General features: G+C 65.7%; 54 protein-coding genes and 1 tRNA gene (1 of these 55 cut by a window edge). 30 read left to right on the plus strand and 25 right to left on the minus strand.

Annotated features, from left to right (window positions below; all coding sequences use genetic code 11):
- Positions 1-84: 84 nt before the first annotated feature.
- Positions 85-1443 carry a zinc-dependent metalloprotease gene (locus AB431_RS08380; protein ID WP_047329543.1) on the minus strand — a complete coding sequence of 453 codons (1359 nt, stop codon included), beginning with the start codon at positions 1441-1443 and terminating at the stop codon, positions 85-87.
- Between the two features lie 96 nt (positions 1444-1539).
- Here AB431_RS08380 and AB431_RS08385 point away from each other — a divergent pair, with 96 nt between their 5' ends.
- The 3 genes from AB431_RS08385 to AB431_RS08395 all read left to right on the plus strand — a co-directional run bounded on the left by AB431_RS08385 (position 1540) and on the right by AB431_RS08395 (position 6604).
- Positions 1540-2562, plus strand: coding sequence for a PDZ domain-containing protein (locus AB431_RS08385; protein ID WP_047329544.1), 1023 nt, complete (start codon positions 1540-1542; stop codon positions 2560-2562).
- Positions 2563-2665: 103 nt separating this feature from the next.
- Positions 2666-5671 carry a UPF0182 family protein gene (locus tag AB431_RS08390; RefSeq protein WP_047329545.1) on the plus strand — a complete coding sequence of 1002 codons (3006 nt, stop codon included), beginning with the start codon at positions 2666-2668 and terminating at the stop codon, positions 5669-5671.
- Between the two features lie 21 nt (positions 5672-5692).
- Positions 5693-6604, plus strand: coding sequence for a ribonuclease Z (locus tag AB431_RS08395; RefSeq protein ID WP_047329546.1), 912 nt, complete (start codon positions 5693-5695; stop codon positions 6602-6604).
- Here AB431_RS08395 and AB431_RS08400 read toward each other — a convergent pair.
- Positions 6601-7239: a hypothetical protein gene (locus AB431_RS08400; protein ID WP_052960233.1), complete on the minus strand. Its 639-nt coding sequence runs from the start codon at positions 7237-7239 to the stop codon at positions 6601-6603. The two genes, AB431_RS08395 and AB431_RS08400, sit on opposite strands and share 4 nt — an antisense overlap.
- 173 nt (positions 7240-7412) lie before the next feature.
- On the opposite strand from AB431_RS08400, the gene AB431_RS08405 reads away from it, so the two are divergent.
- A tRNA-Met gene (locus AB431_RS08405) sits at positions 7413-7486 on the plus strand.
- A 484-nt stretch (positions 7487-7970) separates the two neighbouring features.
- On the opposite strand, the gene AB431_RS08410 is transcribed toward AB431_RS08405, so the two are convergent.
- Complete coding sequence (locus AB431_RS08410; RefSeq protein WP_047329547.1) at positions 7971-8930, minus strand: hypothetical protein; 960 nt, start codon at positions 8928-8930, stop codon at positions 7971-7973.
- A 191-nt stretch (positions 8931-9121) separates the two neighbouring features.
- Here AB431_RS08410 and AB431_RS30780 point away from each other — a divergent pair, with 191 nt between their 5' ends.
- From AB431_RS30780 to AB431_RS08425, 3 genes are all read left to right on the plus strand, one after another.
- Positions 9122-9268, plus strand: a complete 147-nt coding sequence (locus AB431_RS30780; protein WP_158423527.1) for a hypothetical protein — start codon at positions 9122-9124, stop codon at positions 9266-9268.
- Between the two features lie 452 nt (positions 9269-9720).
- Positions 9721-10029 (plus strand): hypothetical protein, encoded by a 309-nt coding sequence (locus tag AB431_RS08420; RefSeq protein ID WP_047329549.1) that lies wholly within the window; start codon positions 9721-9723, stop codon positions 10027-10029.
- A 149-nt stretch (positions 10030-10178) separates the two neighbouring features.
- Positions 10179-12290, plus strand: coding sequence for a catalase (locus AB431_RS08425; protein WP_047329550.1), 2112 nt, complete (start codon positions 10179-10181; stop codon positions 12288-12290).
- A 19-nt stretch (positions 12291-12309) separates the two neighbouring features.
- On the opposite strand, the gene htpG is transcribed toward AB431_RS08425, so the two are convergent.
- Positions 12310-14241: a molecular chaperone HtpG gene (gene htpG / locus AB431_RS08430; RefSeq protein ID WP_047329551.1), complete on the minus strand. Its 1932-nt coding sequence runs from the start codon at positions 14239-14241 to the stop codon at positions 12310-12312.
- Between the two features lie 89 nt (positions 14242-14330).
- On the minus strand, positions 14331-14963 hold the full coding sequence (locus AB431_RS08435) for a TetR/AcrR family transcriptional regulator (RefSeq protein WP_047329552.1): 633 nt from the start codon (positions 14961-14963) through the stop codon (positions 14331-14333).
- Positions 14964-15081: 118 nt separating this feature from the next.
- On the opposite strand from AB431_RS08435, the gene AB431_RS08440 reads away from it, so the two are divergent.
- Together AB431_RS08440 and AB431_RS08445 are read left to right on the plus strand one after the other, a co-directional pair.
- On the plus strand, positions 15082-15993 hold the full coding sequence (locus AB431_RS08440) for a diiron oxygenase (protein ID WP_047329553.1): 912 nt from the start codon (positions 15082-15084) through the stop codon (positions 15991-15993).
- Positions 15990-16283 (plus strand): DUF4873 domain-containing protein, encoded by a 294-nt coding sequence (locus tag AB431_RS08445; protein WP_047329554.1) that lies wholly within the window; start codon positions 15990-15992, stop codon positions 16281-16283. The genes AB431_RS08440 and AB431_RS08445 overlap by 4 nt, the downstream gene beginning before the upstream one ends.
- On the opposite strand, the gene AB431_RS08450 is transcribed toward AB431_RS08445, so the two are convergent.
- Positions 16262-16981 (minus strand): PAS and ANTAR domain-containing protein, encoded by a 720-nt coding sequence (locus AB431_RS08450; RefSeq protein ID WP_047329555.1) that lies wholly within the window; start codon positions 16979-16981, stop codon positions 16262-16264. The genes AB431_RS08445 and AB431_RS08450 overlap by 22 nt on opposite strands.
- 259 nt (positions 16982-17240) lie before the next feature.
- Between AB431_RS08450 and AB431_RS08455 the strand changes: the two genes are divergently transcribed.
- From AB431_RS08455 to AB431_RS08465, 3 genes are read left to right on the plus strand one after another with little or no spacing between them, the layout of a single operon-like run.
- Positions 17241-17567 carry a WXG100 family type VII secretion target gene (locus AB431_RS08455; RefSeq protein WP_047329556.1) on the plus strand — a complete coding sequence of 109 codons (327 nt, stop codon included), beginning with the start codon at positions 17241-17243 and terminating at the stop codon, positions 17565-17567.
- Positions 17557-19269: an alpha/beta hydrolase gene (locus AB431_RS08460; RefSeq protein ID WP_052960234.1), complete on the plus strand. Its 1713-nt coding sequence runs from the start codon at positions 17557-17559 to the stop codon at positions 19267-19269. The genes AB431_RS08455 and AB431_RS08460 overlap by 11 nt, the downstream gene beginning before the upstream one ends.
- Before the next feature lie 18 nt (positions 19270-19287).
- A complete protein-coding gene (locus AB431_RS08465) occupies positions 19288-19797 on the plus strand; it encodes a hypothetical protein (protein WP_235435856.1) in 510 nt (169 codons plus the stop codon).
- A 4-nt stretch (positions 19798-19801) separates the two neighbouring features.
- Here AB431_RS08465 and AB431_RS08470 read toward each other — a convergent pair whose 3' ends face one another.
- Positions 19802-21211 carry a TIGR00366 family protein gene (locus AB431_RS08470; protein ID WP_047329558.1) on the minus strand — a complete coding sequence of 470 codons (1410 nt, stop codon included), beginning with the start codon at positions 21209-21211 and terminating at the stop codon, positions 19802-19804.
- A 94-nt stretch (positions 21212-21305) separates the two neighbouring features.
- Positions 21306-22382 carry a phosphotransferase gene (locus tag AB431_RS08475; RefSeq protein ID WP_047329559.1) on the minus strand — a complete coding sequence of 359 codons (1077 nt, stop codon included), beginning with the start codon at positions 22380-22382 and terminating at the stop codon, positions 21306-21308.
- A 126-nt stretch (positions 22383-22508) separates the two neighbouring features.
- On the opposite strand from AB431_RS08475, the gene AB431_RS08480 reads away from it, so the two are divergent.
- From AB431_RS08480 to AB431_RS08490, 3 genes are all read left to right on the plus strand, one after another.
- On the plus strand, positions 22509-23102 hold the full coding sequence (locus tag AB431_RS08480; protein ID WP_047329560.1) for a TetR/AcrR family transcriptional regulator: 594 nt from the start codon (positions 22509-22511) through the stop codon (positions 23100-23102).
- Between the two features lie 10 nt (positions 23103-23112).
- Positions 23113-23982 carry a LysR family transcriptional regulator gene (locus tag AB431_RS08485; protein WP_047329561.1) on the plus strand — a complete coding sequence of 290 codons (870 nt, stop codon included), beginning with the start codon at positions 23113-23115 and terminating at the stop codon, positions 23980-23982.
- Between the two features lie 105 nt (positions 23983-24087).
- On the plus strand, positions 24088-25308 hold the full coding sequence (locus tag AB431_RS08490; protein WP_047329562.1) for an MFS transporter: 1221 nt from the start codon (positions 24088-24090) through the stop codon (positions 25306-25308).
- Here AB431_RS08490 and AB431_RS08495 read toward each other — a convergent pair.
- Positions 25305-25607, minus strand: a complete 303-nt coding sequence (locus AB431_RS08495; RefSeq protein ID WP_047329563.1) for a helix-turn-helix domain-containing protein — start codon at positions 25605-25607, stop codon at positions 25305-25307. The genes AB431_RS08490 and AB431_RS08495 overlap by 4 nt on opposite strands.
- A gap of 458 nt (positions 25608-26065) precedes the next feature.
- Here AB431_RS08495 and AB431_RS08500 point away from each other — a divergent pair, with 458 nt between their 5' ends.
- Together AB431_RS08500 and AB431_RS08505 are read left to right on the plus strand one after the other, a co-directional pair.
- Positions 26066-26440 (plus strand): hypothetical protein, encoded by a 375-nt coding sequence (locus AB431_RS08500; RefSeq protein WP_047333218.1) that lies wholly within the window; start codon positions 26066-26068, stop codon positions 26438-26440.
- Between the two features lie 80 nt (positions 26441-26520).
- Positions 26521-27402, plus strand: a complete 882-nt coding sequence (locus tag AB431_RS08505) for a nitroreductase (RefSeq protein WP_144418222.1) — start codon at positions 26521-26523, stop codon at positions 27400-27402.
- Here AB431_RS08505 and AB431_RS08510 read toward each other — a convergent pair.
- The 10 genes from AB431_RS08510 to AB431_RS08555 form a co-directional block, all read right to left on the minus strand.
- A complete protein-coding gene (locus AB431_RS08510) occupies positions 27369-28112 on the minus strand; it encodes a hypothetical protein (RefSeq protein WP_047333219.1) in 744 nt (247 codons plus the stop codon). The genes AB431_RS08505 and AB431_RS08510 overlap by 34 nt on opposite strands.
- Before the next feature lie 98 nt (positions 28113-28210).
- Complete coding sequence (locus tag AB431_RS08515; protein ID WP_047333220.1) at positions 28211-28936, minus strand: hypothetical protein; 726 nt, start codon at positions 28934-28936, stop codon at positions 28211-28213.
- 35 nt (positions 28937-28971) lie between these two features.
- Positions 28972-29937, minus strand: coding sequence for an MlaD family protein (locus AB431_RS08520; protein WP_047329565.1), 966 nt, complete (start codon positions 29935-29937; stop codon positions 28972-28974).
- On the minus strand, positions 29934-30965 hold the full coding sequence (locus AB431_RS08525; RefSeq protein WP_200902705.1) for an MlaD family protein: 1032 nt from the start codon (positions 30963-30965) through the stop codon (positions 29934-29936). The genes AB431_RS08520 and AB431_RS08525 overlap by 4 nt, the downstream gene beginning before the upstream one ends.
- Before the next feature lie 11 nt (positions 30966-30976).
- Entirely contained in the window at positions 30977-32140 is a 1164-nt protein-coding gene (locus AB431_RS08530; protein ID WP_047329567.1) for an MlaD family protein, read from the minus strand.
- A gap of 1 nt (position 32141) precedes the next feature.
- Positions 32142-33191 carry an MlaD family protein gene (locus tag AB431_RS08535; RefSeq protein ID WP_235435858.1) on the minus strand — a complete coding sequence of 350 codons (1050 nt, stop codon included), beginning with the start codon at positions 33189-33191 and terminating at the stop codon, positions 32142-32144.
- Complete coding sequence (locus AB431_RS08540; RefSeq protein WP_047329568.1) at positions 33182-34192, minus strand: MlaD family protein; 1011 nt, start codon at positions 34190-34192, stop codon at positions 33182-33184. Before AB431_RS08540 ends, AB431_RS08535 begins: the two co-directional genes overlap by 10 nt.
- Positions 34189-35235, minus strand: coding sequence for an MlaD family protein (locus AB431_RS08545; protein WP_047329569.1), 1047 nt, complete (start codon positions 35233-35235; stop codon positions 34189-34191). The genes AB431_RS08540 and AB431_RS08545 overlap by 4 nt, the downstream gene beginning before the upstream one ends.
- Positions 35236-35238: 3 nt before the next feature.
- Positions 35239-36108: an ABC transporter permease gene (locus tag AB431_RS08550; protein ID WP_200902706.1), complete on the minus strand. Its 870-nt coding sequence runs from the start codon at positions 36106-36108 to the stop codon at positions 35239-35241.
- On the minus strand, positions 36108-37034 hold the full coding sequence (locus tag AB431_RS08555; RefSeq protein WP_047333223.1) for an ABC transporter permease: 927 nt from the start codon (positions 37032-37034) through the stop codon (positions 36108-36110). The genes AB431_RS08550 and AB431_RS08555 overlap by 1 nt, the downstream gene beginning before the upstream one ends.
- 759 nt (positions 37035-37793) lie before the next feature.
- On the opposite strand from AB431_RS08555, the gene AB431_RS08560 reads away from it, so the two are divergent.
- Genes AB431_RS08560 through AB431_RS08605 form a run of 10 tightly spaced genes read left to right on the plus strand, consistent with a single transcriptional unit; the run spans position 37794 to position 49180 of the window.
- Positions 37794-39452 carry a thiamine pyrophosphate-binding protein gene (locus AB431_RS08560; protein ID WP_047329570.1) on the plus strand — a complete coding sequence of 553 codons (1659 nt, stop codon included), beginning with the start codon at positions 37794-37796 and terminating at the stop codon, positions 39450-39452.
- Positions 39452-40123: a hypothetical protein gene (locus AB431_RS08565; RefSeq protein ID WP_047329571.1), complete on the plus strand. Its 672-nt coding sequence runs from the start codon at positions 39452-39454 to the stop codon at positions 40121-40123. Before AB431_RS08560 ends, AB431_RS08565 begins: the two co-directional genes overlap by 1 nt.
- Positions 40120-41142 carry a 3-oxoacyl-ACP synthase III family protein gene (locus AB431_RS08570; RefSeq protein WP_047329572.1) on the plus strand — a complete coding sequence of 341 codons (1023 nt, stop codon included), beginning with the start codon at positions 40120-40122 and terminating at the stop codon, positions 41140-41142. The genes AB431_RS08565 and AB431_RS08570 overlap by 4 nt, the downstream gene beginning before the upstream one ends.
- A complete protein-coding gene (locus AB431_RS08575) occupies positions 41139-41408 on the plus strand; it encodes an acyl carrier protein (protein ID WP_047329573.1) in 270 nt (89 codons plus the stop codon). Before AB431_RS08570 ends, AB431_RS08575 begins: the two co-directional genes overlap by 4 nt.
- Entirely contained in the window at positions 41405-43015 is a 1611-nt protein-coding gene (locus AB431_RS08580) for an AMP-binding protein (protein ID WP_047329574.1), read from the plus strand. Before AB431_RS08575 ends, AB431_RS08580 begins: the two co-directional genes overlap by 4 nt.
- Positions 43009-45219: an MMPL family transporter gene (locus AB431_RS08585; RefSeq protein ID WP_047333224.1), complete on the plus strand. Its 2211-nt coding sequence runs from the start codon at positions 43009-43011 to the stop codon at positions 45217-45219. The genes AB431_RS08580 and AB431_RS08585 overlap by 7 nt, the downstream gene beginning before the upstream one ends.
- On the plus strand, positions 45212-46327 hold the full coding sequence (locus AB431_RS08590) for a methyltransferase (RefSeq protein ID WP_047329575.1): 1116 nt from the start codon (positions 45212-45214) through the stop codon (positions 46325-46327). Before AB431_RS08585 ends, AB431_RS08590 begins: the two co-directional genes overlap by 8 nt.
- On the plus strand, positions 46299-47060 hold the full coding sequence (locus AB431_RS08595) for a class I SAM-dependent methyltransferase (protein ID WP_047329576.1): 762 nt from the start codon (positions 46299-46301) through the stop codon (positions 47058-47060). The genes AB431_RS08590 and AB431_RS08595 overlap by 29 nt, the downstream gene beginning before the upstream one ends.
- Positions 47057-48361: a cytochrome P450 gene (locus tag AB431_RS08600; protein ID WP_047329577.1), complete on the plus strand. Its 1305-nt coding sequence runs from the start codon at positions 47057-47059 to the stop codon at positions 48359-48361. Before AB431_RS08595 ends, AB431_RS08600 begins: the two co-directional genes overlap by 4 nt.
- A 57-nt stretch (positions 48362-48418) precedes the next feature.
- A complete protein-coding gene (locus tag AB431_RS08605; protein WP_047333225.1) occupies positions 48419-49180 on the plus strand; it encodes a MerR family transcriptional regulator in 762 nt (253 codons plus the stop codon).
- Positions 49181-49193: 13 nt separating this feature from the next.
- Here the strand turns inward: AB431_RS08605 and AB431_RS08610 are convergent, their stop codons facing one another.
- Together AB431_RS08610 and AB431_RS08615 are read right to left on the minus strand one after the other, a co-directional pair.
- Positions 49194-50405: a pyridoxal phosphate-dependent aminotransferase gene (locus AB431_RS08610; RefSeq protein ID WP_047329578.1), complete on the minus strand. Its 1212-nt coding sequence runs from the start codon at positions 50403-50405 to the stop codon at positions 49194-49196.
- A gap of 170 nt (positions 50406-50575) precedes the next feature.
- Positions 50576-51010, minus strand: a complete 435-nt coding sequence (locus AB431_RS08615) for a hypothetical protein (protein ID WP_047329579.1) — start codon at positions 51008-51010, stop codon at positions 50576-50578.
- Positions 51011-51367: 357 nt separating this feature from the next.
- Here AB431_RS08615 and AB431_RS08620 point away from each other — a divergent pair, with 357 nt between their 5' ends.
- Positions 51368-52543 (plus strand): serine/threonine-protein kinase, encoded by a 1176-nt coding sequence (locus AB431_RS08620; protein ID WP_047329580.1) that lies wholly within the window; start codon positions 51368-51370, stop codon positions 52541-52543.
- 6 nt (positions 52544-52549) lie between these two features.
- Here the strand turns inward: AB431_RS08620 and AB431_RS08625 are convergent, their stop codons facing one another.
- Complete coding sequence (locus tag AB431_RS08625; protein ID WP_052960236.1) at positions 52550-52885, minus strand: STAS domain-containing protein; 336 nt, start codon at positions 52883-52885, stop codon at positions 52550-52552.
- A 226-nt stretch (positions 52886-53111) separates the two neighbouring features.
- Complete coding sequence (locus AB431_RS08630; RefSeq protein WP_047329581.1) at positions 53112-53396, minus strand: hypothetical protein; 285 nt, start codon at positions 53394-53396, stop codon at positions 53112-53114.
- A gap of 136 nt (positions 53397-53532) precedes the next feature.
- On the opposite strand from AB431_RS08630, the gene AB431_RS08635 reads away from it, so the two are divergent.
- Complete coding sequence (locus AB431_RS08635) at positions 53533-53937, plus strand: hypothetical protein (protein ID WP_144418223.1); 405 nt, start codon at positions 53533-53535, stop codon at positions 53935-53937.
- An 11-nt stretch (positions 53938-53948) separates the two neighbouring features.
- Here the strand turns inward: AB431_RS08635 and bluB are convergent, their stop codons facing one another.
- Positions 53949-54593 carry a 5,6-dimethylbenzimidazole synthase gene (gene bluB, locus AB431_RS08640; RefSeq protein ID WP_047329582.1) on the minus strand — a complete coding sequence of 215 codons (645 nt, stop codon included), beginning with the start codon at positions 54591-54593 and terminating at the stop codon, positions 53949-53951.
- 125 nt (positions 54594-54718) lie between these two features.
- On the opposite strand from bluB, the gene AB431_RS08645 reads away from it, so the two are divergent.
- Positions 54719-55663: an alpha/beta fold hydrolase gene (locus AB431_RS08645; protein ID WP_047329583.1), complete on the plus strand. Its 945-nt coding sequence runs from the start codon at positions 54719-54721 to the stop codon at positions 55661-55663.
- Here AB431_RS08645 and AB431_RS08650 read toward each other — a convergent pair.
- Positions 55660-56647: the 3' portion of a flavin monoamine oxidase family protein gene (locus tag AB431_RS08650; protein ID WP_047329584.1), read on the minus strand. The gene runs 347 nt beyond the window's last position; only the last 988 of its 1335 coding nucleotides appear in the window; the start codon falls outside the window, past its right edge; its stop codon occupies positions 55660-55662. The genes AB431_RS08645 and AB431_RS08650 overlap by 4 nt on opposite strands.

The raw sequence follows: 56647 nt of genomic DNA on the forward strand, positions 1-56647 counted from the left end.
ACAGCCGGCTCACACGCGCACTCTGGCACCACCGCGGTGCCGCGCGTCTTCAGCTATCCACAGGCCCGTCGAATCGCCGTCCGCTCAGACCTCTTTGTCGTCCTCGCCGGACTCCGTGGACTCCGTCTCCTTCTGGAACTGCTCGATCGCGGAGTCGATGTCCAGGCTGCTGGTGTCACCGCCGATGATCCGGTCGATGAACCCGGCCGGCTCGTCGAGATCCGCGGAGCTGGGCAGCAGGTCCGGGTGCTGCCAGACACCGTCGCGGGCGTCGACGCCGACGGCCTCGGTGAGCCGCTCCCACAGCACTGCGGCTTCCCGCATCTTGCGCGGCCGCAGTTCCAGGCCGACGAGCGTCGCGAAGGTCTGCTCGGCCGGTCCGGCGGTGGCCCGCCGGCGTCGCAGCATCTCCGACAACGCTGCCGTGCCGGGAATGCGGTCGCCGAGAGCGGCCGTCACCACGGTCTGCACCCAGCCCTCGACCAACGCCAGCAGCGTTTCCAGCCGCTCGAGCGCCGCGGTCTGCTCCGGGGTGGCCTTCGGTTCGAACATGCCCTGGCTGAGCAGCTGTTCCATGGCGGCGGGATCGCTCAGTGCCGCCGGATTGAAGCCCTGCGCCAGCTCCTCGAGCCCACTCATGTCGATCTTCATGCCCTTGGCGTACGCCTCGACGGCGTTCAGCAGCTGGCTCGACAACCAGGGGACATGGCTGAACAACCGGTGATGGGCCGCCTCGCGGGCGGCCAGGAACGTCAGGATCTCGCTGCGCGGCTGCTCGAGTCCTTCGGACAGGGCTTCGATGGCCTCCGGCATCAGTGCCGCCACACCCGTCGGCCCCAGCGGCAGGCCGATGTCGGTGGACGTCAGCACCTCACGGGACAACTTCCCGAGGGCCTGACCGAGCTGGGAGCCGAACGCCATGCCGCCCATCTGGGTCATCATCGCCAGCAGCGGACCGGCCATCGCCTTGGCTTCTTCTGGCAGCGACTGCGCCCACACCGACGAAATCTGTTCGGCCATCGGATCGCACAGCCGCTTCCATCGATCGAGGGTTCCGTCGACCCAGTCGTTGGGAGTCCAGGCGACAGCTCTTGTCGCCCCGGCGGGCAGCGCGGTCGCGCCGTCGAGCCAGGTGTCGGCCAGGTGCACGGCGTCGGCGATGGCGGTGCTGGTAGCCGACGGGATCGGCGCGACGAAGCCGATCGAACTCGACGCCAGTTGGCGGGCCACGTCGTAATTGACCGGTCCGGATCCGCCGGCCATCGGATTGCCGGCGCCGCTGAACATCTGGCCCAGCTTGGTGAAGATCTGGCCGAGGTCGGCCATGTTGAAGTCGCCGCCGGCGAAGCCGAACGGGTCACCGGGGCCGGAGTTCGGGTCCTTTTTCGGCTTGTCGCGGTCGGGGTCGTCTCCCGCGGAGAAGCCGAAGGGCTGGTCAGACATGTCTCAACCGTACTCATGCTGCGCTGCGGGCGGGTAACGGGCGATCACGCTGTCAGTGAACCGGGGCGGTGACGGGCTCCGTCTAATGTTGGCGGCGTGAACAGGCGGATTCTGACGTTGCTGACGGCGCTCATGCCGATCGTCGTCTTCGGCGTGCTGCTGGCGGTCGTGACGGTGCCCTATGTGTCGCTGGGCCCCGGGCCGACGTTCGACACGCTCGGCGAGGTCGACGGCAAGCCGGTGGTGGCCATCGAGGGCACCGACACCCATCCCACCTCGGGGCACCTGAACATGACCACCGTCGCCCAGCGCGACGGTCTGACGCTCGGGCAGGCGCTGACGCTGTGGGTGTCGGGTCGGGAGCAGTTGGTGCCGCGGGATCTGGTGTTCCCGCCGGACAAGTCGCGTGAGGACGTCGAGAAGGATCAGGACGCCGACTTCAAGCGGTCCGAGGACAGCGCCGAGTACGCGGCGCTGGGGTTTCTGAAGTACCCCTCGGCGGTGCGGGTGGAGAAGGTCAACGACCCCGGGCCGTCGGCAGGCAAATTGAAGGACGGCGACGCGATCGACGCCGTCGACGGTAAGCCGGTAGCGAACATCGCGGAGTTCACGGCATTGCTGAAGGCCACCAAGCCGGGCCAGGAGATCGTCATCGACTACCGCCGCAAGAACGCCCCGCCGGGCGTCGCGCGAATCACGTTGGGCAACAACCAGGACCGCGACTACGGCTACCTCGGGGTGGCCGTGCTCGACGCGCCGTGGGCTCCGTTCAAGATCGACTTCAACCTGGCCAACATCGGCGGCCCGTCGGCGGGGCTCATGTTCAGCCTGGCCGTCATCGACAAGCTGACCACCGGTGACCTCAACGGATCGAAGTTCATCGCGGGCACCGGGACGATCAACGCCGACGGCAAGGTGGGCCCGATCGGCGGCATCACCCACAAGATGCTGGCCGCCCAGGAGGCCGGCGCGAGCGTCTTCCTGGTGCCCGCCGACAATTGCGACGAGGCAAGGTCGATGCGCGACGACGGAATGGAACTGGTGAAGGTCGACACGTTGACCAGCGCGGTCGATTCCCTGCACACGCTGACCTCCGGCGGGCGTCCGCCCAGCTGCTAGCGCATTGCTGCAGGACAGCACTGCCCCCCGGATGCGTAGAGTTGTGGCCGTACTGCTGCCTCGGCGCGGCGTGGCCGCCCGACAAGACTCAGGAGCCTGACAGGTGAGTATGCGGCCCGGCGCGCGGATGCCGAAGCTGACTCGGCGCAGCCGGATTCTGATCGGTATTGCGCTCGCGGTCGTCGTGCTGTTGTTGGTGGGGCCACGACTGGTCGACGCCTACGTCGACTGGCTGTGGTTCGGCGAGCTCGGCTACCGGTCGGTGTTCTCCACCGTGGTCGTCACCCGCATCGTCGTCTTCCTGATCGCCGCCCTGCTGGTCGGCGCGATCGTGTTCACCGGCTTGGCCCTGGCGTACCGCACCCGGCCGGTGTTCGTGCCGACCGCCGGTCCCAATGATCCGGTCGCGCGTTACCGCACGGCGGTGATGGCGCGGTTGCGGTTGTTCGGCATCGGGGTGCCTGCCGTGATCGGTGTGCTGTCCGGGGCGGTGGCGCAGAGCTACTGGTCGCGGGTTCAGCTGTTCCTGCACGGCGGCGACTTCGGGGTCACCGACCCGCAGTTCGGTAAGGATCTCGGCTTCTACGCCTTCGATCTGCCGTTCTACCGGTTGGTGCTGTCCTACCTGTTCGTCGCAGTGTTCTTGGCGTTCCTGGCGAACCTGATCAGTCACTACGTCTTCGGCGGGATCCGGCTGGCCGGTCGCAGCGGCGTGCTGAGCCGCCCGGCCCGCATCCAGCTGGTCGCGCTGATCGGAACTCTGGTGCTGCTCAAGGCGGTCGCCTACTGGTTCGACCGCTACGAGCTCCTCAGTCACACCCGTGGCGGAAAGCCGTTCACCGGTGCCGGCTACACCGACATCAATGCGGTGCTGCCGGCCAAGCTGATCCTGATGGCGATCGCGCTGATCTGCGCGGCCGCGGTGTTCTCCGCGCTCGTGCTGCGCGACTTGCGAATTCCGGCGATCGGCCTGGTGCTGTTGCTGTTGAGCTCGCTGATCGTCGGGGCTGGCTGGCCACTGGTGGTCGAGCAGATCAGCGTCAAACCCAATGCGGCGCAGAAGGAAAGCGAATACATCAGTCGCAGCATCGTCGCGACCAGACAGGCGTACGGCCTGACCAACGACCATGTGACGTACCGGGATTACAGCGGCACCGCGCCGACCACCGCGCAGCAGGTGGCCTCCGACCGGGCGACTACGTCGAACATCCGGGTGCTGGACCCGACGATCATCAGCCCGGCGTTCACCCAGTTCCAGCAGGGCAAGAACTTCTACTACTTCCCCGACCAGCTGTCTATCGACCGCTACCAGAGCGCCGATGGGGAGCTGCGTGATTATGTGGTCGCCGCCCGTGAACTCAACCCGGACCGGCTGCAGGACAACCAGCGGGACTGGATCAACCGGCACACCGTCTACACCCACGGAAACGGCTTCATCGCCTCGCCGGCCAACACGGTGCGCGGAATCGCCAACGACCCCAACCAGAATGGTGGTTATCCCGAATTCCTGGCCAGCGTCGTCGGGGCCAACGGCAATGTCGTCTCGCCCGGGCCGGCCCCGCTGGATCAGCCGCGTGTCTATTTCGGCCCGGTCATTTCCAACACCGCGGCCGACTACGCGATCGTCGGCAAGACCGGCGCCGACCGCGAGTACGACTACGAGACCAACACCGACACCAAGAACTACACCTACACCGGCGCCGGTGGTGTGCCGATCGGCAACTGGCTGGCGCGCAGCGTGTTCGCCGCCAAGTTCGCCGAGCGGAACTTCTTGTTCTCCAACGTGATCGGCAACAACAGCAAGATCCTGTTCAACCGCGACCCCGCGCAGCGGGTGGAGGCGGTGGCGCCGTGGCTGACCACCGACAGCACGGTGTACCCGGCGATCGTCAACAAGAAGATGGTGTGGGTCATCGACGGCTACACCACGCTGGACAACTACCCGTACTCGGAGTTGACCTCGCTGTCGTCGGCCACCGCGGACTCCACCGAGGTGGCCGTCAACCGGCTGGCCCCGGACAAGCAGGTGTCCTACATCCGTAACTCGGTCAAGGCCACCGTCGACGCCTACGACGGCACCGTGACGCTGTACGCACAGGACGAGAGCGACCCGGTGCTCAAGGCGTGGATGGCGGTGTTCCCGGGAACGGTCAAGCCGAAGAGTGAGATCTCACCGGATTTGGCTGCGCACCTGCGCTATCCGGAGGATCTGTTCAAGGTGCAGCGCATGCTGCTGGCCAAGTATCACGTCGACGACCCGGTGACGTTCTTCTCCACCTCGGACTTCTGGGACGTGCCGCTCGACCCCAACCCGACCGCGAGCAGCTACCAGCCGCCGTACTACATCGTCGCCAAAGACCTTGCCCGCAACACCAATTCATCCTCGTTCCAGTTGACCAGCGCCATGAACCGGTTCCGGCGCGACTTCCTGGCCGCCTACATCAGCGCCAGCTCCGATCCCGAAACCTATGGGCGGATAACCGTTCTGACGATTCCGGGTCAGGTCAACGGTCCGAAGCTGGCGTTCAACGCGATCAGCACCGACACCGCGGTCAGTCAGGACCTCGGTGTGATCGGACGGGACAACCAGAACCGAATACGGTGGGGCAATCTGCTCACGCTGCCGGTGGGGCAGGGCGGGCTGATCTATGTGTCCCCGGTGTATGCCTCACCGGGCTCCAGTGACGCCGCGTCGTCGTACCCACGGTTGATCCGGGTGGCAATGATGTACAACGACAAGGTCGGCTACGGCCCGACGGTCAGCACCGCGCTGGACGGCATCTTCGGTGCCGGCGCGGGCGCGACGGCCACCGGTCCGGCACCGGCCACCGGGCCGGGCAGTCCGCCGCCGGGCTCGCGCCCGCCGGCAGCTCCACCCGCTCCGGTCCCGGGCAGCGCACCGGAGGTACCCACTCCGCCGGTCGCGGTGACCCCCGCGACCCCGGGTGTCCCGACGACATTGTCGCCGGCGAAATCCGCTGCGCTGACCGATGTCGAGACCGCGTTGGGTGCGGTGCAGGAGGCGCAGAAGAACGGCAACTTCGCCGAATACGGTGATGCGCTGCAACGCCTTGACGACGCGATGAAGAAGTACGAGTCGGCTAAATAACAAGTACGGCGAAGTCCAGGCATGCGTGAGTTGGTTGTGCTCGGCACCGCCAGCCAGGTGCCGACGCGCTACCGCAACCACAACGGCTACCTGCTGCGCTGGGATGACGAGGGCCTGCTCTTCGATCCCGGCGAAGGCACCCAGCGCCAGATGACGCTGGCCGGGGTCCCCGTCAGTGCGGTGAACCGGTTGTGCCTCACGCACTTTCACGGCGACCACTGCCTCGGGGTGCCCGGTGTCATCCAGCGGGCGTCGCTGGACCAGATCGACCATCCGCTCGTCGCGCACTTTCCGGCGTCTGGCCGCGCGTACTTCGACCGGCTGCGACACGCCTCGGTGTTCTACGACCGGGTCGACGTGCGCCAGGAGCCGGTCGAGGGCGACGGGACGGTTGCTGTCGGCGCGTTCGGGGTCCTGGAGGCGCGTGCGCTCGAGCACTCGACCGATGTGTTCGGCTACCGGCTGGTCGAGCCCGACGGCCGGCGATTCGTGCCGGAGTTGTTGTCCCGCTTCGGGATCAGCGGGCCCGATGTCGGCGAGCTGGATCGGACCGGATCCCTGCGGGTGGGGGACCGGGCGGTCGACGTGGCGGAGGTCAGTGAGCCGCGACGCGGGCAGCGGTTCGCCTTGGTGATGGACACCCGGCTCTGCGACGGGGTGTACGCACTGGCCGATCGTGCCGACCTGTTGGTGATCGAGGCGACCTTCCTGACCGAGGACGAGGATCTGGCGCACCTGTACGGGCACCTGACGGCTCGGCAGGCGGCTGCGGTCGCCGCGGAGTGTGGGGTGCGCACACTGGTGCTCACGCACTTCTCAAAGCGCTACACCGACGCCGCCGATCGGTACGCGGACGAGGCCGCCGCGGTGTTCTCCGGCGACATTGTGGTAGCCGAGGATCTGATGCGGGTGCCGGTGCCGCCGCGTGCTTAGCGAGTGGACAGCCCGACGCGCAGTGCGATGGCCTGCTTTTGGCCGACGTTGGTGATGAAGTCCGCCGGGGCGGGCTGGCCAGGTAGGCCGTCGAACTCCACGCGGGCAAGCGTCGAGCCCTCGGTGAACAGCAGCACCGACACCGACTTTTTGCCGTCGAGGGAGTTACCGGAGACGACGGTGCCGCCGGTACCGACGATGGACGGCTGTGGTGGGCCGGGCGTCACCGCCTTTTCCAGGCTGGCCTGGGCTTCGGCAAGTGCCGACGGGCCCGCGGCAGGGTCGTCGAGCGCCACGAGCAGGATGCTGACGGCCTTGGTCTGGTCCTGGTTGACCAGGAGCACCTCAGCGCCGGGACGGCTGTCGGGGTTCGGGGTCGGCGGTTGGTCGATGAAGGTATCGCCGGTGCCCGAGATGTCGCGAGCTTGCAGCAGCAGGCGAGGGTAGTCGACCGGGGCGGCGGCCGGCTTGGTGCTTGTGGTCGTTGTGGACGCGGACACCCCGGGAAGCGCTGGGATCGACGCGGCGGGTTGGCTTGTGTTGACACCGGATTGGTTGTCGCAGCTGGTGACCCCAAGGGCCACCGCGGCGATCATCGTTAGTGCGGCGAAGCGGGTGGCGTGTTGTCGTTTCATCTCCTTCGAGCCTGTCGACTTCGGCTGCGAGACGCAAGTGAATACCGGGGGCATGTGACGAACTCGTGACGGGGTGCTCACCACGCACGACATCGTTTCGAGGGCAACGATTGTGCCTCTGAGCACCCGATTTGGAAGCATTGGTCGACGTTGGGTAACGTTGCGTTCACCGACGCGGGGTGGAGCAGCTCGGTAGCTCGCTGGGCTCATAACCCAGAGGTCGCAGGTTCGAATCCTGTCCCCGCTACTAAATGGGAACGGCCCTCGGAGATTTCTCCGAGGGCCGTTTTCTGTCCAGGAGTCTGACGACTGATCCCGCGGCTTCTTCGGCGACTCGACGTCCTACGTTGCGAGAACGAAAGTCAACAGAGCTCGAATGCGGGATTACCTGGTATCGACGCGGCAGCTGCGGATCTGTCCCCGTCCGATGACTCGATCTCCGTTGCGGAGTTGTGCTTTTGACCCACTCGGGTCGGAGACCGCCGAATAGACCTCCCGAGCCGTCTGCTCGTCAAGCGAGGCGATCATGCAGGCGATCGCCTTCTGCGTTTCCTGGTCCCCGAGCCGTTGCGCCGTGGGGCTCAGTGCCGGTGTGGGGTTCAGTTGCTTCGCGGTAGCGGGCCTCGGCGGCCGGACGGATCGCGGCGCGTCGACCTCCGCCGTGTGGTCGGGCAGAAGTATCCCCGCGGCCCAATGGACCGCGGGGATATTTGACGTATTGAGGAGTCGGCTCAGCCGATGCCCACAACTTCCTGCGCGATGGCGGCGACGCGGGCCTGCGCGGCCGAGACGACACCCTGGCGGTCTTTGTGCGCCTCCTCGTAGGCGAGGATCGCGCGGACGTCGGACGGGGTGCTGAGGTCCTTGATCTCTGCGACGGCCTCAGACACGTTGAGCGTGTCGTAGTCGGCGATCGGCAATTCCTCGACCTCGAGCACGCCGGCGGCGCTGCGCATCGAGTGCAATGCATCGGCTGTCTGCCCCGCGCCCTCGCTTCTGGTGACCCGCTCCGCGGTGGCCAGCGCGGCGTCACGCGAGGCGGTCAAGGTCTTGGCCGCGACATCGCCGGCGTGGGCGCCACGGCTCAGCAGTTCGCCGAGTGCCGGGGGAGCCGAGCGCACGGCGTCGACCGCGCGATTGAGCCCCTGCGCCGACCACTGCATCGGTGCGCTCACGACCTTCACCGCGACTCCGGTCGCGACCTGCACCGGGGTGCGGCGCAACGCGGCCGGCCCGCCGAGCGCGTGTTCAGCCAACACCGTCGTCAGCCACTCGACCGTTGCCGAATGCGCTTCCATCAGGCGGTCGGCCAGCTTCTCGATGTCGGAATCGCCCAACGAGACTGCGAGCGCCTTGATGTAGCGGGACCGGTCCAGCAGTTGGTGCTCCAGCGCGAGGTCGCCGAGCAATGCCTCGCCGAACGGCTGCGCCTGCTCGGTCAGTGCCTTTACGGCGGCGCTGGCGCGGCCGAGCATCGGGCCTACGACATCGGGCAGTCCACCGAGTCCGCGGATCGCAGCCTCGATCGCTTCCGCCCGCTCGCGGCCGTTCTCGGCATTCTGTGTGAGCTCACGGCGGACCGCCTCGGTACGGGCCTGAGCCACCCGGGTCTCGGCGACCTGAATCTCGGTATTGGTCAGATCGAGCACAGTGCGGAGTTGGCCCACCACAGTGCTGGTAGTGAAAGTCATAGAAATTTCGCCCTTTCGGCGTTGACGTCTTGCGTAGCGCAGTACGCGCCGCAACTCACCGACTACCCAGCCTGTGCTGGGGACAACCGCAATTGTGACCGGATCGTCAACGAAACTCTGCTCCCCGCAACGACGTTTCTTTGGTCATTGCTCGGGTACGACTGCGACGAGAGCAAGAGGAGAGGACCGATATGGCGGCCAAAACACCAGCTACCAGCGAATCCGGCGAAGTTCGGGACCCCGACAGCCGGTCAGGGCAGGTCGATCCGCGCAACACCGACCATCCGACCGGGGCCGAGCAAGCCGACGAGAACGCCGCCAACGAGTCTGCGAGTTAGTCGATTCGCCCCGACGTTCCACTATAAGAACCTGAAATGCTTGCGGCGCATAATCGTCCGTGCACAAATGGGCCGCGTGCGTTTTACTCAAAGATGAAAATGATTGTGAAATAACACTTTCCGTGTTCTGAACACCGCGATTAGGTGATCGGTCTATTCACGAGTAGTGTTTACAGCGTTGGTACTACAGCAGGTTGGTAGCAACGAACGTCCGGAGCGGTCTTTTCCGATATGCCGTGAGCCTCCGCTCGATACCGGACATCATCCAAGCCAGTAACAGTATGTGAGCGCTCATCGCGCCTCCGCTGTGCATCTGCGTGGCTAAGTGACATTCGCACGATTCGGCAGGCAGCCGATCAAGCTGCTGCTGAAGCGAATCACCCATGCCGATGCCGTTTGCAGGCTAATTCCCGCTGCGTCGATACTTCGACCGGCGTCCAAAGGAGTACTACATGACCACCGAGAATCCCACCGCTGCACGCCGTCCCGCGACTGCGCCTTACAACGACACCGTCGGCCACGTTGCGCCCGTCAAGCGGGGCGACGAGACCAAAGCTGCTTTCAAGACAACGGAATTCATCGCTTACGTCGTCGCAGTCATCGGCGTCCTCGTCGCGTCACTCATTGTCGGTACCACCGATGCGCACGAGGATTACTTCCGTGCTGACCGGGCATGGTTCCTGGTCGTGCTCCTGAGCATCGGCTACATGGTGAGCCGCGGCCTGGCGAAGTCCGGTAGCCGCCACCACAACGACGGCTAATCCCAGCAGGTTCTCCGTTTGACGATTGTCCCCGTCATTGCCCAGTGCAGTGGCGGGGACATTCCTATCCGCCGGTTTCGCCTGCGGGATTCGGGTATTCCCGGCTTATCCAGGGTCCCTTGGCCCGCATCACCAACCCAGGAGGACTCATGCCGCCCCGCCGCAAGCCCGATCAAACCGCCCCCAAACCGTCGAGCCCGACCGGCAACACCAATGGTGAAGCCGGCGATCTGGATGCTCGTGCCCAGTCGGGGAGATATCTGACCACCGCCCAAGGACTGCGGCTCCCCGACACCGACCATTCGCTCAAAGCCGGCCCTCGGGGTCCGTCGCTGCTCGAAGACTTTCACCTGCGGGAGAAGATCACGCACTTCGATCACGAGCGCATCCCCGAGCGTGTCGTGCACGCCCGCGGCGCCGCAGCCCACGGCGTCTTCGAGTCCTACGGCGTCGCCGGGTATGTCACCAAAGCCGGCTTCCTCGGCAGGAAGGGCAAGAAGACAGACGTGTTCTGCCGCTTCTCGACGGTTCTGGGTTCGCGTGGATCGGCCGACACCGTGCGTGACACCCGGGGCTTCGCGGTCAAGTTCTACACCGACGAAGGCAACTTCGATCTGGTCGGCAACAACATGCCGGTGTTCTTCATCCAGGACGGCATCAAGTTCCCCGACGTCATCCACGCCGCCAAGCCCCAGCCGGACCGCGAGATCCCCCAGGCGCAGTCGGCTCACGACACGTTCTGGGACTTCGTGTCGCTGCACACCGAGGCCACCCATCACGTCATGTGGAACATGAGTGATCGCGGTATCCCGCGCTCCTTCCGGACGATGGAGGGGTTCGGCGTCCACACCTTCCGCATGGTCAACCGGAAGGGCGCGACCAGCCTGGTCAAGTTCCACTGGAAGCCAGTGGCCGGCGTGCACTCGCTGGTCTGGGAAGAGGCGCAGATCGCAGCCGGGTGTGACCCCGACTTCCACCGCCGCGACATGGCCGACGGTATCGAGGCCGGCGCGTACCTCGAGTACGAGCTCGGCGTTCAGGTGATGCCCGATGACGGCACGGACAGCTTTGCGGGCATCGATCTGCTCGACCCGACGAAGCTGGTCCCCGAGGAAATGGTGCCGGTGCAACTCATCGGCAAGATGACCCTGAACCGCAATCCGACGAACTACTTCGCCGAGACCGAACAGGTGGCATTTCACACCGGCAACCTCGTGCCGGGTATCGAACCTACCAACGACCCGCTGATGCAGGCCCGTCTGTTCTCCTATCTCGACACCCAATTGACTCGTCTCGGCGGACCCAATTTCACCCAGCTGCCGATCAACCAGCCGCGCTGCCCGGTGAACGACATGCTGCGGGATGGCATGCACCAGACGGCAATTCACACCGGGCAGGCACCTTACCGCCCCAACAGCATCGACGGTGGGGAGCCTTTCGTCGCTGACGCCGACGAGGGCGGGTACGTGCAGACCCCCCGGCAGGTCGACGGTCCGACGGTGCGTGCGCAGCCTGCCTCCTTCGAGGACCACTTCACGCAGGCGGCGATGTTCTACCGCAGCCTGACCTACATCGAGCAGGCGCACATCATCGAGGCGTTCACCTTCGAACTCGGCAAGTGCTACGAGCAGGCGATCAAGGAGCGGCAGCTCGAAGTGCTGGCCAACGTCGACACCGACCTGTGCAAGCAGGTGGCGATCGGCCTCGGCCTGCCCGCGCCGAAAGGCAAACCACCGCAGGACGTTCTCGAGTCGCCGACGCTGTCGCAAGTCATCGACACGCCTGGACCGATCGACGGCCGCAAGATCGGGATCATCGCCGGTGCCGACTCCGACCTGGCCGGTGTGGCCAAGCTGGTCGCAGCGATTCAGCGGTTGGGGGCGACCCCGCTGGTGACCGCGCCGTTGGGTGGTGTGCTCAAGTCCGGGCGCCGCAGCGTGATCGTCGAACGAACCTTCCTGACCGCGCGGTCCATCGAGTTCGACGCGATCGTCATCGCCGCCGGGACCAAGCCGAGCCGCGACATCAAGCTGATCGTGTTGCTACAGGAGGCCTTTCGGCACTGCAAGGGCATCGCGGCGTGGGGTGACGGTACCGACGCACTTGCCGCGGCGGGTATCGATCTCGATTCCCCCGGCGTCCTGGTCGCCGACTCGGTAGACAGGGCCTTCACAACAGCGTTGGCCGATGCGGTCGGTCTGCATCGGGTGTGGGAGCGCGCCGTGGATGTGATGGCCTCCGCGGTCGCGCCGGTGCGGTGAGTCTCGTCCGGAGGATGACCTAAACAGTGCGCGCCAGCCGCTCCGCCAGCAGCCCTGCGAACTTCGCCGGGTCATCCAGCGTGCCGCCCTCGGCCAGGAGGGCTGTGCCATAAAGCAACTCAGCCGTCTCGGCCAGCGCGGCATCGCCTCCACGAGCCGCAAACCCGTCACGCAACCCGGTGATCAACGGATGGCTCGGATTGAGCTCGAGGATGCGTTTCTCGGCGGGGACGGTCTGTCCCGAGGCCTGCAACATGCGCGCCAGCGCGGGAGTGATGCCGAAACTGTCGGTGATCAGGCACGCCGGCGACTCGGTCAGGCGCGTGGACAAGCGCACCTCTTTGACGTGGTCGGCCAGGTTCTCCTTGAGCCACTCGAGCAAACCGGAGAACTCCTGCTCTAACTGCGAGCGTTCGGCTTCGCGCGCGCTCTTGTCTTCCTCGGAGTCGAGGTCCACCTCTCCCTTGGCCACCGACTGCAGCCGCTTGCCGTCGAATTCGGGCACCATGTCCACCCAGACCTCGTCGACCGGATCGGTGAGCAGCAGCACTTCGTAGCCCTTGGCTTTGAACGCTTCCAGGTGCGGGGAACTCAGGAGCTGCTGCCGCGATTCGCCGGTGGCGTAGAAGATCTGGTCCTGACCGTCCTTCATGCGCTCGACATACGCGGCCAGCGTGGTGAGCTCTTCGTCGCTGTTCGTCGAGGCGAACGACGACACCGCCAGCAGCGTGTCCTTGTTGTCGACGTCGGAGAGCAGGCCCTCCTTGAGAACCCGGCCGAATTGCCCCCAGAACGTCCGGTAGTCCGCCGGCCGCTCGCTCTGCATCTCCTTGATCGTCGAGAGCACCCTTTTGGTGAGCCGCCGGCGGATCGCCTTGATCTGACGATCCTGCTGCAAGATTTCACGAGAAACGTTGAGCGACATGTCCGCCGCGTCGACGACGCCCTTGACGAAGCGTAGATACGGGGGCAGCAATTCCTCACAGTCGGCCATGATGAACACCCGCCGGACGTAGAGCTGCACACCGATGCGGGCCTCGGAGTTGAACAGGTCGAACGGTGCATGCGACGGGATGAACAACAGCGCCTGGTACTCGAACGTGCCCTCGGCCTTCATCGGGATGACCTCGAGCGGGTCGTCCCAGGCGTGCGCGATGTGCTTGTAGAACTCGGTGTACTCCTTTTCGGAGACTTCATCTTTGGGTCGCGCCCACAGGGCCTGCATCGAATTGACGGTCTCCGTCTCGACGGTGACCACCTCGTCGCCGCCGTCCTCGGTCGCGGCGCTGCGTCGCTCGACCTGCATCCGAATCGGCCAGCCGATGAAGTCCGAGTACTGCTTGACCAGCGACCGAATCTTCCATTCCGCGGTGTAGTCGTGCAGCTCGTCCTCGGCATCCTCGGGCTTAAGGTGCAAGGTGACCGCGGTGCCCTGCGGCGCGTCATCGACGGCGGCCACGGTGTAGGTTCCCTCGCCGCTGGATTCCCAGCGGGTTGCCGAACTCTCGCCAGCCTTACGGGTGAGCAGCGTGACTTTGTCCGCCACCATGAATGACGAGTAGAAGCCGATGCCGAACTGGCCGATCAGTTCCTCGGAGGCGGCAGCATTCTGGGCGTCCTTGAGTTGCTGGCGCAGTTCGGCGGTGCCGGATTTGGCCAGTGTGCCGATCAGGCCGACGACCTCGTCGCGGGTCATCCCGATCCCGTTGTCGCGGATCGTCAGTGTGCGCGCGTCTTTGTCGATGTCGATCTCGATGTGCAAATCGGAGGTGTCGGCGTCGAGGTCCTTGTTCCGGAACGCCTCGAGGCGCAGCTTGTCCAGTGCGTCGGAGGCATTCGAGATCAACTCCCGAAGGAATGAGTCCTTGTTGGAGTACACGGAGTGGACCATCAGGTCCAGCAACTGGCGGGCCTCGGCCTGAAACTCCAACTGCTCTACGTGTTCAGTCATGGTGAATCCGTTCGAGTAACGACAACTGATGCCGGCGAGATTTTAGCGAGCCGCTACCGGTCGCCGATCGCCAGCCGACCTCGGTGCTGCTAGGCGGTCAACCCCAATAGCGGCGGCACGAGGTATCGCCGCGCGAATGACCGCAAGGCATCATCATCGCCGAGCGCGACGTTCTGCGACGGCGTCAGCACGAACGACACGATGACCCGAACCGTGACCTCCGCGACCTCGAGCAGCTCGAGCTGTGTGCGGCTGTCGTTGGGCAATGCCACCGCCAGTTGGTGCGCCAGGAACGATGAGGCTGTGCGGACGACGCTGTCGCCCTCGACGGTCAGGAACGGCAGCACCGTTTCGGCCTCGGTGGCCAGCAGCCGCTGCAGCAGCGCGTGGTGGCGCAACGTGTTCAGCGTGAACACGAACCCTTCCACCAGCTTGTCTTCGGCCTCGTCGTAGCCGCCCGCTTCGGCGGCCAGGTCCGACAGGAATCGCTCGAGTTCCCGCAGCAGCACCGCCTCGACGATCGCGTCCTTGTTCGCAAACGTCCGGTACAACGTCACCCGCGCCAGCCCCGACCGGCGGGTGATGTCCTCCACGGTCGAGCGGCGGATCCCGAAGAGTTCGAACTGCTTGAGCGCCGCATCGAGGATCCGTTCGGCGTTGCCTTCCGCCGATGGCGACCCGAAACGCTGCACCGCTTTGGCGAGCAGGCCGCTGTACTTCATGGCTGCAGTGTAAGGCCTGCTCGCACGCTATTGATACAAACAAACCAGGAATGTATCTTCGGTTCACGGGCATGCGCAGCGGCTCGCCCCAGACCCTTCGACGTGCAGGAGGCGTGAGATGGCCACCGCTTCATCGACCAGGACGGCGACGCCACCGAGTCGAGAGGAGTTCTCCGATCGGCTGCTCAAGGGGTCCGCCCGAAAGTCCTACGCTCCCGTCGTCGACATCGACTGGGATACGCCCGTGGTGGCGGACAAGTTCTTTCTGCCACCGGCCGTGGTGTCGCTGTACGGCACGCCGATGTGGGCGGAGATGACCCGCGATCAGCAGATCGAGCTGTCGCGCCAGGAATTCATCAACCTGCTCTCGGCCGGCGTCTGGTTCGAGAACATTTTGAATCAGGCGCTGCTTCGCGGTCTCATGCACGCCGATGTCACTGCGGCATCGACGCACTATTCGCTCACTGAACTCGGCGACGAGACCCGTCATATGGTCATGTTCGGCCGTGCCATCCAGGCTGTCGACGGAAAGCCGTTCCAGCCCAGTCGTATACAGCGGATGACCATCAACCTACTGCCCCTGGTGTTCCAGAAGTCCGTGCTGTGGATCGCCGCACTGGTGGGGGAGGAGATCTTCGATGCGCTGCAGCGGGAGATCCTCGACGATCCGGACATCCAGCCGATCGTGCGTCGCGTCATGCGCATCCACGTCACCGAGGAGGCCCGGCACATCCAGTTCGCGCGCGACGGCGCCCGTCGCGACGTCCCACAGATGCGGCGGCGAAACAGATTCCTGCTCGCGACGATTCACGGCGCCGGCGGCCCCTTCTACCGTTACCTGTTCACCAACCGGGCGGTGTACCGACGGGCGGGTCTGGACGGCCATGAAGGCCGGCGGCAAGCCCGCGGCAACCCGTACTTCCATCAGACAACCCGAACCGGGTTCGCGCCGCTGGCGGCCTTCCTCGAGGAGATCGGCCTGATGAACCGGATCAGCCGGCGCATGTGGAAGCGAAGCAATTTCCTGTGACCGCCACCGCCGACGAGAGCGGCGTCTTCGACGGCGACGCCGAACTGGACGTCGCCGGTGTCCGCTGCCCGGTGCGGGTCCGCCTCGCCGGGCACCTCGACCCGATCGACGGTCGGTACCACTGGCAGGGCCTCGCTTACGGAGCGCCCGACGATGTCGAGGCAGGCAAGCCCGCCAAGCTGAGGATCGGAGACCGCAGCGCCGCGGTGAGGATCGTGGAGAAGGTGCCGTCCGGCCAACTCATGGTCAGCGGGGTCGGCGCGCCGCCCTACGACCTATTGCCGGCCTGAGCGCCGTCCGAGCCGTGGCCCGCCCGCAGATGGGCGGTCATCAAAAGTTCGTCATACACCGTTCGCGCCGGCATGACGCCGTTGTGCGCCGCGCCGAGGAAGTCGGCGGTGATCTGCTGAGCGAGGTCTCGCAACTTGACGTTGCTCTCCTGCGAGCGCCACCGCAACAGGTCGAAGGCCGCGTCGGCGTCGATGCTGTAGACCATCATCAGCATCCCCTTGGCCTGGTCGATGGGAGACCGTCGGGCTGCGATGTCCTCGACTTCGTGGCTCACTTGCTCCTGCGCGGTACGGACGTCGCCGGTCAGGTCGATGTAGAAGCCGTCACTGCCGATGATCTCACCGGCTTCGTCGCGCAGTTGGTTGCCGACCACGACCACATGGTGCACTCGTCCGTGCCGGTCCCGAATGCGGTGTCGGGTGCTGAAGGCCTCACGGGTTTGCCGCACCCGGTTCAGCAGATCGCGGATCTCGTCGCGATCGTCGGGATGTTTATGCGAGAACACCAATTCGGTTGTCGGAGTGACGGTCCCCGGTTCGTAGCCGTGCATGCGCGCGACTTCGTCCGACCACTCCCAGCGGTCGTCGTCGAAAAAGTAGCGCACCCAGCCGACGCGGGACGATTCCCCGTCGCCCAGAGACCGCGCTCGACTGTTGCGGTTGGTCTCACCCCGCGGCTCGTGTGCCCGCCCCGACAATTGAGATACCCCTCGGTGTGGAATATCCGCCAAACCTGACGTGAAGTTATTACTGATGGCTCCCATAATAGTGAGGTTGACCAGCGAGGTAGCGCAGATCGCGGATAGACGAGAACTCGTCATACTTCGTTCAGCACTGGCGCGTACCCGGTGGCGCCGGGAAGGCCGGTGGGGTAACTCCGAGCGTAAGCGCCAGACACCCGTTTGGTGGTAGGTTGGCAGCTCAGTCAGTTTGCTGTGCGGGGCGAGGAGGCGGGCCATGGCCGAGCCGCTGAAGGTCGACCCGGAGTCGCTGATCAGTTCCGGCGGCGTGCTGGATCAGCACTCACAGAACGTGTTCGCCACCCATTCCCAGGCCGACCAGACCATCGACTCGTCGCTGTTCAGCTGGGTGGGGCAATCTCAGTCCGCGTTGGCGGCCAAGGCCGCCGCCTGGACGACGGTGACGACGACCTTGACCACTCGCCTCTACGAACATGCCGAAGGCATGCGGGTGAGCGGTATGACGTTCGCTGCGATGGATGAGCGAGACGCCGAGAAGCTCGCCGACGTCTATCGGCCGAATGGTCAGGCGCGTGACGCTTAGCGTCGCAGACATTGAACGCTGGGATCCCGAGGCCGTCCGGGAAGTATTTCACGCCGCGTCCGCGCGCAGCGGCGCCTCGACCGACGCGGCGCGCGCGTCCGAACAGTTGCCTGCTTTTGAGTGCTGGGGCGGGGTCACCGCCGACGCCGCCCGCGACGCGATCCACAAGACGCGCGTCGACCTCGACGCCCACGCCCGCGAAGCTCTCGCCGTAGCCCAGGCCGCCCAGAAAGCCGCCCAGGACATCGAGAAAGTCAAGATCGAGCTGCGCGACCTGAAAGACGATGCAAGGAGCGAGGGGCTCGATGTCGACCCCGCCACGAGCACGGTGGTCAAGGGTCCGGGCTTCAAGGGGACTCCCGCGGAACTGGCGACCAAACTCGCGGACCTGCAGGCTCGCTTGAACGCAATCATCGCTGAAGCCAACGGTGTTGACGCCGAGCTGGCCGCGGCGATCAACTTGGCCGACGGCACGTTGCCGATCCCCGCTGCCCAGCCCACTCCACCGCCGCCGCCGGAGTCGACCCCGCCCGAGGACGTCAAGAAGTGGTGGGACTCCTTGACACCCGAGCAGCAGCAGGCCGAATTGCGGGACAACCCGCCATATCTGGGCAATCTCAACGGCATTCCCGTCGAGGCCCGCGATCAGGCGAACCAGACCGCGATGCGCACCGACATCGAGAACATCGAGGAAGCCGCCGGCCGGCATGGCGTCTCGGCTCAGGACGTCCTGGCCGATCCGTTCCGCTATGGCTGTACCCCGGACGACGTCATGCGCTACACCAACGCGGTCAAGGTCCAGGACGCGCTCGAACACGACTCGCTGCAGACCGGTGCGCCGACGTTTCTGCAGGTGTATCAACCAACGAAGTTCGATGGCCAGGGCCGTGCGGCGATCGCGATCGGCAACCCCGATACCGCCGCCAACACCACGGTGGTCGTGCCGGGCACCAGTCACAGCGTCACCGAGGGCTGGCTCAGCGCCGACGACGCCACCAATCTGTACATCGAAGCCAAAGCCGCCGACCCGACCAGGGCGACGTCAGTGGTCGCGTGGATGGGTTACAACGCGCCTGATGACTTGAGCGATCCGCAGGTGGCCCAGACCTCGCTCGCGCACGAGGGTGGTGCGCTGCTGGCCGCGGATGTCAACGGTCTCAACGCTACTCACGGGCCTGGCTCATCGCACATGACCGTCATGGGTCATTCCTACGGTTCGACGACGGTGGCCGATGCCGCGGCCGGGTACGGGATGCACACCAACGATGTGATCCTGATCGGCTCACCGGGTACCGATATGGCCAAGAGTGCGGCCGACTTTCACCTCGCTGCGGGAGGGCATCTGTTCGTCGGCGCCGCCTCGACCGACCCGATCACTCAGCTCGGCGGTATGCCGCAAGTCCATGTGCCCGGCACGGGAGTGACCCTGGCGTTGGGTGCCGACCCGGCCATGGACGGGTTCGGGTCGACGCGCTTCAAAGCGGAGGTACCGGGCTGGACCATCAACGACCACAGCCACTACTTCGATCCCGGCAGCGAATCCTTGTTCAGCATGGCCGATATCGTGTCCGGCCACGGAGACGCCCTCGAAATCGACGGCATGACCGCGCCGCACCGCGACGACAACATACTCACCGATATCGGTGTGCTGCCGTCGGATCCCGAGCTGTATCGCGCCCCGACATCCGGCCACTACCACTAGGACAGGAGCCCTGTGATCGTGCCGTCCCGAAGAATTCCGCTCGCGGTGACCGTGCTGGTCGCCACCGCACTATCAGGATGTGGAGTCATGAAGTCCGATGCCGACAGAGTCTCGAACCCGTTGACCCCGGAGCAGTCCAAGACACAGGTCATGGATGCGGCGCACAGCATCGTCGCGACGCTGAACATCACCGTCGTGGAGGCTGTCTTCTGGCATGCGTCGTGTAACGACCAGGGGGATCCGCCTTTTCGCGGGCGGATGCGTATCGCTTACCCTCCCGCGCCATCGTTCGCCGAGTCCGATGCCCAGATCGCCCAGATGGTGCAACAGCTTCGTGGTGCCGGCTGGAGCTCCGATCCCGATTTCCACTCTCACGGCACCTCATTGACGAAAGACAACGTCGTCGCGGTCTTCGGGCCGCAGAACGTCAGCGACCCCAATCGGGATATCCAGATCTACGGCGAATGCCGTGACACCACGACCACCAAGGACACCAAGGGACCTGTGCAGCGCGTGACCGTGCCCTGAGCCGTCAGATGACGTGTGGCGCGATCAGCATGGTGGCCCCCAGGACCACGAAGCCGATCAGGAATGCGACGATCGTAAAGCCCATCACCTGGCGGACATTGAGCTTCGCGATCGCGAGCAGGGGTAGTAGCCAGAACGGCTGGATCATGTTCGCGACGCCTTCGCCGACGGCAACCGCCATGGACATCAGGCCGAGGTAGGCAGGTGAGTGCTGGCCGACCGCCAGCGCCGAGTCGACAGCGATCGGGCCCTGCACCGCCCAGTGCCCGCCGCCGGACGGCACGAACAGGCTGATGATCAACGAGCCGACAAAGGTCAGGAACGGCAAGGTGTATTCCGTCGCGCCGTGCACAAGTCCCTCGGCCAGCAGCGTCTGCAACGGCTTGATGTCTTTGGCCGCTTGGTAACCCAGCAGGCCGACCAGTCCGCCGTAGAGCGGGTATTGCAGCAGCAGCGGACCCGACACTTTGGCGGCGTCGGTGAATGCCCGGATGAACCGGATCGGCGTCTTGTGTAGCAGCGCGCTGGTGATCGTCAGCAGCATGATCATCGACGAGATGTTCAGGGCGAAGCCGCTGGTCCAGAAGTAGGCGATACCGGCAGCGAACACCAATACATTGAGGATCCACAGGTTCTCCAGCCATTCGGCGAACGTCTTCTTGCCCTCGTTCGTGGTCTCGGGCTGGTCTTCGGCTTCGAAGATCGCGGGGTCGGGGGCCAGCGTGTGCGCCGGCGCCATCCGCCAGACCGCCAGCGCCAGTACCGCCAAGACGACGATCACCGATACCCAACTGTACGGCTGAAAGATGGTCTGGCTCAATGGCACAGTGATTCCGGTGATCTTGTGGATCACGTTGATCGGGCTGCTGCTGTCGGTGTTGGCCAGGGCGATCGACGACGAGAGACCCTGTGTCCAGACGACGAAGCCCATGAACGACGCGGCGATGAGATAGCCGAAATGCGTGTCGGGCAAGCGTTTTGCCACCTGCCGGGCGACCAGTGCGCCGGCGACCAGCCCGAGACCCCAGTTCAGCAGGTGCAGCGCGGCGCTCACGCCGAAGCAGAGCAGGGCGGCCTGGACCTGGTTGTTCGGCTTGCTGGCGAGGTAGACGATGCCGCGTTTGAGCACCGGCGCTTCGGCGAGCGTGTAGCCCGTGACAAGGATGAGGACCATCTGGAAGGCAAACGTGAAGATGTTCTGCGATCCCCACACGCCGCCGTACCAGGCCTTGAGCATGCCGGTGGCGGAGGCGTCCTTGACCAGGAAGGCGACCAGTGCGGCGACGACGATCGTGAGGATCACCGCAAACAGGTACGGGTCGGGCATGAAGCGTTCGACGTACCGGACCGACAGCCCGGTCAGCGATTGCATGACGCCGCGGCGCTGCGGTTTCTGTTCTGCCGTCGTCGTCATCACTGTGTACCTTTCGCGGTTGGCGCCCTGGCCGCACCCAGTATCCGTGCCGGGTGGCCGGTTAGCGCACGCGAATCGCGAAAGGTGTGTACTCCTAAGCGGTGATCGCCGCGAGCGCCGCTGGGGTGTCGAGGTCGCCGTAGGCGTTGGCATACCGCTGCGCCAGGGCGACGGCGACTTCGAGACGCTGCCAGAGGCCGCCGCCGCTGCTCGCGGTCGCCAGCCACAGCGCCAAACCGTGGGCGACCGACGCCCGATACCGCAGCCAGACCTCGTCCATCGAAGGCAGTTCGTCGGCCGGCAGTCCGAGCGCGTCGCGGTACTCCTCCAACAGCGCCCGCTCGTGCTGCCTGCGGTCCTCGACCGTCAGCGCGCCCTGCAGGAAGTACCCCACATCCAGTGACCAGTTGCCGCGCCGGGCGACCTGCCAGTCCAGGAAACCGACCTCATCGTCGGGTGTGACGTAGGTGTTTCCGATGTGCGGGTCGCCGTGCAGCAGCGTCTGCGGCGAGGTGGTCAAGGTTCGGATGTAGGGCTTCCACACCCCTTCGACGAGGTGGTCGATCGACATCGACAGCACCTCGGCGGGTGTGCTGTCGTCGAGCTGCTCCAGCGCGCTCGGCAGCGGCGCGTACTGCAGTCCGTCGAACGGCTCGAACGGTTCCAGCCAGCTCAGGGCCGGATCCTGCATGACGCGAACTCCCCAGTACCGTCCGTGCATCCGCCCGAGCCCGCGCATCCCGGAACGCGCCTGCTCGATCGTCAGCGGTCGCAGCGAATCACGGGGGTCCGCACCGCGTGCGGTGAGGTCTTCCATGACCAAGCAGAAGTCATACGCCTCTTCGTCGATGAGCGCGGCGTAGACGACGGGATGTTCCAGCGGAATTTCGACGCCGGAGCGAAACAGCCGCGGCTCGTGGAACATGCCGCTGGTCATGCGGATGAGTTCCTTATGGTCCGGGTCGGCGGCCTTGACGAACACGGTCTCCGGACCCGCGCCCTCGGAGTAGGACAACCGAAGGCGCGCACGGCGATTGGTGCCGTCATCGCGAAGGTCGATCGAGACGTCGCTGACGATGGCACCGGGGTGGTGGGCGGCCAGGGCCTGCGTCATCCAATTCGGCGACACGTCGGCGAAGTCGGTGGGGACCGACAGTGCGGGTGTGCTCATCTCGGCTGGCGCTCCTCGGGTGCGGATGGTGTGCGTTATTTACGACACGGAATGGGTCGTAATGGCGGTAACGTACCGCACCCTCGCCGCCGACCGGCGGGGAATGGGCGAAGTTAAGCTCGCGACATGTCGCAACCGCCCGGCCGGCCTCGAGACGCAGCGCTGCACGTCGCGATCCTCGAGGCGGTGCGCGAGTTGCTGATGGAATCCAGCTACGCCGAGCTGTCGATGGACGGTGTCGCGGCGCGGGCGCAGGTCGGCAAGAAGACGCTCTACCGGCGGTGGGCATCGAAGGCGCCGCTGGTCGCCGAGGCGGTGCTGGATGCCTACGGCCGTGGTGGGTCGTTCCCGGTCCCCGATACCGGCAACCTCCGCGAAGACCTGCTTCGCTGGTTGGTCGAACACGGGGAGTTCATCACCGAACCCGCGAACGCGAAGCTCATCCGCGCCCTCGTTGCCGCCGCGGCCGCGAGTTCCGGTGACACCGAGGCGCTTTACGAACAACTGAGCGTTCCGCAGCGACTCGGACTGGTCGAGCGGGTGCGCCGCGCGGTGGACAGCGCAGCCGTGCGTGCGGACACCGACGCCGACGCCATCGCGAACGCGTTGATGGGCACGTTGCTGCTGCAGGTCATGAGCAGTCCCGTGCAAAGCGACGACGCCGCCGGACGCTACGGCGCGTTGGTGGATGCGCTGTTGAGCGGCGTGGCCCCGGCTTAAGGTCGAGACCGTGCATCTCCAGGAACTGCAGTGGTTCGTGGCGCTGGCCGAATCCGAACACGTCACCGAGGCTGCGGCGGAGTTGGGGGTGAGTCAACCCACGCTGTCGCGCGCCCTGACCCGCATCGAGCAGGAAGCCGGTGTCGCGTTGTTCGACCGCGTCGGCCGCCGGCTGCGCCTCAACGCGTACGGCCGCGTCATGCTCGAGCACGCCCGCCGCAGCATTGCCGAAATGCAGGCCGCCCTGGATCGCATTGCCGCGCTGCGAGATCCGGACACCGGTCGCGTCCGGCTGGCGTTTCTGCACTCGCTGGCCAACTGGTATGTGCCCGAACAACTTCGGCGTTTCCGCGAGACGGCGCCGAAGATCCAGTTCGACCTGTTTCAGGCGGCGGCACACGAGATCGCGCGAGGCATCCTCGACGGTGGCTCCGACATCGCCGTCACCTCACCGCGCCCCGATCCGGCCCAGTTCTCCTGGCACCGCCTTTACGTCGAACGGCTGTGCCTGGCCGTGCCGGTGGGGCACCGGTTGGCGGCCCGCAGTCGGGTCAGCCTCTCGGTGGCCGCTGATGAGCCATTCGTGGCATTGGAGAAGCCGTTCGGGCTGCGGCAATTGACCGATGACCTGTGGGCCGAAGCCGGCATCGATCCCCAAATCGTGTTCGAGGCCTCCGAAATCCCGACGATGGAGGGGTTGGTCGCGGCGGGATTCGGCGTCGCGGTGGTGCCGGTACCGCGCGACGCGGCCGAGGGCCGGGTAGTGCATGTGCCGTTGTCGAACAGCCGCGCCAAACGCGAGGTCGGTCTGGCCTGGGCGCGTGATCGCCCACTGGCACCGCCCACACAGCGGTTCGTGACATTTCTGACCGACAGCTGAATCGAGCCAATCGCTACACTCAGCTGTGATCATGTTCATTACGTATGACTTGTCGTTGTTTCATGCATTGGACACATCAGCAGCGGGATTTCTACCGTGGCTTCAGTGACCATTGACCAATCCCTGGAACGCTGCTGGACTGGGCACACTCGGGGGTCGGCGGCCTACGCGCGTCTGCTGGCGGCGCTGTTCTGCGCGGGCGTGGCGACCTTCGCGCAGCTGTACTCGCCACAAGCGGTACTTCCGCTGATCTCGGCCGACCTCCGCGTCGGCGCTGCCCACGCCGCCCTGATCATCTCGGCGTCCACCGTCGGCTTGGCGATCGGTGTCATCCCATGGTCGGCGCTGGCCGACCGCATCGGCAGGGTCAAGGCCATCACGGTCTCGGTCTCCGGCGCGACGCTGGTCGGGATGCTGGTCCCCTTCGCACCGACGTTCGGCTTGCTGATGGCCGGGCGCTTCATCGAAGGGCTGTTGGTGGGCGGCGTGCCGGCCATCGCGGTGGCCTATCTGACCGAAGAGGTCGACCGCGCCCACGCGGCGCGAGCGGCCGGCACCTTTGTGGCCGGAACGACGATCGGGGGACTGCTCGGTCGGCTCGTGTCCAGCCCGGTGGCCGAATTCGCCGGATGGCGCATCGGGGTTTTCACCGTCGCGGTGATCTGCGGGCTGGCGGCCATGGGTTTCGTCAAACTGGCTCCCGAACCGCAGGGCTTCACGCCGGCGTCACGCCGCGGCGCCAACTCCGAAGGCGGCCTGGCACATCGGCTCGCCGCCAACCTGTGCACACCGCGCCAACTCGTGCTGTTCGCCCAGGGCTTCCTGCTGATGGGCGGATTCGTCGCGCTCTACAACTTCCTGGGTTACCGCTTGACCGCGGCACCGTTCCATCTGCCCGCCTCGGTGGTGAGCCTGGTGTTCCTGGCCTATCTGGCCGGGACATGGGCGTCGTCGCGGGCCGGCGCCGAGGCGGCGCGCTTCGGTCGCAAGCGGGTCCTGCTCGTCTCCGTTGCGATCATGATGGGCGGCGTCGCAATCACGCTGAGTACCAACGTGATCGCGATCCTGGTGGGATTGGTGGTCGCCACGGCCGGCTTCTTCGGTGCCCACTCCACCGCGGCGGGCTGGACCGGCCAGGCCGCACCGGTCGGCAAAGCCCAGGCGTCGTCGCTCTACAACCTCTTCTACTACGGCGGCTCCAGCGCGATCGGCTGGCTCGGCGGGGTGGCGTTCGACGCGCGCGGGTGGACGGCGGTCGCCGTCACGATTCTGGTGTTGGCTGGCATCGCGGCGTCGCTGGCGGCGCTGGTGCTGCGGGACGTCTAGGGCTCCCGGGAGTGGGTGGTGGGCGGTTTTCCACCGGAGGCGTCGTCGAGCCGTCGATGCAATGCCGCGTTCATCGCATGCGCCTCGGCCAGCTGGTCCTCGAGGATGATGATGCGGCAGGCGGCTTCCAGTGCCATGCCCTGATCGACGAGTTCGCGGGCTCTGGCCGCGACGCGCAGTTGATAACGGGAGTAGCGGCGATGTCCGCCCTCGGAGCGCTGAGGCGTCAGGAGTTCCGCTTCGTCGAGGCTTCGTAGAAATGCCGGCGTGGTGCCGAGGATCCGCGCGGCGCTTCCCATGCTGTAGGCGGGGTAGTCCTCGTCGTCGAACTTATCGTTCGCGTCCGGTCCCGGGGAACCGTTATCTGCCTTTACGACTGTGCCTTTCGAGGGTTGACATGTGAAAAGGGTCGGTATCCCCGGGCATACCTTGACAACGAACCGGGGATACCGACCCTGAGGAGATCACTACCATCTTTTGCGGCATCGGCCCGTCTCGACAAACCCGGGCGATCCGACGGCAACGTCCTCCTTTCGTATATCCCACTTACTTCACCTTCGCCGCGCGGCCTCGTGCAGCGCCGCACGGACGTTCACGGGTACTTCGTCATGTCCCGCGCTATTGATCCTCTGCTCTCAACATTCGATAGTCTAACTCTGTCGCTGACGAATATCTAGCTTCGCGACTAGAGAATTTTGCCGATGTCTTCGGCCGAACTCCGCGAAGACCCTGCCGCCCGCGTGCGAAGGTGGAGCCGATGCGCAGACCACTGATCGCCGTGCTGCTTGCCTTCGCCGCGGCGCTGTGTCCGATGGCGGCCCCCGAGGCAGCGGCCGGCGATGACGACTGTGCTCTGCTGCTGCCTGCAGCGGATCGGTTGGAAGCCGTGTTCAACGAGATCGCTCCGACGGGAACGCCGCCATGGATTGCGGCCCAGGTGCGGGCACCGCTCAGCCCGCTGCACAACCTGAGCAGCCCGCCCGGAATCGATCTGCGGATCCGGTCGAACATGGTCGCATCCCAGATCGACAACCGTGACCCATACCGGCCGGCGACCCCGGAACGACTCGCCAGCGACCTCGCCCAGGCCAGGGACCTGCTGGTGGCGGTCCGCGATTGGTGCGCGCCCTAGCGTCCCGGGCGCTCGTGTCCTCGTTGCGGCCGGCCCGAGGATAATCGGGCACGACGCGACGGACGGAGGTGAGACGGCAGGTGAGTTCCTTGCCCGACGCGGCGACGCTGGAGGCAGTGCTCGACGTCGCTGCCCGCGCCCCTTCTCTGCGTAACCTGCAGCCGTGGCGCTGGCAGGTCGACGGCGAGGCCGTGCACCTGTATGCGGACTGGAGTCGGCGGACCGGCGACGCCCCGGCGGATCGGCGCGACGTCCTCCTGGGCTGCGGGGCGGTTCTCGATCACTGCGTCGTCGCGTTGGCGGCCGCGGGCTGGCACCCGAGTGTCCGGCGGCTTCCCGACCGCGCAGACGACAGCCATCTGGCGATCCTGGAAGTGGTCGAGCAGCCGCCACAGGGTGGGTGGCGCGAGCTGGCCTCGGCCATACCTCAGCGACGCGCCGACCGCCGCCCATACGGCACCCGGCGGATTGCGCCCGGCACGCTGGAAATGCTGTACATCCGGGCCAGGCGTCTGGATGTGGACCTACACGTTGTCCCGACGTCGCGGTGGGCTCGGCTGCACGACGGTGCCGTCGAGCTTCGCTACCCAACGGGCGCCGGCGAGGCGTCCACAGAAACACCCGATGGTGCCGTGTTGTTGGTCCTGGGCACTCGCCGCGACGGTGACGACATGCGATTGCGAGCCGGCGAAGCGCTCAGCCACCTGACGCTGACGGCCACCGCGATGGGTTTCGCGAGCTGCCCACTGACCGAGCCGTTGAACGACACCCGAAGCCGACTGGCGTTGGCATGCGAGGTGTTCGACGGTGCGGCTCATCCGCAAGCCCTGATTCGTGTCGGACACCCGTTGCAGGGCGCCGAGCAGCTGCCCCCGACAGAGCGTCGAGCGGCGCGCGATGTCACTGTGTGGCTCGAGCGTCCTGACGCTCAGTTCCCGAACACGCCCCACCGCTTGATCTGAACGCGCTCGGCATCCGGCCAAATCGCCCTGGCCGCAGGCGAATTGCAGAAGTAATCCTCGGCCTGACGGATGCTCATATCAACAGCGTGCAGACCGTCTTCCTGGTGCGCGCGGCAGTTGACGGTCAATGCCTTCTTGGTCGCGGGGTCGGCCTCGAGAACCTCGATGGTCAACACCACGACGAGTGTGTATCCCGCTCCGGTCGGCAGATAGAAGGTGAGATCCCGACTGGACAGCCCGCCGCCGTTGCTGACCAGATAACCGTCGCCGCTGGGATACACGGCCTGCCCGACCATTTGAGTGCGTTCGTAATGCCGGCTGTCGCCGTGGCCACGCCACACCGCGAACCGCGTGTTCGGGTTGCCGCCGTTGAGCAGATTCTGCGAGATCGGGATGATGAGCTCCTCGCGACCGTCACCGTCGATATCCTGCAGCCCGACGCCGCCCGGAGTCGACGGTTCCAGTAGCTCGTCGATCGTCTGTACCACCACGCCCGAGGGGTCGGACACCGTGACCTTCACCGCCCTGGGCTTCGGCAACTCGGGCACACTCCAATACTTCACCGCGAAATCGAGGTCACCGGAGTGCAGTGTGCAGTCGACCTGTGGTGACGTGCCCGACGGAGTGATGACCGGGTTCGACTGTGGGCACGGCGGTAGTGAGGTGTCTGCGCGCGCCGAAGGGGACAGCGCGCTCGCTGTTGCCATCATCACTACAGCGACGAGCGCAGGAAGGCGGCGGCTGTGCACCCGCCGACTGTGGGTTCTATGCACCGATTTCGGGCGAATTCCGTGCATAGCACCCACACTCACGGCCGCGGTGCCGGTTTGGCCGGGGCGGGAGCCGGGGCAGGCACCGGGGGAGCCGGCGCGGGACCGGCGCCGGGCGGGGGCGCGGACGGTGCAGCCCCCGGGAGTTGTTGCTCCTCGGCCGCTTTGGTACCGGTCTTGGGTCCGATATCGGTGACCTGCCAGCCATTTCCGACCTTGTTCACCGTGACCCGCAACAGAATGATCGAGACCTTCGGTGTCGGGTTCTGCAGGTTGCGGGTGGTCTGGTGGGCCGACACCACTACCTCGTAGGAACCGTCGGACTGAAGGACGGGATCGGTGGCCAGCACCTCGCCGGTGGAGCTGACCTGCGCCTGCAGCATGACGGCCTTGAGCAGGTCGGTGGCATTGACGTACTTGTCCTTGAGCTGTTGCGACACACCGTCTTCGACAGAGTGGAAGAAGGCATCCGGGTCTTCGAAGCTGTAGGTGAGCGACTTCATCGCGTAGTCCCTCGCCAGTTGCGCTGCGGCGTCGCGGTCGGCCTGCGTCTGACGTGCCTGGGCCAGCTGGCTGCTCACGTCGCGGTACTTGATGAAGCCGAATGCACCGCCGGCGACGAGCAGCACCGCCAAAACGATTGCCACCCAGAAACTGCGGCCCCTCGTCCCCTTCGGCGGTGCGGGTGAAGTCTCGTCCGACGCGGCGGTCTCACTCACGGTGTCGTCGACCTTGGCGTCTTCGCCGACAGTTGATTCGGTCATGGCAGAGCTTTCCTCGCTGTTGCTGTCGGTCACGTTCACTGGTGCCACTCGGGGACGTTGAGTTGCACCCGTACACCGCCGGTGTCGTTGAACGTCGACTCCCAGAAGTCCAGCCAGTGCCCGGCGTCTATCTTGATGTCGTGTAATGGTGCCATTGCGGGTTGCAGGATAGTGGCAAAAGTGCCGAGCGGGCCGGCCAGCATGTCGAGCCATTCGCCGAACTTGGCGACCAGAATCCCGGCCGGGTCTTGCGGGCCGATGACGCCGATGCCGGTGTGCGACAGGATCTCGATCTGGTGGATCAACTGCAGGAAGGCCGGCACCGACTTCGGCAGAATTTTGCCGGTCTCGCTGATGATTTCGCCGGCGTGGAGTTCGCCCAGGTTGGTGGTGAATGTCGACACATTACTGAACAACGTGTTCAGCAGCTCTTTGTCGTCGCGGATCACCTTGGCGGTAAGTCCCGCGGTGACCGCCAGGGAGTCGATGGTCTCGTCATTGCCCTTGAACGCCGCGGACATGTCGTTGACGATGCCGTGAATCTGGTCGAGGTTGAGCGCCGTGAACAGGACGTTGGCTCTGGTGAGCAGGTCACTGGCGGTCACGATTGGTGCCACCCGGTCCGGGGGAATCACCGCGCCGTCGCTGAAGTACGGCGGTGCAATGAGTTTCGGCCGGAAGTCGATGTACTGTTCGCCGGCCGCCGACAGGTTCTCCACGCTGATCACACTGTCGGCCGGGACCTGGTACTTGCGGTCGACGTCCATCGAGACCGCCAGTCCGGTGGCGGTGGTCTGGATGCCGGTGACCCGGCCGACCTTGATGCCGCGCATCGTCACTTCCGAGGTGGGCATCAGGCCACCAGAAGAGTTGAGGAGCAATGTGAGTCGGTTGACCTGCTTGGTGGGTCCCATGTCGAGCACGCCGAATGACATGTAGGCGGCGCCGGCCAGCGTCATCACCACCAGGATGGCCAGCGTCGTACGCGCATTGAACTTCATGGCACGAGCCCCATCGCCTGCATCGCCTCGACAGCCTGATTCGCTTTGTCCGCCGGATCCACGCCTTCGCGTCCGGTGGGTGCATGGAGTTCGGTGATCGTGTATTTCGGGCCGCCGTCGCGGAACCACCCGAGCAGCTTGTAGCGCAGCAACGCCACGAACTTGTCGGCGATCACCGGAATGGTGGTATCGACTGTGGCCATCGTGTGGATCATCGGCGTGATGTAGGACAGGATCTGCATCAGATCTCCGGCGATCGGGTTGATCAGATCCCCGCCGAGCTTGCCGACATCCTTGGAGGCGCCGACCACATTCAGGATTGCCATCGTAACCGCCGACAGCCCTTGGAGTTTCGCGGGCCCTTCAGTGACCAGGCGGTTGAACACCTCGGTGTTGGCCGCGAAGCCGGAGGTGATGTTCTCCATGCCGTCGAGCATCTGGTCGATGGTGTCCTGATTGGCGGCCAGGTCGTTGAGCACTCCGGCGACGGTGTGTTGCATGCGAGTGAGTTCGTGCGGGTCCTGCGGGAAAGCCTTGTTGACGTTGACCACCGTCGTCTGCAGCGTGCCGATCGCGCCACCGGCGACGAGGTTCGACATCGACCGCAAGAGGTCCTCGACGTTGTCGGCGGGCGAGGTATTGCGCAGTGGAATGGTGTCGCCGTTACGCAGTATCGGTCCGGACTTGTCGTCGGGAGGCAGCAGAGCGATGTAGATGTCACCGAGCGGAGTGGCTTGACGTAGCTCAGCTCGGGTGTTGACGGGAAGCTTGGTGTCGCTGGATATTTCGACGTACGTCACCGCGGTGGTGCCCTCGAGCTGAACGCGGTCGAGCACGCCGATCTGCACCCCGCCGGAGTCCACCTTGGCCCGGGCGGGCAGGTTGAGCACGCTGGCGAACTCGATCTTGATGTCGTACGAGTGGCGCGGGGTGTAGGCGCCCGGGACCGGCAACCGGGTGGGATCGAGCGAGCAGGCCGCGGTGAGGCCGATGGCCACCACGGCCAGCAGAGCGCAGAATGCGCGCATCCAGCGTTGAATCATGGCAGTGCGGCCCCCAGAACGAGATTTGTCAGGCCGAGGGTGACGGGGTCGGTCGGGCTCCCTGACGCGCACGCGGCCGCGGCGCCGGGGACATTGCGATCCTTGAGTCCTTCACAGATGGCGCCGGCCTGCGTCGGGGCGATCGACACCTGTGGGGGGATGTAGGTGACGTTGTGGGTGCCCCACGCGGGCTGGTAAATGTCGGCAATCCAGTTGCTGAACTGCGGCCACGAATTGATCATCGCGGTGATGGCCGGGATGTGTCGGTTGAGCAGATCGCGCAGCCCACCGAAGCGCGCGTCGAACTTCTCGTAAAACCGTGGCCCGAATCGGTTCAACGCCTCGATCAAGGTCGGCAGCAGGTGCGACACATTTGCCATCGCCGCGCCGAAGTTGTCCGACAAGCCCTCCATCAACTGGGTTGTGATCGGAAGGCTGCGGATCACCGAGGCGAAGCTGTCCCAGTTGTTGAGGAAATCGGAGGTGAGGATCTCACTGTTCTCGAACAGCTGGCGGTAGTCTGCATCGGCCTTGTACGGGTCGGCGAGCATGGTGCGCAGATTGCGCATCGTCTTGTTGATCCCGGGGCCGGTGCCCTGCAGCGATGTGCTCGCCGCGGTCAAGCTGTCATTGATCGCCTGCACGCCGGGCGCCGTGGATGGGTCCTGGCCCGGTTGCGATCCCAGAATCGCGTCGGTGAGACTGCCGATGGCGGAGAACGTCTCGCTGACGCTGATCGGCGTCTTGGTGGACCTGAGCTTGATGCACCCCGGGCCGGTGAATTTCGGTCCTCCGGTGTAGGGCTTGGTCAGCTCGATATGGCGGTCGGTGACGATCGACTGCGAGTAGGTGACCGCACCGACGTCGGCCGGCAGCACAAGGTCCGCGGGCACGGTGAAGTCCACTTCGACGTGGTCTGGTTTGTTGACGATGGCGCTCATCGAGCCGATCTCGATACCCAGTAGCGCGACCTTGTTGCCCGGATAGAGTCCTACCGCGTCGGTGAATTCAGCGCACATCGCCCGGGTGGGGTTGATTTTGGGCGTCAGGACTTTGACACTGACGACGACCGCCACCGCGAGGACGGTGAGGATCACACCGACCACCGCGATGCCGCGCCGCGACCGTAGCCGCGCGCCGATACTCGATGTCCCCGCCATGTCAGCAGGTCTTCATGATGTTGGGGAGACAGAGGTCCTGACCGGGTACCAGCCGGTTGTGCTGGTCGAAGGTGACGCCGTTCCCGCTGAGCATCGGGCCGATGATGTTGAGTGTCTGCCCCAGGCCGTCGAGGGCCATGCCCCACCGCTCGGGGTGGGCTGCCAGCGTGTCACTGATGTCTTCGATGCCCTCGGCGATCGGCATGACATCTTTGCCGTACCACATCGTGAGTCGGTCCAGGACCCGGGTCAATTCCTTGATCAGGCCGAAGAACTCGACGATGTCGACGGCCTTCGAGGTGTACATCCTGCCGAGGATGTCGAACTGCTCGAAGAGCGCGATGAGCTGTGCGCGCCCGGCGGTCATGGCCCGCAGCCCGTCGTTGACGAAGTCGAGGCCGCGGTGAAAGTCGGCCGTGGACTTGCTCATCGATTCGGTCAACTTGTCCGCAGACTGGAGCAGGTTGCGCACGGCGTCGGGATACCTGTTGGCCGCGTTGGCGACTTGAGCGAAGGTGTCGTGAATGACCTGGCCGTCGACTTCCTTCACCACCGGGGTTGCTGCCTGGATGATGTCGTTGACCTCGAACGGCAACGAGACGCGCTGCGGTGGAATCCCGTTGCGGCCCAGCGGTACCGTGCCCTTCGGATCGAGCGCCACGTAGTGGCCGCCCAGCGGCGTGAGCAGTTTTATGTCCAGCGTGGAGTCCGAGCCGACCTTCACCGAGTTCTCGACGTCGAACTTCATCTCCACCAGGGCACCGTCGAGGCGCACGCTGGTGACTTTGCCGACCGCGATGCCCGCGACCCGGACCTGATCACCGGCGCGCAACCCGGCGGAGTTGGGCAGGTGCGCGGTATAGCCGGCCTCGTCCGCCGGATTCAGGTACGCCATTGCAGTGCCGGCCAGTGAGGCCAGGATGACGGCGACGCCGATGAGACCGTTTCGGCGGTTGCGCCTGGCGGTGGCGCGTTCGTCGCGCGCACCCTGCCGTCCACCGATCTTGGCGCGCAGGGTGGTGAGGTGTTTGTCCAGTTCCACTACCGGCACACCACCAGGTTCTGTTGCGCGAACGACACCTCGCCGATCCCGGGCAGCGTGACTTCGCCCCGGGAGCAGGAAAACGTTGGGGTGGCGGGTTGTTCGTCAACCAGCCAGTCCCGCATGCCTTGGATCAACGACGGCGCCAGCGACAGGCCCGCGATGATCGTCGGGGTCTGGGGCCACATCCGGCTGCTCAGGTCGTAGAGCGGACCGGTCGTACCGTCGAAGGTGTGCTCGAAATATTGCATGACGTGGGTGGTGCTCCGCAGGACGGGCAGTCCACTATCCAGTGATTGCCGGAATTCCTCAGCCTTGGAGCCGAATTGGGCGAGTACCTGATTGAGCTGGGAGATGAGCTGGAACAGCTGGCCCGATTTGCCGCCCAGATCCTGGGAGATCGCGCTGAGGTTGCGGATCATGGTTGTGATCACCATCTGGCGATCGACCGCCAACTTGGAGATCTCGTCGAGGTCGTGAAGGAACGGGCCGATACCCGATTCGTCGCCCTGGATCAGTCGCAACAGGTTCTCGCCCAACAGGTTGAATTGAGCGGGGTCGAGAGTCTGGAAGATGGGCTGGAACCCGTTGAACAGCTTGGCCACATCGAACGACGGGATGGTTTGTCCGATAGGAATGGTGCCGCCGTCTGGCAACCGGTTGGCGGACTTGGCGGGTTGAACGAGTTCCACATAGCGCTGACCGATCAAAGTTTGGTACCGCACCGCGGCGACGGTGTTGGTGTACACCGGATGGTCGGCCTGGGCGGTGAAATCGACCTTGGCGACTCGCCCGTCGAGCCGGATGGTCTGCACCTTGCCAACCTGAACTCCGGAGATGCGTACGTCGTCACCGACGTAGAGGCCCGACACGTCGGAGAACGTCGCCGTGTAGCGGGACAGTGATCCGGTCACCGGACTGCGCAGGGCGGTCAGCACGATGAGTGTGCACACGACTGCGACCGCGGTGAAGATCGTCAGCCAGAACACGGATTTGGTAACGCTTCTCATCGGCCACCACCCTGCGCGGGCGCGGGAGCCTCGGCGGGCAGGGCCGCCGCCAGCCCCGGCATGGTGTCCAGGGTCAGTTCGAGATTCAGTCGGACCTTGCCGTTGATGATCGGAAAGGCAGCGCTGGTGCGGTCCAAGAGACCGGAGATGCGGTCGTAGGCCGGCGACATGCTCCCGTACATGTATGCGTACGGCACAAAAACACTCATGATTCCGCCGAACAGCGGCACGAGCCACGTCATGTGCTTGGCGAAGATCCCATCGGTGGTGAAGAGCAGCTTGGCCAGCTGATCCATGATCAGATTCATCCGATCCACCCCGTCGGGGTGTGCCAGGAAGTCCATGCCGTTGAGCAGGTCGTAGGCCAAGCTGACGAGCGGGACGGCGTCGCTGACCCCGTTGACCACCGAGGCGAGTACCGAAAGTGACTGCGAGAAGGGCACTTTCTGCGAGTCGGTGAGCATCTTGATCAGATCGAAGTAGGAGCGGGTGACCGGCTCGGTGAGGTCGGCGTGCTTGCGCACTATCGAGATGATGTGGTCGATATCGGGGGAGTCCATGATTCGGCCGAACTTTTGCCCCTGCCGCAGCAGTCCGGTGATGGACGCCGACTTGACGTTCGTGTCCACCGTCAGCGTTTGGTCCGGGGCCAGTCGCTGGCCGGTTCCGCTGCTGACCAGTTCGACCGCGGCGAGCCCAAAAGTGTTGGAGGACGTGAAGTTCGCGGTGGTATCAGCCGCCAGGGCGGCCGCCTGACGCGGCTCCAGCTCGAGGGTGATCTTCTGCTTGTTGAACCCGGCCGACTGCAGTGTTTTCACCGAACCGATGGTCAGGCCGCGAAACTTCACCTCCGCGCCGGGCGTCAGCCCTTCACCCAGTTTGTCGGCCATCACCGTGAGTTTGAACGTGTCGGCGTATCCGCCGGTACCGAGTTGATAGAGCACGGTGCCCGCGACGATCAGCACGATCGCGGCGATGAGACCGCGGATGCGCAGTGCGCGCGAACTAGCCCTGCGCCCTCCCTGGTCGGCAGCTGCAAACATGCCCTATCCCGAGATCCGGATCCCGGCGCTGTTGCCCCAGAACAGCAGCGTCAGAACCATATCCGCGGCGACGACGGTGACGATGCTGGCGCGGATGGCTCGTCCCGACGCGCGTCCGACGCCTTCGGGTCCGCCGACGGCGTAGTAGCCCTGATAGCCGTGGATGGCGATGATCAGTGTCACGAAGATGACGGCTTTGAGTACCGAGAACACCACGTCCGATGGCTGGATGAAGGAGTCGAAGTAGTGGTAGTAGGTGCCCGACGACTGACCGTGCATCACGTTGACCACCAGCGCGCAGGACACGTAGCTCAGCGCCAGCGTCACCACGTAGAGCGGAATGATCGTCAGCATCCCGGCGATCACCCGGGTGGTCACCACGAACGGAATCGACCGAATTCCCAACGCTTCCAGCGCGTCGATCTCCTCGGAGATCCGCATGGCACCGATCTCGGCGGTCATGCGGCAGCCGGCCTGGGCGGCGAAGCCGATCCCGGCGATCATCGGCGCCATCTCTCGGGTGTTGGCGTACGCGGAGACGAATCCGGTCAGGGGGCCCATCCCGACCATGTCCAGCGCGCCGTAGCCCTCGATCCCCACCGAGCCGCCGACCGCTGCACCCATGAAGATCAGCACGCCGATGGTGCCGCCACCGACGATCAGCGAGCCGTTGCCCCACATCACGTCGACCAGCAGCACTCCGGTCTGATGCCGGTAGTGCTTGAGCGTGTGTGGGATCGCACCGAGCACCTGTGCCAGGAAGCTGACCTGATGCCCGAGGCGCTGCAACAGCGAATCGCCTTGGCCGGCGACCCACAACGGAGCCCGCAGAACAGACGGCACGTGGCGAGACGGTGCTGACACCCGGGCCATCAGCCCATCCTCAGTGGCATCGACATCGAGACACCCTGCGTGATGATCAGATTGAGGACGAACACCGCGACAACGCCGATGACCACGGCGGCGTTGACGGCGTCGGCCACACCGCGCGCTCCGCCTTTGGCCTCGAGGCCGCGCTGACATGCCACCAGGATCACGACCACCCCGAACAGCCAGGTCTTCACCATGGCCACGACGACATCGTTGACGCTGGCAAACGAGGCGAACGAGGCGATGTAGCTGCCCGGTGTGCCGGACTGGAACCCGACGTTGATCGCGTATCCCGCCGCCAAGCCCATGAAGATGATGAAGGCGCACAACACCGGTGCCACAAACACGATCGCTGCGAGGCGGGGGGTGACCAATCGCTGCACCGGGTCGACGCCCATGACCCGGAGCGCGTCCACCTCCTCGCGGATGGTCCGGGCGCCGAGATCAGTGGCCACCGCCGAGCCGGCCGCCCCGCCGAGCAGTAGGGCGGCCACCATCGGCGCGCCCTGGCGGATCACACCGAGACCACCGGCCGCACCCGACACCGAGGAAGCTCCGACCTGCTGAATGAAATTGCCAACCTGCACGGCCACGATGACGCCGAACGGAATGGACACCAGTAGTGCCGGAATCGCCGTGACGCTGATGATGAACCACGCCTGGTTGACCGTGTCCCGCCACGGGTGGCGCAGCCGGATCAGGTCGGCGACGAGGAAGCCGAAGGCCTGCGCGCCGAGGCCGAAGAACCGGCCCAGCGTCTGCAACGACGAATCGGTTCGGGACAGGAGGCGACGGAAGGGTCTGCTCAATATCTCGGCGACCTGGCGGCCCAGCGGTGCTTCGCCGGTGTCCGGGGGATCGACCGGCGTCTCGGACGTGGCGGGTGCCGCCGGTACGTCATCGCAGACGTGTGCGCCGTTGGTGGTGATGCTCAGTGCGTCGATGTCGACGCAAGCCAGATCGGTGCTCTCCGTCTCGATCGTTGCTTGAGCCGCGGTCGCGTCATCGACACCTGCGGTCAACGGCAGGCACCTCCTTAATCGCTGGTACGACCAGTTCCCCCAGCAAAGTTCGAGCTTGGTTGTCGTGCGTTTACCAGCGGTCCGAGTACGTGGGTTGTACCAGCGGCGGCACGCCTGTGTTCACGGAAAGAAGGTCAGTGTGATGTACGCCACAATCGAACGTCAAGGGCTGGCGGCGCGGCGACGCAAAGGCGAAAGCGGGTCATCGGTTGCGGAAGGGTCAATAACGTGCACCGATGGGGTTCGGAATGGTTGGCTCGGGTAAGTTCGCAGGACTGGCCATGCTTTGGGGCTAGAACCGGCGCGTTCCAAGCACTGCGGGCATGGTTCAGATGCCTGGGAAATGCACAGGAATTTGCCAGCGTGTCAAAATCTTGCGGCGGCCCAAGGCCAGTCGCGCTGCGGCCATGGCCTAGACCGTTGGGGTCGGCCCCGCCGCCGGGCGGCGGTAGCGGACACCGCCGTGTTCACATTTCGCGCGAGGGTAGCGAGCAGGCTGTCCCGGCAAATACCGCTACGAGCGGGTGCGATTGTCTGTCAGATCGCCAAAGTCCGGCGAAGACGAACGCACCTGCACTAGGGTTCGTGCAAGTTAGACCGACTAGGTGGGAGTCATGGCGAGCGCTGTTTCTGGACACGTGCCCGGGGCCACCGCGCTCGAACGACATGCCGGTCAACTCTGAGCGCAACGGCGTAGAGGATGGGCGCACGCGAGTAGTCGACTACATCGCCGAACACCTCGTACGCCGCGGCGTTCGCCATGTGTTCGGCGTGGACGGCGCCAACATCGAGGACTTTTACGATGCCGTCCACGGCTGCTCGGACCTCACCGCTGTGGTGGCCAAGCATGAGTTCTCCGCCGCGGCCATGGCCGATGCCTACAGCCGCGCCGTTGCCGGCCTCGGCGTCGTCGTCGCGACGTCCGGCGGTGGAGCCCTCAACACCATCCCGGGACTGGGAGAGTCGCTGGCCAGCCGGGTGCCGGTGCTGGCGCTGATCGGCCAGCCGTCGACGACATCGGACGGCGGCGGATCGTTCCAGGACACCAGCGGCGTCAACGGAGCGCTGCCCGGGGAAGCGTTGTTCGCAGCGGTCGCCGTCCACTGCGAACGGGTGCTGACCCCGGCCGACATCCTGACCGCGCTGCCCAGGGCGGTCTCGGCCGCGACGAGTATCGGCGGGCCCGCAGTTCTCCTGCTGCCCAAGGACATCCAGCAGGCAGTCGTCGATGCGGAGGGTGACGGCCCCGTCCAGGACGTGCCTCGCATGGTCGGAGACCTCACCGCGCTGGTGCAACTGCTGCGCAACACCGATGGCCCGGTGACGATCATCGCCGGGGACCAGGTGGCCCGCGACGACGCCCGCGCCGAACTGGAGGCGCTGCGTGCGGTGCTGCAGGCGACCGTGGCCACGGCGCCCGACGCGAAGGATGTCGCTCCGGCAGCGTTGGGCGTCGCCGGCGTGATGGGTCATCCGGAAGTGGCTGCCGCGGTGTCGGACAGCGCGCTGTGTCTCGTGGTGGGCACCCGGCTTCCGCTGATGGCCCGTGGCGGTCTGGACGCGACGCTCGGTTCGATACCGATCGCCTCGATCGGTGCGGGAATTCCGTATCTCCCGAGCGCCCACGTCGAGAGTCACGATCTACGCACCGCGCTGAGCCGGTTGGCCGCGGCGTTGGCCGACGTGACTCGGGCGCCGGCCCGGCATCGCGCGCAGGGCGAGTTGAGCCCTCCCGCGCATGCGGGCGTTGGCGTGCGTTACCGCGAGGCGATGCGTGTGCTGGACGCGCTGCTGCCGCACGAGGTCGACATCGTCGTGGACGCGGGCAACATCGGCGCGGCCGCAATCCACTGGCTGCCTGCGCGACGCGACGGCCGCTTCCTGGTGGCCCTCGGCATGGGCGGCATGGGTTACAGCTTTGGCGCCGGTATCGGGATGACGTTCGCCCGGGGACGTCGCACCGTCGTGATCGCCGGTGATGGAGCATTCTTCATGCACGGCATGGAAATTCACACCGCGCTGCATTATCGACTGCCGGTGACCTTCGTGTTGTTCGACAACCACGCGCATGCCATGTGCGTCACCCGCGAGCAGCTGTTCTATGGCGATCGCTATAGCTACAACCGGTTCGGTTCCAGCCGGCTCGGGGCGGGGCTCTCGGCCATGTTCCCCGCCTTGGCGTCGGCGGATGTCACCGATATCGGCGAACTCGGCGTGGCGATCAAGGCGGCGCTGGACGTCGACGGCCCGTCCGTGGTGTCGGTGGAGTGCTCGGCCGACGAAATCCCGCCCTTCACAGCCTTTTTAGATCTGGGAGACAGCTGATGACACTACCCGCGCTGGCGGACATCACCGCACACCACGGTGGCGCAGAACCGATTCCGGGACTGATGCGCATCGAGACGTCGCCCAGGGAAAAGGCGACTCCGATCCTCATGGAAATGATCCACGCGGTCTATCCGCACGACGAGGTGTTCGGTGAATACTGCACCGTCAACGACTTCGTCGACTGCCCACCCGACGACCTCTTCGACTACTTGGCTGACACCCGCTCATTGGAGGAATGGACCTACAGCCTGAGGGGTTTCACTCGCACCGAGGAGGACGGCCTCTGGCTGGCCTACGACCGCCTGGGTACCGAGACCGAAATCTACACCCGTACCGTCGCCAATCGCGAAGCCCGCACGGTGGATTACCACTGCGCCTGGGATCAGGGACGGCACCTGTGGATGGTCTACCTGATGCGGGTCGTGGACGCGCAGACGGTGTTCAACAAACCGGGCTCGGTCGTGTTGTGGACCAACTGCCACCACCCGTTCTACGACGACAACCCGTATCCGGAAGCCGCCCCGCCGGAGCGGCCGGTCTGGGTGGGTGACTTCTGGGACATGTTCGGCGCCGGGCACCTTCTGGAGTTGAAGAATCTCAAGGCAATTGCGGAGTACCGCCACCGCAACGGACTGCCGATCACCCCGGACTGGATGCGCGAGTCATGAGCCAGCCCACCGTCAGCCTGATCGATGTCGCCACCTACCTGCCCGAAAACCGCGTTCCCGCAGAGTGGTACACCCAGTACGGCGGCAACGACGATCTGCGGGACAACGCGATGTTCCGGCCCCCGGACTATCGTCACCATGCCGCCGATGACGAGTCCAACGTCGACATGATCCAGCGTGCCGTCGCCGCCTTGGTCGACCGTCATGGGCCGCAGGTGCTCGACGACGTCGACGTGCTGCTCACCCACTCGCAGCTGCCCGATCTGCCCATCCTCGGGGCGGGTGGCGAGGTCGCGAAGCGGCTGAACATCAACCCCGAGTGGATCATCGACGTCCACAACGGCGGCTGCGCGGCATTTGTCCTGATGCTCAAACTCGCTCGGCAACTGCTGACCGGCGGCGCCGGAAGGACGGCGCTGATCGCGGTCGCTCAGAACGCCGCAGGCAAGATCTTCGAGCAGGACCAGGTGCGCAAGCTCGCGCAGGCGTCGGTTCCCGGCGACGGGGCGGCCGTCGGGCTGGTCACCCTGTCGGACACTTCACCGGTGCTCGACATCGAATGCCGTTACTTCGGCGAGAACGCCACCGACATGACCTTGGCCGCCGATCCCGCGCGGCGGTGGTGGGAAGCCGGGCCGGGGCAGGGCTATGTCGGGTTCAACGAGGGCAAGATCATCAAGGTCCTCGCCCGGGGCAACCGGCAGGTACCCCAGGTGGTGCGTGCGGTGTGCGAGCGGATCGGCGTGAAGCCCGGCGACCTCGACCTTCTCGTCACCAACCAGCCGAATCGACTGCTGTTGCGGAATTGGAATGAGGCGCTGGGTATTTCGCCGGAGCGGCACCGCGACACGTTCCACGAGTGCGGCAACCTGTTCGCGGTCGCGATTCCAGTGAATCTGGAGGCTGCTGTCGTCGACGGCCAGATCGGCGCCGGCGACATCGTGATGATGGCCGGGTTCGCGCACGCAGGAGACTTCGCGGGCGCCGCCGCCGTCCAGTGGGGCGGAACGCGGACATGACGGCGGCCAGCGGCCCAGCGGTGTCATTGGCGACGGTGATCGACGACATCATCGGACTGATCCGGGCCGAGACCGATAGCGCCACCGCCCTGACCGCCGATTCGGGACTGCAGGACGCCGGAATGGATTCCGCGCGGGTGCTGTCGCTGGTCTTCCGGATCGAAGCGCGCTACGACATCGAGCTGGACGCCGAGGACAGTGACGATCTGCGTACCGTCGGCGACCTGGCCCGGCTGGTGTTACGCCGCATCCAGGAACGGTCATGAATGGCGCTCCGGCGATCCGGCCGAAGTTCGACACGCTCACCGAGATGCTGGACGCCGCAGCGCACAGTGGCCAGAGCCTGTTCTTCGTCGATCGCAACGAGTTCGACACCGAAGTTCCGATGGCCGACATTCGCCGGCAGGCGCGTGCGGTCGCGGCCGGGTTGAGTAGCGCCGGTGTCCGGCCCGGTGACCGTGTGGCCTTGGTGCTGCCCACCGGTCCGGAATTCGTCGCCTCCTTCTTCGGCGTCCTGTACGCGGGTGCGATCCCGGTGCCGCTGTACCCGCCGGTGCGACTGGGCAAGCTCGACGAGTATCGCCACCGCACCGCCGCGATGCTGCAAGCGGTTCAGGCCGTCCTCGTGATCACTGAGGAGCGCATTCGGCCACTGCTCGAGGCCACCGGGGTGAGATGTCGAACGGCCACCGAACTCAACGGGACATGGCACCGTGACATCGAGGTGTCCGCCGATGACCTAGCGTTGATCCAATTCTCCTCGGGCACCACCCATGACCCCAAACCGGTAGCGCTGACCCACCGCAATCTGTTGTACAACCTCGGGGCGATCGCGGACTACTTCGCCGCGGCGGGCATGCCGGACCAGGTCGGCGTCACCTGGCTGCCGCTGTATCACGACATGGGCTTGATCGGGAACCTCCTGACGGCGTTCTACCTTCCACGACCGCTGGTGTTGCTGCCACCCGATTTGTTCCTGGCCGTGCCGGCCGCATGGTTGCGCGCCGTCTCTCGGCACCGCGGAACCGTCACCGCCGCACCGAATTTCGCGTTCGGCCTGTGCCTGAAGCGGATTCGCGATGACGAGCTCGCCGATGTCGACCTCAGTTCGTGGCAGCTGTGCCTCAACGGCGCCGAGTTGACCAACGCCGACGTGCAGCGTCGGTTCAGTGAGCGCTTCGAGCCGTGGGGATTCGATGCGCAAGCGTTCACACCGGTGTACGGCCTGGCCGAGGCGTCATTGGCGGTGACGTTCAAGCCACCGGGCACAGTGTTTCGAACCTTCGATCTCGATGACAGAGAATTGGTGAGCACGGGCCGTCCGCTGGCCGGCGTCGAAGTGGAGATCCGCGACGACGATTCCCGGCGGCTGCCCGACGGCGAGGTAGGGCACATCTTCGTTCGCGGAGCCAGCGTGATGTCCGGCTACTTCGGCCGCGACGACCTCACCGAGCACGTCCTGATCGGCGGCTGGCTGGATTGTGGCGACCTCGGATTCGTCCACGACGGTGAGCTTTTCGTGTGTGGTCGCACCAAGGAGACGGTGATCATCCGCGGCGCGAACCACGCACCCCAGGATTTCGAGGCCGCGCTCGACGGGCTCACCGGTGTCCGCACCGGATGTGCGGTTGCGGTGGGTTACCTGCCCGCCGATGCGGAGGACGAGGCGCTGGCGATGCTGGTCGAGACCACCGCCGATGCGCCGGACGGCTTGGCCAGTGACGTCGCTGCCCGGGTGCTGCAGCACACCGGCATTGCCGTCGGCCACGTCGAGCTGTTGGCGCCCGGCACATTGCCGCGGACATCGAGTGGGAAGATGCGCCGGCTCGAAGCGCGTTCGCAGTGGCTGGCGGGAACTCTGTCACCGTGTTAGCGGCCATCGCGCGGCTCGCTTCTCGTGCTCCCCGGCGAATGATCGCGTGCGCGTTGCTCGTCGTCGTCGGCACGGCGGCATTCGGCATCCCGGTGGCGGCCCGGCTTTCCGCGGGCGGCCTCACCGATCCCGGCGCCCAGTCGTCGCAAGTGAAGGCGCTGCTGGCGAGCACCTTCGGGCAGGGTGACATGCCCCTGCTGATCACCGTCAGCTCACCCGCCGGGGTGAATTCCGCTGCGGCCCGCACCGTGGGGACCGAGATCGTCGCGACGCTGGCCGAATCGCCGACTGTGGCGACGGTGACCTCGCCGTGGACCGCTCCGCCGTCCGCAGCCACCTCGCTGGTCAGTAAGGACGGCACGATCGGCGTCATCGTGGCCGGTATCACCGGCGGCGAAAACGGCGCACCGAAGAATGCCGGCGCACTGATCGACAAGGTCGTCCACGACCGCGACGGTGTGATGGTGCTGGCGGGTGGTGAGTCGGCCATGATGCTGCAGATCAACCAGCAAAGCGAAAAAGACCTGAAGATCATGGAAGGAGTGGCGATTCCGCTGAGCTTCCTGGTGTTGGTCTGGGTGTTCGGCGGTCTGGTCGCGGCCCTGCTGCCGCTGGCGGTGGGAGCTGTCGCGATCTTCGGCGCGATGGCGGTGCTGCACGTGATCACCTTCGCCACCAATGTGTCGATCTTCGCGCTCAATCTCGCTGTGGCCCTGGGGCTTGCGCTGGCGATCGACTACACGCTGCTGCTGCTGAGCCGGTTCCGCGACGAACTGGCGACTGGCGCCGGCCGCGGCGACGCCCTGGAGCGCACCATGGTCTCCGCCGGGCGGACGGTGTTGTTTTCCGCGATGACGGTCGCACTGTCGATGTCGGCGATGGTGCTCTTCCCGATCTATACCCTCAAGTCCTTCGGCTACGCAGGTGTTGCCGTTGTCGCGTTCGCCTCTCTCGCTGCCATTTTCGTGACCCCGGCAGCCATCATGTTGCTCGGCGACCGGCTCGACTCGCTGGATCTGCGTCGCTGGCTGCGGCGCCCTGTCGGGGCTGTGCGCCCGGTGGAAGACGGCCCCTGGTATCGGGTGGCGATGTTTTCCATGCGCAGGGCCGTCGTGATCGGCGTCGCGATCGTCGCGCTGCTGTTACTGCTCGGGGCCCCGTTTCTCGGCGTCAAATGGGGAGTACCCGACGACCGGGTCTTGCCGACATCGAGCTCGGCCCATGTCGTCGGCGACCAGCTTCGCACGCAGTTCGGTGCCGACCTGGCCAGGAATCTCACGATCGTGATCCCGGATCTGAAGGGTGTCAGTCCGGCTCAGCTCGACGACTACGCCGCCGCGCTGTCGGGGGTATCCGGCGTGTCGTCCGTCTCGTCGCCTGGCGTCACGTTCGTCGGCGGAAAATCCGTTGGTCCTCCGACGGCGGCGACTGCGATCGCGAATGGCAGCGCGTTCCTGACCGTCACCAGCACCGCGCCGCTGTACTCGCGAGCATCTGAGACGCAGCTCGATCAGCTACAGGCCGTTCCCGCGCCGGGGGGCCGGCCGGCGTTGATCGGTGGTACCCCGCAAGTCAACCGAGACACTGCCAGCGCCATCGCATCCCGGCTGGGAATGGTTCTGGCGATCATCGCCGGGATCACGTTCGTGCTGCTGTTCTTGATGACCGGCAGCATAGTGGTGCCGCTGAAGGCGCTGGTACTCAACGTCTTATCGTTGACGGCCGCGTTCGGTGCGTTGGTGTGGATCTTTCAGGACGGCAACCTCGGCGCCCTGGGCACGACATCGACCGGCACCCTGGCCATCAGCATTCCGGTCCTGCTGTTCTGCATCGCTTTTGGGCTGTCGATGGACTACGAGGTGTTCCTGGTGTCGCGTATCCGGGAGTTCTGGCTGACGAGCGGCAAGACTGCGGCCGACAACGACCGAAGCGTTGCACTGGGATTGGCGCGGACCGCACGGGTGATCACCGCGGCTGCGCTGATCATGGCGATCACGTTTGCGGCGCTGTCGGGTGCTCAGGTGTCCTTCCTGCGGATGCTCGGGGTCGGATTGACATTGGCGATCCTCGCGGACGCCACCCTCGTGCGGGTTCTGCTCGTGCCGGCCTTCATGCACATGATGGGCCGATTCAACTGGTGGGCACCAAAACCGCTGGCCCGCTTGCATGGACGGTTCGGCATCCGGGAGGCGTCCCATGCCTAGGAGCGCGAAGGTGCCGCCTGCCCGGCTCGCCCGCGTCGTCGAGTGGGCGCGCCATCACCTGCTGCTGCTGCATCAACGGATGCTGCCCGCGCCCATGGCAATGATGGAGTTGGTGGTGTCTGGCTGGCCGGCGCAGGCGATCACCACGGCCGCCCAATTGGGCATCGCCGACGCGCTCGCCGACGGACCCCTGCATCTCGACGATCTGGCAGCTCGGGTGGGTGCGGACCCCGACGCGTTGCGGCGGCTGATGCGGGCGCTGATCGGCCGGGGCATCTTCCGCCGTCGCCGCGACGGCCGGTATGCACTCAATTCTCTTGGCGATACGCTGCGTTCCGATGCGCCCATCTCGCTGAAGGGGGCGGCGATGTTCCAGGGCTCGCGAGAGCAACGCGAGCGCTGGACCCTGCTGACGGATTCGGTTCGAACAGGTGAGTCGATCGTTCCCGCACTGCGGGGCATGGACGGGTTCGACTACCTCGTCGAAATACCGGAGCATGCAGATCTTTTCGACCAGACGATGACGAGTCTCGCCCAGATGACGCTGGCCGTCGTGGTGGCCAGCTACGACTTCGGCGCCCACCACACCATCGTGGACGTGGGCGGGGGACAGGGCGCGATGCTGGCCGCCATCCTGGCGACAGCGCCCGGCTCGCGGGGTGTTCTCTACGATGTGCCGCGCGTCGTCGCGGGCGCCCCGGAGTTATTGCGCACCAGCGACGTGGCGACCCGAGTGACGGTCGTGGAAGGGTCGTTCTTCGACCATGTTCCGGTCGGTGGTGACGCCTATCTGCTGAAGAACATCGTCCACGACTGGGCTGACGACAAGGCGCTACAGATCCTGCGCAACGTTCGGTCCGCGGCCAGGCCGGGGGCCACTCTGCTGCTTGTCGAGATGGTCGTCCGCGATAACGGCCGTGACGGACCGGAGAACTGGGTAGACCTGGAGATGCTGCTGAACCTCGGATCGCGCGAGCGGACCGCGGAGGAGTACCGGACTCTGTTGGCACAGGCAGGCTTCCGGATGACCCGCGTGGTCCCGACCGCGTCCCCGCTCAGCGTGGTGGAGGCCGTCGCCGATGAACAGCCGCCGGGCTGCCGGGACTGAGATGGACATCGCGACCATGCCGCGCGCCGGGTTCGACGCCTCCTGGCTTGATCGGCGGCTGCGGACCGCACGGCCGGAGTACCTGGACCGCGATGACGTCGATGAGTGGGTGAAGCGACAGGTGATCTGGTCGCTGGACTGGATGGGCCGGATCTTGCGGGACCACGAGCATCTCGCGGCCCGGGCACTGCCACTCGTCGCCGACGTCGATTCCCCGAGGATTCTGGAATTGGGGGCCGGCCACGGGGCACTGTCGCGCGCAGTGTTGAAAATGCGCCCCACCGCCCACGTTACGGTCACGGACATCGATCCGATCTCAGTGGCCAACATCGCCGCCAGTGATCTGGGCAGCGATCCGCGGGTCGTCGTCCGGCAGGTCGACGCCACCGACATCGACGCGCCCGACGGCTCCTACGATCTGGCCTTGTTCGCGCTGTCGTTTCATCACCTGCCGCCGGCTCAGGCCGCTCGTGTGCTGGCGGAGGGCACCCGCGTCGCCGACACGCTTCTCATATGTGATCTGTTCCGGCCCTCGGCCCTGGTGCACGTCCTGCGGTTGGCCTCGATGTTGCCGTTTGTGTTACTGCCGTTCGCCCACGACGGGCTGATCAGTTCGTTGCGTGCCTACAGCTGTTCAGCTTTTCGCACGCTGGCCGCGTACGCCGATCCGGCTATCACCCTCGAGTTCAGCCGCTTGGGCCGCAACCAGGTCGTCGTGGCGCGTCGCGCATGAGGCTCGTGGCGACGGCGGTTGCGCTCGGGCGTGCCGCGTGGGCCGGCGTCGACCCGGAGGGGTTCTTTCGGCGCCATGCCAACGACGTTGCGCCGTTTGCAGTGCGATTTCCGGGACTCGGTGAGGTGTTGTTCTTCTCGACGGCCGATGGTGCCCGCGACATACTGACCGCGCCCGGGGCGATGTGTCGGGCACCGCTGCCCAATCCGATCGAGCCCGTCGTGGGAAAGAACTCGCTGATCCTGCTGTCAGGCGAGACCCATCGCCGGGTGCGAAGTGTCCTGACGCCACCATTTCGTGGCGAACTCATGCGTTACTACGTCGACCTGATCGCCGAGGCCACCGCGCGGGAGATCGAGGCGCTGCGGCCGGGAGATCGCCTCCTCGTCGGTCGAACGGCGCAGGCCATCACTCTGGACGTGGTGATCCGGGTGGTCTTCGGCGTGACCGATGGTGGAAGGCGCGACGAGTTCTCCAGGGTGACAACGCAATTGCTGCGGGCTGGCGGTGCAGCGCTGATGCTGGTTCCCTGGCTGCGCCGAGATGTCGCGGGCCGGGGGCCATGGGCCCGGCTGGTCGCGTTTCGCGCGCAGCTCGACGAATTCCTGTCCGAACAGATCGACGCGCGCAGGCGCAGTGGTGAGCACGGCGGCGACGTGCTGGACCTGATCCTCGAGGCCACCGACGACGAGGGCAACAGCCTCAGCGGCGACATGCTTCGTGACCAACTGCGGACGATGCTCGCCGCCGGACATGAAACAAGCGCGACGTCGTTGGCCTGGGCGCTTTTCCACATCCATCAGGACGAGGGCATTCGCACACGGGTCCTCGACGAGCTGGCCACCGTCAGCACACCGGCTGAGATCGCCACCCTGCCGTTCCTCGGCGCGGTGATCCAGGAAACTCTGCGCGTGCACCCAACCGTGCCGATCGTTCTGCGGAGACTCACGGCGCCGATGACAATCGCCGGCGTTTCCTGCGGGGCCGGTGACGTGGTCGGAATTGCGCTGCCCGCCTTGCATTTCAACCCCGAGGTATGGGCCGAACCGAATATCTTCAACCCTGATCGATTTTTGGCTGCCAGACCGTCACCGTTCCGGTACGCGCCATTCGGCGGGGGCTACCGCCGGTGCATCGGTGCAGCCTTCGCCCACAACGAGCTCGCCGTCGCGATCGGCACCATCATGAAGTCACTCGATCTCGCGTCTGTGCAGGGTGAGCGGCCACCACGGGCCGTCCCTCGCGGAATCGCGACGAGGCCCAGCCGCGAAATCACGTTGGAAGTGATCGCCCAACGTTAGGTTGACCCTCACGCGGCGTGAGGCGCGAACATGGTCGATGTGACGCAGGAGATGCAGGTGGACGAACTCACCGTGGGCGAGGTCGCGAAGCGATTCGGCATCACGGTGCGGACGCTTCATCACTACGACGAGATCGGGTTGCTGACCGCGAGTAGGCGTTCGACGTCGGGCTATCGGGTCTACACGTCCGCGGATCTGATGCGGTTGTCCCACATCATCGTCTACCGCCGCCTCGAGTTGCCGCTCGACGAGATCGCGAGCGTGCTCGACGAGGGTGATGTGGTCAGCCACTTGATTCGCCAGCGCGAGCGCGTCATGTCCCGGATCGATGAGATGAAGGATCTCGTCGAGGCAATCGACCACGCATTGGACAAAGCAATGACCAACACACCTATGACTGATGACGACATGCGCGAGCTCTTCGGCGACGGCTTCGACGACTACCAGGCCGAGGCTGAACAGAAATGGGGTGACACGCAAGAGTGGCGAGAATCGCAGCGCCGAACGAAGTCCTACGGCAAGGAGCAATGGCTCCAGATCAAGTCTGAAGGGGCAGCTGTCGAGAAGGCGTTGGCAGATGCCTTCCGCGCCGGGCTTCCCGCGAACTCCCACGAGGCAATGGACGCAGCGGAGAAACATCGGCTGCACGTGAATCGCTGGTTCTACGACTGCTCGCCGGCGTTCCACCGCAATCTGGGGGACATGTACGTCAGCGATCCCAGGTATGTCGCCACGTACGACGCGTCATTCGGGCTTCCGGGGCTTGCGGCCTACTGCCGTGACGCAATCCATGCGAACGCAGACCGAAACGGCGACTGAGCGGCGGTGAATGTCACTGGCGGTACGTCGCCAGAAACTGTCCGATTGTCTCGACGGTGGTTTCGAGCTCGTCGGCGGACGGCAGCATCACGATCCGGACGTGGTCGGGCTCAGGCCAACTGAGGCCCGTACCGGGAACGAGACGGATCTTCTCCTGCAGCAGCAGATCAAGGACAAACTGCTCGTCGTCGCGGATCGGATACAAGCCGAGGTCGATCTTGGGGAATGCGTACAGCGCGCCCCTGGGTTTGACACACGAGACGCCGGGAATCGAATTCAAGGCCGCCCAGACCCGATCACGCTGTTCGTGCAGTACGTCGACAGGTAGCGTGAGGTCACGCCCGGACCGATCGGCCTCGAGTGCGATCCGAATCGCCTGTTGGGCAGGCGCATTCGCGCAACGACGCAGACCGGCGACGGTCGTCAAGCCGTCGAGGTAGCTCACGGCGTGATCGGTCGGTCCGGATACCGCGAGCCAGCCCGCGCGAAATCCCGCACAGCGGTACGCCTTCGACAGGCCGTTGAACGTCAGGCACAGCAGATCCGGCGCCAGTGAAGCCGTCGTGGTGTGGACGACGTCGTCGAAGAGAATCTTGTCGTAGATCTCATCGGAGCAGACGATGAGGTTGTGCTCGCGCGCGATGTCCAAAATGCCGGTCAGCACGGCGGGCGGATACACCGCGCCCGTCGGATTGTTCGGGTTGATGATGACGATCGCCCGGGTACGCGCGGTGACCTTCGCCGCGATGTCGGCGACGTCGGGATACCAGTCCGCCGACTCGTCACACCGATAGTGGACGGCGCGACCACCGTTGACGTTCACCGCGTCGGTCCACACCGGGAAGTCGGGCGCGGGGACCAGGACCTCGTCGCGCTCGTCGAGCAGCGCGGTCATCGCCATCACGATCAGTTCGGACGTGCCGTTGCCGAGGAACACGTGCTCGACGTCGATGTCGGGGACATCGCGGGCGGCGTAGTACTGCACCACGGCGTGCCGTGCCGTCAACAACCCTTTGGTCGCGGTGTAGCCGGCCGAGGTGGCGAGCGTCTCGGCCATTTCGCGGATCAGCTCAGCGGGAGGTTGGAAGCCGAAAGGGAACGGGTCGCCGGTATCGAGCCGCATGACCCGGTGTCCGGCCGCCTCCAGTCGTGCAGCCTCGTCGGCGATCGATCCCGCAGTTTTGCGCGACAGGCTGGCAAGCCTGCTCGACTGCGCGAATTTCATACGGTTCCTTCGGCCGACTGCCGAGCAAACCCGCAGGTCAGTGCGGGCCGAAGGCAACCTATTAGCGTGCGCGTCAAAAGCCTAGCGGGCTGTCGCTCGACTGATCAATTAATCAGTCGGGCGGTGTCCCAGTGCCGCGGCGGTGGGCTCGCAGTCGACGTTCTCCGTTGCTATCTTTTTCGACTTTTCAGCAGGACGACAACGGAGACGACGGCGATGACCAAGAGCAGCGCCGCCGGAATCGCTTGCTCGCGTGTGCTGCGGGCGGTCGACTGGGCGACGCCGGCGCTGGCCGGCCTTGCAGTGTCGGGTCCAGGAGCCAATGCCCGCGAATCCAGTGGTGTGGTTGCGGCAGTCCCGTCGACCGGCCGATGCTGTTCCAGACCGTCCGTACCGACCCGCGCATCGGACGGCCCCGGCGGTCGGTTCCCATAGCCGGTCATCAATCCGACGGAGGCGGGCGGCGGCGCGTCAGCGGCGGGCACCGAGGGTGGTGCCTTCGAGTGGCTCTCGCCCGCGAACAGGTGGCGGCCCAACACCAGGATGGCGGCGAACGAGAACACCACAGCGCCCAGCGCGAGGCCGCCGCGAATTATGCGTGGCATGAAGTGGCCTAGGGTTTGGCAACACCCGTCGCTACGGCGTCGTAGGACCGCGTGTCGCTGCGTAGCAAGACGCCGGCACGGCGGATACCACTGAACCAGCGATCTTCCGGACTATCGAGCTTGCTATTGCCGTTAATGTCGTTACCGAACGCGGTCGCGTTACGTCACCGGCACATTCGTGCCTTGTGCTGCTTGCACTTTCGTTGCGGAAGGTGCGCTTCGGATGGTGGAAAATATCGCCCTCACCAGCGCCTCTGGCGACGGGGTTAGGCTCAGAGGCAACATGAGTCACGCAAGACACAGAAGAGATTGGCCGACAGGGGTTTGCGCCGGCGTCATCGCGGCTACGGAGAGAATATGACCGGCCACGAGATGCTCGTGGACCGATACGCGCTGCGCGGCATTCTTGGCCGTGGCGGCATGGCTGAGGTCCGCGAAGGATGGGACACCAGGCTCAATCGGCCGGTGGCCGTCAAATTGCTGCATCCGGCACTGAGTGTCGAGCCGGATGTTCGCAGGCGCTTCGAGGACGAAGCACGATCCGCGGCGCAGCTCTGTCACCAGAACATCGTCACGGTGTACGACTTCGGTGAACATCAGGGCAGTCCGTTCATCGTGATGGAACGTTTACCCGGTCAGACTCTCGCCGACGTCATCGCGGCGGGGCCGATGCCCGCCCATCACGTCCGGGCGATGCTCGATGACGTACTTGCGGGGGTGAGCGTGGCGCACGGCGCCGGGGTACTGCATCGGGACATCAAGCCCAGCAACATCCTGGTGTCGGCGCCGGGGGACTCGATGAAGGTCGCCGACTTCGGTATCGCGAAGACCGGCGGCGCGGCCCACACGATGACCGGCCAGATCGTCGGCACGATGTGCTACATGAGTCCCGAGCGCCTGGCCGGAGCTCCCGCATCGATCGGTGACGACCTCTATGCCGTAGGGCTGATGGGTTACGAGGCCCTGCTGGGTCGACGGGTGTTTCCGCAAGACAATCCCGCCGCGCTGGCCCGCGCGATCATGGACAGTCCACCGCCGCCGGTGGGCTCCGTGCACACCGACGTGGATCCGGTGCTGGCGGCCGTCATCGACCGTGCCATCACCCGAGACCCATTGCAGCGCTTCAGCAGTGCCGAGCAGATGCGTGCCGCGTTGGCCGGCGATCGGCGGGCGCTGCTCGAAGGCGCCGTACCGGTCCAGCCGAGGCCGGCAACGAAGGTCCTTGAGGGACCGCCGATTCCGGCTACATATTACCCACCGCCCCCGCCGCGGCGGCGACGAACAGCGCGCCGCAAGTACGGAATCGCGGCAGCCGCACTGTGCGCGCTGGCCATTTCGGCTGTGGCGTTGGCGATGGATCCGTCTTCGTCGGCGCCGGCACCGCAACCGGTCAGTACCAGCACCCCCGTCGCCCCTCCGCCCAGCGTCGCCCCGCCGCCGAGCCCTGTGGTCCAACAGCCGGCACCCGACGCGGGAAACCAGCAGGGTTCACCCGGCGGCGGTGGCCACGGCAAGGGCAGCAAGAAGCACTAGGCTAACTCACGCGCACAATGACTCGCACAGCGTCATGACGCGCGAAACACAGTGTGCTGGTTCGAGATCCAGTGTGACATCCGCCGCGTGGCAGCGATCTTCGATGCAGTACAACGCCGAGAGCCCGGCACAGTCGAAGAACGTCACCTGCGTCATGTCCAGAACGAGGCGCAGGCAGTTGCCCGCGCCGCGAAATACGTAGTCGGTGAACTGGTCCGCGGTGGACATATCGACATCGCCGACCGCAGTGATCCGTACCTCGGTGGGGCTGGACCACTCGGTCGACAGTTGCAGTCGGTTCGTGGGCGGACAAGCGGTCGAGCTGGAAATAGAACGAAGCATTGAAGTGGCTCCAATGAGCACTAGAAGGAAAAGACAAATTTGTGGTGGGACGCGCCCGAAAGGCTCGCATTGCGGGTGCAAGATGCACCGCACGCCTGCGACGAATACCGCGGCTGGAAATTCAACCTTCCTTGACCCTACACGCTCAAGCGCCCGCAGGCCCAGTTCAACGAATAACTACTGGTGGGCCGGTCAGCATGGAGCGACGGCGGTTGTCAGCCAACCGTCAGCACGGCATGTCGGCAGGGGTGTAGTAAGGCACACCGTCGCCGGTCAAACAGGGCGGGCGGCCGGAAGCGGCCTGAGCCGCCGCATCCTCGGGCGCGGCAACCGGTGGCACCACGCCGGGGCTGAGCTCGATACCGGGACCCACCATGACGTCGGGGCCGAACACCACGCATCCGGTGGCGTCCTGCGCTGCGGCGGCCGCGCCGCACACGTCAGCGCGAGCCGGTGACGGTGCCACCAGAAGCGCCCCGGCCACCACCACGACGGCACAAAGTGTCTTCATCGGTCTCTTTCTACTCTCTCGCCGCACGGGCGGCGGCGGGAATGCGAAAGAGGTTGTCGCACAGCGTGTGAGCACGGTAACTAGTGTGACTAAGAGAATTGGCGTTTCAACGGGTCGATTCGGGTATACGGCCCTCATGGCACTGAAAACGATCTCCCTGACATCAGTTTTCCTCTCCGGTGCTGCCGCCGTCGCGATCGCGGCCGCGCCGCTGGCTCTCGCCGATCCCGCGCCGGGTTGCGTCAACCCGGACGGGAGCCCCTGTCCGGTCGCCACGGCCGGCCCGGATGGCGCTTCAGGCGCCATTCCCGGTGGTCCAGAGGGTGCGGCGGACCGCAACGGGGCCGCAGGCTCGATTCCGTACGGCCCGAGCGGGGCGGCGGATGGCAATGGCGCGAGCGGCTCGATCCCGTACGGGCCCGGCGGTACGGCTGACCGCAGTGGCGCCAGCGGTGGCATCCCGAACGGGCCCAGCGGTTCGGCAGGCCCGGGCGGCGCCACCGGATGCATCCCGTACGTGGGATGCGCCTCGGTCGGATAACTGAAAGCTGGCTAGCCCCAGCGATTCTCGCTGATGAATTCGGCGAGTGGACGCCCGAAGGTCCACTCGTCGATTTCCAGCGCAGGACGGTCGGGGAACGCGGGTACCGGGCCAAGGCAGAGGACCGCCACCGGCTCGGCTCCCTCGGGCATCCCCAGCAGTTCGGCGAGACGCTGCGGGTCGAAGATCGACACCCAACCCATGCCGAGGCCTTCGGCGCGCGCTGCCAGCCACAGGTTTTGGATGGCGCAGGACACCGAGGCGAGGTCCATGTGTGGCATCGTCCGCCGACCGAAGACGTGGCTGTCGCGCCCGTCGCCGAGGGCCACGACCAACAGCTCGGCGCAGTCGAGGACGCCCTCGACTTTCAGCGCCAGGAATTCCTGAGCCCGACTACCCAGCGCTTCGGCGGTGTGCCGGCGTTCCTCGTCGACCAGTGCGTGAATCTTGTGTCGTAGTCCCGTGTCGGTGATGCGGAGGAACCGCCAGGGCTGCATCAGTCCGACACTGGGTGCGGCGTGCGCGGCCGCCAGTAGCCGCGCCAGAACCTCCTCGGGCACCGAGGCGCCCGGGCTGAACCTGCGCATGTCTCGCCGCTCGTGGATTACCCGATAGACGGCGCGACGCTCCTGGGCAGAAAACGCGTGCTCGGTCACCGGGTCATCCTAAAGAGGCACGGTGCGGTAACGAGCGGCGCGGTGCGAGGGTTCAGCCGGGCCTGCCGTGGTTACTCTAGGGTCCCGGAGCGGCACTGGCGCCGCGCCGAGCGAGGAGGGGCAGTATGTCCGCGTCCCGTGCGGCCGTGCCGAACAGCGTCGAGCTGCCGCCCAGCCGAACCGTTGAGGTGAGGGCCGCCGACGGCACCCGCCTGCACACCGAAGTCTTCGGGCCTGAAGGCGGCTATCCGATCGTGCTGGCGCACGGCATCACGTGCGCCCTGCGGGTGTGGCACGAACAGATCAAGGACTTATCCCGCGACTTCCGGGTGATCGCCTACGACCACCGCGGACACGGCCGCAGCGGGGTCCCGCGCCGGTCCGGATACAGCCTCGGCCACCTGGCCGGCGATCTCGACGCGGTGCTGACCGCGACGCTGCGGCCGGGTGAGCGCGCGGTGATCGCCGGACACTCGATGGGCGGCATCGCGATCAGTTCCTGGGCAGACCGCTACCGCCACCGGGTTGCACAGCGCGCCGACGCCGTCGCGCTCATCAACACCACGACCGGCGACCTGCTGAAGGAGATCAATCTGCTGAAGGTGCCGGCGCTGCTGGCGGCCGGCCGATCGCTCGCCGCGCGTCACATGATCAGGACGTTCGGCGGGGCGCCGCTGATCTGGGGCGCCCAGCCCGGCAGCCGCTGGTTCGTCACCATGATGGCCGTCGGTGCCGGAGCGGATCCGGCGGTCAGCAAGCTGATCCATGACCTGTTCGCCGCCACCCCGGCCGGCGGACGGGGTGCATGGGCCCGGGTGCTCGTCGACGAGATCGGGCCGCGCCACATTGACCTCACCGGTCTGACGGTGCCCACGTTGGTGATCGGCAGCACCAAGGACCGGCTGCTGCCGATGTGCCAGTCCCGCAAGATCGCCGAGGCCGTTCCCAACCTGGTCGACCTCGTGGAGATACCGGGCGGGCACTGCGCGATTCTCGAACACCCCGACGTCGTCAACGACCATCTGCGGGCGCTGATTTCGGCGGCGACCGAGCAGCGCATCAGCTCCTAGAGCGTCGCAGCGACTTCGGCTGCCGCCCGCCGTCCGGAACGCACGGCGCCGTCCAGGAAACCGGTCCACTCGTCGGCGGTTTCGGTGCCTGCCCAATGCAACGGCCCCACCGGCTGGTGCAGGAGATGGCCGAACTCCGTCCACACGCCGGGCGGAACTGCCGCCGTCGGACCGCCGGGCGCGAAAGTCTCTGCGCCCCAGCAATGGTCGAGGTACTCGATGGGATTTTCGGCATCCGGACCGAACAACGCCGCGAAACATGCGACCGCTTGCCGTCGGCGCTCGTCGGGGCCGAGCGCATCGAACCCGCGGGAGTCGACGAACCCGAGCAGGATCCCCGGCCCGTCGTCGCCCGGGCTGACGTCGAAGGTGATGAAGACCGGCCCCTGATCGGACAGGGCCTGCCCGGACAAACCTTTTTCGCGCCAGAACGGCCGCGAATACGCGGCGTAGGCCTTGCTCAGGGCGCCCTGCGGCCAGCGTTGGGCCAGCTGCTGGTAGCCGATCGGCGGCGGCGGTGCGATGTCGATGTTCTGCCGATGCGCCGGCGGGATGGCCAGAATCGCCCGTCGGGCTTCGACAACGCCGCCGGAGGACGCCACCGCCACCGCGTCGTCGGACCACTCGATGCGCGTGACGACGCAATCGAGCCGGACCCGATCACCCAAATCGGCGGCCATCTTGTGGGCGATCTGCTGGGTGCCACCGGGGAAGTGGTCCTGCTGGGCGCCGCCGACCACGTCGAGCATGCGATCCAGGCCACCGGCCGCTTTGACATAGCGCACCGCGTGCAGCATCGACACCTCGTCGGGCTCGGCGCCCCACGTCACCCGCGACATGATGGCCATCAGATCCCGCGACGACGAGCTCGCGCCCACCGAGCGCAACCACCCGCCCAGCGACGTCCCGTCGAGCTGCTTGGCCTTGGGTGACGTCCAGGGCTGTGCGACGTCGACACTTTTCATCAACCGCTCGACCTGCCAT

Source organism: Mycobacterium sp. EPa45, from assembly GCF_001021385.1.
Lineage (GTDB): Bacteria > Actinomycetota > Actinomycetes > Mycobacteriales > Mycobacteriaceae > Mycobacterium.

Bases quoted from the DNA above. Each gene is read 5' to 3' on its own strand.
- AB431_RS08380 (WP_047329543.1), bottom strand. From the start codon at position 1,443: ATGTCTGACCAGCCCTTCGGCTTCTCCGCGGGAGACGACCCCGACCGC.
- AB431_RS08395 (WP_047329546.1), top strand. From the start codon at position 5,693: ATGCGTGAGTTGGTTGTGCTCGGCACCGCCAGCCAGGTGCCGACGCGC.
- AB431_RS08400 (WP_052960233.1), bottom strand. From the start codon at position 7,239: ATGAAACGACAACACGCCACCCGCTTCGCCGCACTAACGATGATCGCC.
- AB431_RS08410 (WP_047329547.1), bottom strand. From the start codon at position 8,930: ATGACTTTCACTACCAGCACTGTGGTGGGCCAACTCCGCACTGTGCTC.
- AB431_RS30780 (WP_158423527.1), top strand. From the start codon at position 9,122: ATGGCGGCCAAAACACCAGCTACCAGCGAATCCGGCGAAGTTCGGGAC.
- AB431_RS08420 (WP_047329549.1), top strand. From the start codon at position 9,721: ATGACCACCGAGAATCCCACCGCTGCACGCCGTCCCGCGACTGCGCCT.
- AB431_RS08425 (WP_047329550.1), top strand. From the start codon at position 10,179: ATGCCGCCCCGCCGCAAGCCCGATCAAACCGCCCCCAAACCGTCGAGC.
- htpG (WP_047329551.1), bottom strand. From the start codon at position 14,241: ATGACTGAACACGTAGAGCAGTTGGAGTTTCAGGCCGAGGCCCGCCAG.
- AB431_RS08435 (WP_047329552.1), bottom strand. From the start codon at position 14,963: ATGAAGTACAGCGGCCTGCTCGCCAAAGCGGTGCAGCGTTTCGGGTCG.
- AB431_RS08440 (WP_047329553.1), top strand. From the start codon at position 15,082: ATGGCCACCGCTTCATCGACCAGGACGGCGACGCCACCGAGTCGAGAG.
- AB431_RS08455 (WP_047329556.1), top strand. From the start codon at position 17,241: ATGGCCGAGCCGCTGAAGGTCGACCCGGAGTCGCTGATCAGTTCCGGC.
- AB431_RS08470 (WP_047329558.1), bottom strand. From the start codon at position 21,211: ATGACGACGACGGCAGAACAGAAACCGCAGCGCCGCGGCGTCATGCAA.
- AB431_RS08475 (WP_047329559.1), bottom strand. From the start codon at position 22,382: ATGAGCACACCCGCACTGTCGGTCCCCACCGACTTCGCCGACGTGTCG.
- AB431_RS08480 (WP_047329560.1), top strand. From the start codon at position 22,509: ATGTCGCAACCGCCCGGCCGGCCTCGAGACGCAGCGCTGCACGTCGCG.
- AB431_RS08495 (WP_047329563.1), bottom strand. From the start codon at position 25,607: ATGGGAAGCGCCGCGCGGATCCTCGGCACCACGCCGGCATTTCTACGA.
- AB431_RS08500 (WP_047333218.1), top strand. From the start codon at position 26,066: ATGCGCAGACCACTGATCGCCGTGCTGCTTGCCTTCGCCGCGGCGCTG.
- AB431_RS08510 (WP_047333219.1), bottom strand. From the start codon at position 28,112: ATGATGGCAACAGCGAGCGCGCTGTCCCCTTCGGCGCGCGCAGACACC.
- AB431_RS08515 (WP_047333220.1), bottom strand. From the start codon at position 28,936: ATGACCGAATCAACTGTCGGCGAAGACGCCAAGGTCGACGACACCGTG.
- AB431_RS08520 (WP_047329565.1), bottom strand. From the start codon at position 29,937: ATGAAGTTCAATGCGCGTACGACGCTGGCCATCCTGGTGGTGATGACG.
- AB431_RS08525 (WP_200902705.1), bottom strand. From the start codon at position 30,965: ATGCGCGCATTCTGCGCTCTGCTGGCCGTGGTGGCCATCGGCCTCACC.
- AB431_RS08530 (WP_047329567.1), bottom strand. From the start codon at position 32,140: ATGGCGGGGACATCGAGTATCGGCGCGCGGCTACGGTCGCGGCGCGGC.
- AB431_RS08540 (WP_047329568.1), bottom strand. From the start codon at position 34,192: ATGAGAAGCGTTACCAAATCCGTGTTCTGGCTGACGATCTTCACCGCG.
- AB431_RS08545 (WP_047329569.1), bottom strand. From the start codon at position 35,235: ATGTTTGCAGCTGCCGACCAGGGAGGGCGCAGGGCTAGTTCGCGCGCA.
- AB431_RS08550 (WP_200902706.1), bottom strand. From the start codon at position 36,108: ATGGCCCGGGTGTCAGCACCGTCTCGCCACGTGCCGTCTGTTCTGCGG.
- AB431_RS08560 (WP_047329570.1), top strand. From the start codon at position 37,794: ATGCCGGTCAACTCTGAGCGCAACGGCGTAGAGGATGGGCGCACGCGA.
- AB431_RS08565 (WP_047329571.1), top strand. From the start codon at position 39,452: ATGACACTACCCGCGCTGGCGGACATCACCGCACACCACGGTGGCGCA.
- AB431_RS08570 (WP_047329572.1), top strand. From the start codon at position 40,120: ATGAGCCAGCCCACCGTCAGCCTGATCGATGTCGCCACCTACCTGCCC.
- AB431_RS08575 (WP_047329573.1), top strand. From the start codon at position 41,139: ATGACGGCGGCCAGCGGCCCAGCGGTGTCATTGGCGACGGTGATCGAC.
- AB431_RS08580 (WP_047329574.1), top strand. From the start codon at position 41,405: ATGAATGGCGCTCCGGCGATCCGGCCGAAGTTCGACACGCTCACCGAG.
- AB431_RS08590 (WP_047329575.1), top strand. From the start codon at position 45,212: ATGCCTAGGAGCGCGAAGGTGCCGCCTGCCCGGCTCGCCCGCGTCGTC.
- AB431_RS08595 (WP_047329576.1), top strand. From the start codon at position 46,299: ATGAACAGCCGCCGGGCTGCCGGGACTGAGATGGACATCGCGACCATG.
- AB431_RS08600 (WP_047329577.1), top strand. From the start codon at position 47,057: ATGAGGCTCGTGGCGACGGCGGTTGCGCTCGGGCGTGCCGCGTGGGCC.
- AB431_RS08610 (WP_047329578.1), bottom strand. From the start codon at position 50,405: ATGAAATTCGCGCAGTCGAGCAGGCTTGCCAGCCTGTCGCGCAAAACT.
- AB431_RS08615 (WP_047329579.1), bottom strand. From the start codon at position 51,010: ATGCCACGCATAATTCGCGGCGGCCTCGCGCTGGGCGCTGTGGTGTTC.
- AB431_RS08620 (WP_047329580.1), top strand. From the start codon at position 51,368: ATGACCGGCCACGAGATGCTCGTGGACCGATACGCGCTGCGCGGCATT.
- AB431_RS08625 (WP_052960236.1), bottom strand. From the start codon at position 52,885: ATGCTTCGTTCTATTTCCAGCTCGACCGCTTGTCCGCCCACGAACCGA.
- AB431_RS08630 (WP_047329581.1), bottom strand. From the start codon at position 53,396: ATGAAGACACTTTGTGCCGTCGTGGTGGTGGCCGGGGCGCTTCTGGTG.
- AB431_RS08635 (WP_144418223.1), top strand. From the start codon at position 53,533: ATGGCACTGAAAACGATCTCCCTGACATCAGTTTTCCTCTCCGGTGCT.
- AB431_RS08645 (WP_047329583.1), top strand. From the start codon at position 54,719: ATGTCCGCGTCCCGTGCGGCCGTGCCGAACAGCGTCGAGCTGCCGCCC.